This is a genomic window from Leptospira stimsonii (genome assembly GCF_003545885.1).
Lineage (GTDB): Bacteria > Spirochaetota > Leptospiria > Leptospirales > Leptospiraceae > Leptospira > Leptospira stimsonii.
The window spans coordinates 442,672-500,342 of the sequence record NZ_QHCT01000002.1 but is presented as its reverse complement, the minus strand read 5'-3'; the positions used below and the strand labels follow the sequence as shown (position 1 = coordinate 500,342).

Annotated in this window: 43 protein-coding genes and 1 pseudogene (2 of these 44 only partly in view); 26 read left to right on the top strand and 18 right to left on the bottom strand. The window is 43.7% G+C overall.

Going from position 1 to position 57,671, the window contains the following annotated elements:
* A protein-coding gene (locus DLM75_RS10475) for an SBBP repeat-containing protein (protein WP_241547878.1) crosses the window boundary here: on the top strand, positions 1-984 show its 3' portion. It extends 342 nt beyond the left edge of the window; the window shows 984 of its 1,326 coding nt (coding positions 343-1,326); the start codon falls outside the window, past its left edge; the stop codon is at positions 982-984.
* A 555-nt stretch (positions 985-1,539) separates the two neighbouring features.
* On the opposite strand, the gene DLM75_RS10470 is transcribed toward DLM75_RS10475, so the two are convergent.
* The 3 genes from DLM75_RS10470 to DLM75_RS10460 all read right to left on the bottom strand — a co-directional run bounded on the left by DLM75_RS10470 (position 1,540) and on the right by DLM75_RS10460 (position 3,373).
* Complete coding sequence (locus DLM75_RS10470; RefSeq protein ID WP_118968437.1) at positions 1,540-2,388, bottom strand: hypothetical protein; 849 nt, start codon at positions 2,386-2,388, stop codon at positions 1,540-1,542.
* 88 nt (positions 2,389-2,476) lie between these two features.
* Positions 2,477-2,812 carry an aspartate 1-decarboxylase gene (panD, locus tag DLM75_RS10465; protein WP_100784009.1) on the bottom strand — a complete coding sequence of 112 codons (336 nt, stop codon included), beginning with the start codon at positions 2,810-2,812 and terminating at the stop codon, positions 2,477-2,479.
* 27 nt (positions 2,813-2,839) lie between these two features.
* Positions 2,840-3,373 carry a type II toxin-antitoxin system antitoxin SocA domain-containing protein gene (locus tag DLM75_RS10460; RefSeq protein WP_118968436.1) on the bottom strand — a complete coding sequence of 178 codons (534 nt, stop codon included), beginning with the start codon at positions 3,371-3,373 and terminating at the stop codon, positions 2,840-2,842.
* Positions 3,374-3,391: 18 nt separating this feature from the next.
* On the opposite strand from DLM75_RS10460, the gene lipB reads away from it, so the two are divergent.
* The 7 genes and pseudogenes from lipB to DLM75_RS24655 all read left to right on the top strand — a co-directional run bounded on the left by lipB (position 3,392) and on the right by DLM75_RS24655 (position 13,942).
* Complete coding sequence (gene lipB / locus DLM75_RS10455; protein WP_118968435.1) at positions 3,392-4,039, top strand: lipoyl(octanoyl) transferase LipB; 648 nt, start codon at positions 3,392-3,394, stop codon at positions 4,037-4,039.
* Between the two features lie 51 nt (positions 4,040-4,090).
* Positions 4,091-5,212 carry an LIC_12071 family protein gene (locus DLM75_RS10450; RefSeq protein WP_118968434.1) on the top strand — a complete coding sequence of 374 codons (1,122 nt, stop codon included), beginning with the start codon at positions 4,091-4,093 and terminating at the stop codon, positions 5,210-5,212.
* A gap of 10 nt (positions 5,213-5,222) precedes the next feature.
* On the top strand, positions 5,223-6,137 hold the full coding sequence (locus DLM75_RS10445; protein WP_118968433.1) for an STAS domain-containing protein: 915 nt from the start codon (positions 5,223-5,225) through the stop codon (positions 6,135-6,137).
* Complete coding sequence (gene murJ / locus DLM75_RS10440) at positions 6,138-7,733, top strand: murein biosynthesis integral membrane protein MurJ (RefSeq protein ID WP_118968432.1); 1,596 nt, start codon at positions 6,138-6,140, stop codon at positions 7,731-7,733.
* 10 nt (positions 7,734-7,743) lie between these two features.
* Positions 7,744-7,965 (top strand): DUF167 domain-containing protein, encoded by a 222-nt coding sequence (locus DLM75_RS10435; RefSeq protein WP_118968431.1) that lies wholly within the window; start codon positions 7,744-7,746, stop codon positions 7,963-7,965.
* A 22-nt stretch (positions 7,966-7,987) separates the two neighbouring features.
* A pseudogene (locus DLM75_RS25010) lies at positions 7,988-8,428 on the top strand (hypothetical protein); the annotation flags it as partial.
* Between the two features lie 48 nt (positions 8,429-8,476).
* Positions 8,477-13,942, top strand: a complete 5,466-nt coding sequence (locus tag DLM75_RS24655) for an LA_1737 family protein (RefSeq protein ID WP_429945457.1) — start codon at positions 8,477-8,479, stop codon at positions 13,940-13,942.
* Positions 13,943-14,037: 95 nt separating this feature from the next.
* Here the strand turns inward: DLM75_RS24655 and amt are convergent, their stop codons facing one another.
* Positions 14,038-16,176 carry an ammonium transporter gene (gene amt / locus DLM75_RS10425; protein WP_118968430.1) on the bottom strand — a complete coding sequence of 713 codons (2,139 nt, stop codon included), beginning with the start codon at positions 16,174-16,176 and terminating at the stop codon, positions 14,038-14,040.
* A 438-nt stretch (positions 16,177-16,614) separates the two neighbouring features.
* Between amt and ald the strand changes: the two genes are divergently transcribed.
* Positions 16,615-17,733 carry an alanine dehydrogenase gene (ald, locus tag DLM75_RS10415; RefSeq protein ID WP_118968428.1) on the top strand — a complete coding sequence of 373 codons (1,119 nt, stop codon included), beginning with the start codon at positions 16,615-16,617 and terminating at the stop codon, positions 17,731-17,733.
* Here the strand turns inward: ald and DLM75_RS10410 are convergent.
* Together DLM75_RS10410 and DLM75_RS10405 are read right to left on the bottom strand one after the other, a co-directional pair.
* Positions 17,730-18,401: a LuxR C-terminal-related transcriptional regulator gene (locus DLM75_RS10410; RefSeq protein WP_118968427.1), complete on the bottom strand. Its 672-nt coding sequence runs from the start codon at positions 18,399-18,401 to the stop codon at positions 17,730-17,732. The genes ald and DLM75_RS10410 overlap by 4 nt on opposite strands.
* Positions 18,402-18,427: 26 nt before the next feature.
* Complete coding sequence (locus DLM75_RS10405; RefSeq protein WP_118968426.1) at positions 18,428-21,577, bottom strand: ATP-binding protein; 3,150 nt, start codon at positions 21,575-21,577, stop codon at positions 18,428-18,430.
* Positions 21,578-21,903: 326 nt separating this feature from the next.
* Between DLM75_RS10405 and DLM75_RS10395 the strand changes: the two genes are divergently transcribed.
* Both DLM75_RS10395 and DLM75_RS10390 read left to right on the top strand, forming a co-directional pair.
* Positions 21,904-22,776, top strand: a complete 873-nt coding sequence (locus tag DLM75_RS10395; protein ID WP_118968424.1) for a helix-turn-helix domain-containing protein — start codon at positions 21,904-21,906, stop codon at positions 22,774-22,776.
* Positions 22,777-22,846: 70 nt separating this feature from the next.
* Positions 22,847-23,290 carry a DoxX family protein gene (locus DLM75_RS10390; protein WP_118968423.1) on the top strand — a complete coding sequence of 148 codons (444 nt, stop codon included), beginning with the start codon at positions 22,847-22,849 and terminating at the stop codon, positions 23,288-23,290.
* Positions 23,291-23,775: 485 nt separating this feature from the next.
* Here DLM75_RS10390 and DLM75_RS10380 read toward each other — a convergent pair whose 3' ends face one another.
* From DLM75_RS10380 to DLM75_RS10355, 5 genes are all read right to left on the bottom strand, one after another.
* Positions 23,776-24,774 (bottom strand): patatin-like phospholipase family protein, encoded by a 999-nt coding sequence (locus DLM75_RS10380; protein WP_118968421.1) that lies wholly within the window; start codon positions 24,772-24,774, stop codon positions 23,776-23,778.
* Positions 24,771-25,535: a lysophospholipid acyltransferase family protein gene (locus DLM75_RS10375; RefSeq protein ID WP_118968420.1), complete on the bottom strand. Its 765-nt coding sequence runs from the start codon at positions 25,533-25,535 to the stop codon at positions 24,771-24,773. Before DLM75_RS10375 ends, DLM75_RS10380 begins: the two co-directional genes overlap by 4 nt.
* Before the next feature lie 283 nt (positions 25,536-25,818).
* Positions 25,819-27,867: a putative Ig domain-containing protein gene (locus DLM75_RS10365; protein WP_118968418.1), complete on the bottom strand. Its 2,049-nt coding sequence runs from the start codon at positions 27,865-27,867 to the stop codon at positions 25,819-25,821.
* A 246-nt stretch (positions 27,868-28,113) separates the two neighbouring features.
* Entirely contained in the window at positions 28,114-28,272 is a 159-nt protein-coding gene (locus DLM75_RS24250) for a hypothetical protein (protein ID WP_158586463.1), read from the bottom strand.
* A 290-nt stretch (positions 28,273-28,562) separates the two neighbouring features.
* Complete coding sequence (locus DLM75_RS10355; RefSeq protein ID WP_118968416.1) at positions 28,563-28,913, bottom strand: DUF3147 family protein; 351 nt, start codon at positions 28,911-28,913, stop codon at positions 28,563-28,565.
* 230 nt (positions 28,914-29,143) lie between these two features.
* On the opposite strand from DLM75_RS10355, the gene DLM75_RS10350 reads away from it, so the two are divergent.
* The 4 genes from DLM75_RS10350 (at position 29,144) to DLM75_RS10335 (ending at position 33,544) form a co-directional block, all read left to right on the top strand.
* Positions 29,144-30,535, top strand: coding sequence for a hypothetical protein (locus tag DLM75_RS10350; protein ID WP_118968415.1), 1,392 nt, complete (start codon positions 29,144-29,146; stop codon positions 30,533-30,535).
* Between the two features lie 181 nt (positions 30,536-30,716).
* Positions 30,717-31,526 carry an efflux RND transporter periplasmic adaptor subunit gene (locus DLM75_RS10345; protein ID WP_118968414.1) on the top strand — a complete coding sequence of 270 codons (810 nt, stop codon included), beginning with the start codon at positions 30,717-30,719 and terminating at the stop codon, positions 31,524-31,526.
* A 9-nt stretch (positions 31,527-31,535) separates the two neighbouring features.
* On the top strand, positions 31,536-32,786 hold the full coding sequence (locus DLM75_RS10340; RefSeq protein WP_118968413.1) for an ABC transporter permease: 1,251 nt from the start codon (positions 31,536-31,538) through the stop codon (positions 32,784-32,786).
* Between the two features lie 26 nt (positions 32,787-32,812).
* Positions 32,813-33,544, top strand: a complete 732-nt coding sequence (locus DLM75_RS10335; protein ID WP_118968599.1) for an ABC transporter ATP-binding protein — start codon at positions 32,813-32,815, stop codon at positions 33,542-33,544.
* Positions 33,545-33,625: 81 nt separating this feature from the next.
* On the opposite strand, the gene DLM75_RS10330 is transcribed toward DLM75_RS10335, so the two are convergent.
* Entirely contained in the window at positions 33,626-34,003 is a 378-nt protein-coding gene (locus DLM75_RS10330) for an eRF1 domain 2 (protein ID WP_118968412.1), read from the bottom strand.
* A 520-nt stretch (positions 34,004-34,523) separates the two neighbouring features.
* On the opposite strand from DLM75_RS10330, the gene DLM75_RS10320 reads away from it, so the two are divergent.
* From DLM75_RS10320 to DLM75_RS10305, 3 genes are all read left to right on the top strand, one after another.
* Positions 34,524-35,960, top strand: a complete 1,437-nt coding sequence (locus tag DLM75_RS10320) for a PAS domain S-box protein (protein ID WP_118968410.1) — start codon at positions 34,524-34,526, stop codon at positions 35,958-35,960.
* A 410-nt stretch (positions 35,961-36,370) separates the two neighbouring features.
* Positions 36,371-38,653 (top strand): glycosyltransferase family 4 protein, encoded by a 2,283-nt coding sequence (locus DLM75_RS10310; protein ID WP_118968408.1) that lies wholly within the window; start codon positions 36,371-36,373, stop codon positions 38,651-38,653.
* On the top strand, positions 38,650-39,588 hold the full coding sequence (locus DLM75_RS10305) for a glycoside hydrolase family 130 protein (protein ID WP_118968407.1): 939 nt from the start codon (positions 38,650-38,652) through the stop codon (positions 39,586-39,588). The genes DLM75_RS10310 and DLM75_RS10305 overlap by 4 nt, the downstream gene beginning before the upstream one ends.
* A 22-nt stretch (positions 39,589-39,610) precedes the next feature.
* Here the strand turns inward: DLM75_RS10305 and DLM75_RS10300 are convergent, their stop codons facing one another.
* From DLM75_RS10300 to DLM75_RS10290, 3 genes are read right to left on the bottom strand one after another with little or no spacing between them, the layout of a single operon-like run.
* Positions 39,611-41,353 (bottom strand): alkyl sulfatase dimerization domain-containing protein, encoded by a 1,743-nt coding sequence (locus DLM75_RS10300; RefSeq protein ID WP_118968598.1) that lies wholly within the window; start codon positions 41,351-41,353, stop codon positions 39,611-39,613.
* Between the two features lie 23 nt (positions 41,354-41,376).
* Positions 41,377-42,177 (bottom strand): hypothetical protein, encoded by an 801-nt coding sequence (locus DLM75_RS10295; RefSeq protein WP_118968406.1) that lies wholly within the window; start codon positions 42,175-42,177, stop codon positions 41,377-41,379.
* Positions 42,174-43,598: an OmpP1/FadL family transporter gene (locus DLM75_RS10290; protein WP_118968597.1), complete on the bottom strand. Its 1,425-nt coding sequence runs from the start codon at positions 43,596-43,598 to the stop codon at positions 42,174-42,176. Before DLM75_RS10290 ends, DLM75_RS10295 begins: the two co-directional genes overlap by 4 nt.
* Before the next feature lie 283 nt (positions 43,599-43,881).
* Here DLM75_RS10290 and DLM75_RS10285 point away from each other — a divergent pair, with 283 nt between their 5' ends.
* From DLM75_RS10285 to DLM75_RS10255, 5 genes are all read left to right on the top strand, one after another.
* The gene (locus DLM75_RS10285; RefSeq protein ID WP_118968596.1) at positions 43,882-46,104 is read left to right on the top strand and encodes a DUF3604 domain-containing protein; all 2,223 of its coding nucleotides are present in this window, start codon (positions 43,882-43,884) and stop codon (positions 46,102-46,104) included.
* Between the two features lies 1 nt (position 46,105).
* Entirely contained in the window at positions 46,106-46,948 is an 843-nt protein-coding gene (locus DLM75_RS10280; protein WP_118968405.1) for a peptidylprolyl isomerase, read from the top strand.
* Between the two features lie 10 nt (positions 46,949-46,958).
* Positions 46,959-48,179, top strand: coding sequence for a HupE/UreJ family protein (locus tag DLM75_RS10275; RefSeq protein ID WP_118968404.1), 1,221 nt, complete (start codon positions 46,959-46,961; stop codon positions 48,177-48,179).
* Positions 48,180-48,404: 225 nt separating this feature from the next.
* Positions 48,405-49,532, top strand: coding sequence for a putative Ig domain-containing protein (locus DLM75_RS10265; protein WP_118968402.1), 1,128 nt, complete (start codon positions 48,405-48,407; stop codon positions 49,530-49,532).
* Between the two features lie 529 nt (positions 49,533-50,061).
* The gene (locus DLM75_RS10255) at positions 50,062-51,078 is read left to right on the top strand and encodes a hypothetical protein (protein WP_118968400.1); all 1,017 of its coding nucleotides are present in this window, start codon (positions 50,062-50,064) and stop codon (positions 51,076-51,078) included.
* 363 nt (positions 51,079-51,441) lie between these two features.
* On the opposite strand, the gene DLM75_RS10250 is transcribed toward DLM75_RS10255, so the two are convergent.
* Entirely contained in the window at positions 51,442-53,961 is a 2,520-nt protein-coding gene (locus DLM75_RS10250) for a hypothetical protein (protein WP_118968399.1), read from the bottom strand.
* A gap of 59 nt (positions 53,962-54,020) precedes the next feature.
* Between DLM75_RS10250 and DLM75_RS10245 the strand changes: the two genes are divergently transcribed.
* The 3 genes from DLM75_RS10245 (at position 54,021) to DLM75_RS10225 (ending at position 56,316) form a co-directional block, all read left to right on the top strand.
* The gene (locus tag DLM75_RS10245; RefSeq protein WP_118968398.1) at positions 54,021-54,245 is read left to right on the top strand and encodes a hypothetical protein; all 225 of its coding nucleotides are present in this window, start codon (positions 54,021-54,023) and stop codon (positions 54,243-54,245) included.
* 756 nt (positions 54,246-55,001) lie between these two features.
* Positions 55,002-55,616 (top strand): methyl-accepting chemotaxis domain-containing protein, encoded by a 615-nt coding sequence (locus DLM75_RS10230; protein ID WP_118968395.1) that lies wholly within the window; start codon positions 55,002-55,004, stop codon positions 55,614-55,616.
* On the top strand, positions 55,576-56,316 hold the full coding sequence (locus tag DLM75_RS10225) for an oxygen-binding di-iron domain-containing protein (RefSeq protein WP_118968394.1): 741 nt from the start codon (positions 55,576-55,578) through the stop codon (positions 56,314-56,316). The genes DLM75_RS10230 and DLM75_RS10225 overlap by 41 nt, the downstream gene beginning before the upstream one ends.
* 132 nt (positions 56,317-56,448) lie before the next feature.
* Here DLM75_RS10225 and DLM75_RS10220 read toward each other — a convergent pair whose 3' ends face one another.
* Together DLM75_RS10220 and DLM75_RS10215 are read right to left on the bottom strand one after the other, a co-directional pair.
* The gene (locus DLM75_RS10220) at positions 56,449-56,820 is read right to left on the bottom strand and encodes a hypothetical protein (RefSeq protein ID WP_118968393.1); all 372 of its coding nucleotides are present in this window, start codon (positions 56,818-56,820) and stop codon (positions 56,449-56,451) included.
* Positions 56,821-57,503: 683 nt separating this feature from the next.
* Positions 57,504-57,671 carry the end of an alpha/beta fold hydrolase gene (locus tag DLM75_RS10215; RefSeq protein ID WP_118968595.1) on the bottom strand. Its footprint extends 693 nt past the window's final position, so the window shows 168 of its 861 coding nt (coding positions 694-861); the start codon falls outside the window, past its right edge; the stop codon is at positions 57,504-57,506.

Sequence of the window (57,671 nt, the reverse complement as noted above, 5' to 3'; positions counted from 1 at the left end):
GATTCTACGGGTAACGTTTATTCTACCGGTAAAACAAACGGAAACTTGGACGGGCAACTCCTTTCGGGCATCCAAGACCTTTTCCTCGTCAAGTATGATACCTCCGGAAACAAACAGTGGACCCGTCTTTTGGGAGCGCCCGGCACACAGACTTCCTCCAATGCGGTGGCGCTCGATTCTTTGGGTAACGTTTTTGTCGCAGGGGATGTGAACAATAATTTGGACGGTCAGGTGATCACTGGGAGTCCGGATCTTTTTGTCGTAAAGTATGACAGCGCGGGAAACAAACAGTGGACGAGGCTATTGGGAGCGGCGGGCGCGAATACGAGTGCCTTTGGAGTCGCAACGGATTCTTCCGGGAACGTTTATTTGACCGGGTCCACGTTTGGAAACTTGGACGGTCAGGCATTGACCGGAACTCAGGATCTTTTTGTCGTCAAGTATGACGGAGCCGGGAATAAACAATGGACGAGACTTTTGGGAAGTCTGACCGGTTCTTCTTTGACAGCCGCTTTCGGGATCGTGTTCGATAGAACGTCTAACGCCGTTTATACGACAGGGGCTACGGGAACGAACCTCGATGGACAAACGTTGACCGGCAATCAGGATCTCTTTATCGTAAAGTATGATCTTTCGGGCACTCGACAATGGACCCGTCTTTTGGGCGATCTTGGCGCCACACAAACCGCCTTTGGAATTTCTTCCGATTCTTTTGGAAACGTTTTTGCAACGGGATTTTCCAGCGGAGGTTTTGATGGGAAGCCACCCATCGGAGCTCAGGACCTTTTTGTGGTAAAATACGATAACAACGGAAACAAAGAATGGTCCATTTTAGACGGGGCAGTTGGAGTTTCCAGTACGAATGGAAACGGGATTCGTTCCGATGTATTCGGAAATCTTTACGTCACCGGCTTTACGAACGGAAGTTTGGACGGCTTGGCTCCGATCGGACTCCAAGACTTTTTTCTCATCCAATACAAGTAAGACGATTCTTTTCTTCTCCGGGAAACGCGTTTGGAACTTTATCTTTGATACACTCCTCCTTTCAAAGAGTATTTTGAGAAAGAGAGAACTCCGGATCGGAAAAATTCGATCTACTTTTAGAACCGCTATTCCTTTTCGGAAACATTCTTCTTTTTGAGAATGTAAGAATAAAAACAAAAATCGATAGAAGCATTCGAGTGGATTTCCTGGGAGCCAGGACTTGTTTCTATGCTTTGTGTACGATTTTAAGAAACTGAAAACTCATTTTGAAAAAGCCTGAGTAAGAACGTGAAGGAAGCACGTGAAGGAAGCACGTGAAGGAAGCACGTGAAGGAAGCACGTGAAGGAAGCACGTGAAGGAAGCACGTGAAGGAAGCACGTGAAGGAAGCACGTGAAGGAAGCACGTGAAGGAAGAACGTGAAGGAAGAACGTGAAGGAAGAACGTGAAGGAAGAACGTGAAGGAAGAACGTGAAGGAAGAACGTGAAGGAAGAACGTGAAGGAAGAACGTGAAGCGGGCGGAGGTCCGCCCGAGGAAACAGAGAACTTTGATTCTTAGTTGAGGAGTTTGATTCCCGTAACGTCCACGAATCTTCTATAAACCAATTTGTTTTTTTCTTTCAACGGATTGAAGATCAGAATCACAACTTTGTTGTAAGTCACATATCCTGGTCTATACTCGGTGTAGTGATGAGACATCAGAGTTGTCTTATACTTTGCGTTGTAGATCGTGTAAGTGTGTTTGTTCAGGGAATCGTGAGATTGTTTCTTTCTTTCATCTTCCGTCTGATCCACGAAGTTACTGATCAAAACCTGGTCTTTTTTCGGACCTTGTTCTCCAAAGATCGTAAATTCCAAAGCGTTTTCCGGATGATTGGTAAGATACGTGATGATCTCCGTCAGAGAAGGAATTCCCATTTTTACGGTTTCCCCTCTCGCGATTTTATCATCGTATTCTTTTTTCACCTTGTTGAATTTTTCCTCTCCCCAAACCGACTTCGGTTCGAGTTTCTGAGGCATTAAATTCTGGAAGTTGATCACGAATGTATTGTTTTCGGTATCATAACCTCTCCACTTCGGAAAGGGAACGAGTTCTCTTTTTTCCGCACTTACGGAAGTGGTTTCGTTCACAGCGATCACATAGGCAGAAAATTTAGCCGGGTCAAAGTCGCGGTTCTCCAGTTCCACCATCACATCCAGAAATTCTCCCTTCCCGTTGTCGGAATGTCTTCGGAAGAAGGAAATATTCTTCACGGATAAACGTTCGTCGTAATAGGAGAGGGGATAGTATTCTGTTCCTCCGTCCTTCTTGTTCGGATCGGATTTTTCTGCGTTTTGGCTATAGGATGACTGACCAAGGAAAAGAAGTAGCAGGCAAACAGAGATTCTCAAAAAAGATTTCATAGTTATTCTGGTCCGATGGAATTCTTACTAATTTATATCGGTCTCTACGAGCCGGAAATTAGGTTCGGAAAGTCGTTTTTTGCAAAAATTACCGTTTCCGGTTATTTTCGTCAACGTGAACTACTTTTGGGGAGTAATTAGAGGGAAGTTCTTTCTCTTCCACTTGTGCGTAGGTGATAATAATGACCTTGTCACCCTTCATCCCGAGTCTCGCGGCCGCTCCATTGAGACAAATCTCTCCGGATCCGCGCTTTCCTTCGATGATATAGGTCTCGAAACGGGCTCCATTGTTGACGTTCACAACGGAAACCTTCTCATAGACCCGCATTCCTGCCGCGTCCACGAGATCCATGTCCACGGTCAGACTGCCTTCATAGTTCAGGTCCGCGTCCGTTACCGTAGCCCGGTGGATTTTACCTTTCATTACGGTTATTTGCATCTTAGGGTCCCGTTATTCACTAAATAGTACCTTAAAAATTTTACCGGAGATATTTAAAAGCGTTTTCCGCTTAAAAAAGTGAATTTTGGTATTTAAGGTATCCATGCTGAATGGAATTTCCGCAAAAAGTGGGGAAATGATGTAGTTTTCATAGAGATTCGGATAGACCCGATTCTCGTCGTAGACCGCATTCTTAAAATTTTCCAAAATTTTGCGAATGATTCGTTTCTCCTGTCGATTGAGATCGACCGCCTCTTCTCCGGGATCTCCCGTCCAAACGATCTGAAATCCCGAGATTCCTTTTTCCGTAAGTCTGGGCTTGATATCTATTAGACCGTTTTTTCTCAGATGAAGCAACGCCGACTGAAAATCTAAAGCGCAAGGAGAATCTTCCAAATGGATATAAGTCTGATTTGTGATCAGTTTCGCATTTTTTTGGAAGTAAACCCCGTCCGCGTAGTAGATCAGCTTGGAAAGGGACAAACGGTCCCTTCCATTCGGGGATTTTTGTAGGATAAAAGAGATGACTTCTAAAAGTTTTTCCATATAAAGAATCTTGTGAGAATGATCGAACTGAAAGGAGAATTTCCATACCTTCGTTATGTGGAATTGCAGGAAAAATTTCGCCGATTTCGGAAAGAATGTGTTCTGTTTTTAGAACACGGTCCCACGATCACCGGCGGAATCAATTATAATCTTGAGAATCTCCTCTTAGGGAAAGATTTTCTGGAATCCCAAGGAATTGAGATCCATTTTATCCAGAGGGGCGGGGATTTTACCGCTCACGAACCGGGCCAACTCGTGATCTATTCTCACGTGGATTTGAAAAAACGAAACCTTTCCATTCGCTCTTATCTGGAGAATTTTTTGGGCGCCTTACAAGACGCCGCGCTAAAAACCTGGAATTTGCCCCTTGTTACCGATCCGGATTCTCCCGGACTCTATCTTTCATCCGACCCTTCGAAAAAGATCTGTTCGATCGGCGTGAACTTTAAGTCTTTTTTTACGAGTTACGGAGTCGCGTTTAACGTGAACAACGATTTCAAAGCGTTTCGTTGTATCCATCCCTGCGGTAGAAACTGGTTGGATATGACGAGTGTGGAACGGCTCGGTTTGGATTCCGGAATTTCGAAACGCAGTCAATTTCTTTCCGAGGTTCGAAAGAATCTGAATTCCTTTCTTCTTTCTTCCGAAAACGCGGTTTCTCTCTGAAAAACGCCAGTTCTCCTATTTTATCCTCAAGAGAAAGCCTCTTTTCTTCCGATTGGTTTAAGAGAGGTCAGAAGAGTGAAGATTTTCAAAAGTATATTCTATTTTCTTTTATTGCTGATCGTCTGCGAAGCGGTCGCGCTCGGAGCCGTGGCCTGGTCGTTTTTAGAATCTTCTCTGGCTTCTTTTGAACTCTTAAAGATCGCTTCCGATAACAGAGCCCGCGATACGTTAGGCACTCTTGCAAAAGCCGCGGAAAACTCCGGAGTGGATCGAAACTTCGATGATATGAACTTTGTTTTTAACAGAATGACGAAGTTATCCGAAAAAGACACCGACGGTTATACGATCAAAGAAATCTTTTTAATGAACGACGCGGGAATCGTCCTCGCTCATTCCAATCCGGAATATCTTCAGGAAGATTTGAAAAAGAGAAAACCGGTGACACTCTATCAGGAAGCTCTTTATACAAGGGCATTTCGTCTTCGGAAATGGCAGATCGGTATTCCGGTTCTGATGGGTGAAAAAAAAGAAGTCGTTGCCAAGAGCGGATTTTTTTCCAAACTCGCGGGTTATTTTCCCGAGATTAACGAACCCGAAATTCTTCTTTCTGCCGCCGTCTTTCATCCAACAAAACTCGAACGAGTCGCCGCGATTCATATGATCTACGATCGTGGAAACTTTCGTACCTTTGTTTCGAAACAAACCGAACTCCTCGAATGGTTGGTTCGAAATTATTCTCTGATTGCTCTCGGCGCCGCCTTATTCTTAGAATTCGTGTATCTCCTTTTGACCTTGGGCAATTCCACGAGACAATCGGTTCCTGATTTGAGCTCGAGGCCTCTCGTGGAAAAGGTCTCTCATTCTTCCGAAATGAATGTTCCGGTTCTTGCGAGAAAATCGAGTCCTCTCGATTCTCTTCCGATTCCGGGAACTCTTGGAAAAGAGGAGGCTTCGAAAGTGGAAGAGGTTGTTTCCGCTCCGGTTTCAGTGGCTCCCGTGTTAACGGCGGCACCGATTTCGACTCCGCAAATCGCGTCCGTAGTCACACAACCGATCGAGTCTTCTCCCGTCACACACGCTCCGGTTTCCCATTCGGAACCGGGCATCACGACGGTTCAACCGACGATCGTCCCTTCGAAAGAAGAAGTTTTGGACGCGATCTACTTAGGATAACGATAAGAACGTGGAAATCCGATCCAGACTTTCCGGGAATATTCTCAAGCTCAAGTTGAAGGGGAAACTCGACGCTTCGAGCGCGGAGGATTTTTATTCTTATCTAAAATCGAAATGGGAAGAAGGAACCAGGAAATTTTTATTTTCCTGCGAGGAACTCGAATATATCGAATCCGAAGGGATCAGCGTTCTCGCTCGTTTCGAGAACTTTTTGAAAAACAGAGGCGCTTCTTCCGCCTATTGCGCGTTCAACGAAGAATGCAAAACGTTACTCAGCTTTCTCGGTTTCGGGAAGACGATCGCCTTTTTCGAGGATCCTTCCCGCGCGGAAGAATATCTTTCGATGATCAAAGTTCAGGACGAAAGAAGTTCTAAAAAGGAATCTTCGCCGATTTCCCGGATCAAACGAAATACTCCGATTCAGTTTTATTCTTCCGATAAAAACGTTTCTCCAATTCCTCGTTCCGGTTCCGGCGGTTCTCATTCGGTCTATATTCCCGAAATTCGGACCGTTCCGGAATTCGAAGTCTCTCCTTCGGAAAACTCGGAAACCGAGCCGAAGGAAGTTTCGGTTTCGGAAGTGGGTTCTCGCGAGCACGGACTTTCGAGCCAGTCCCAAAGAAGAGAAGCGTTTTTGGAAGAAGAGGAAACCCATTCTTCTTCGAAGCCGCCGCTTTCCAAGGAGCAAGAATCGAGCGCCCCCGAGGAATCCGCGTCTTCGTCTTATTCTGCCAAAGTAGTGCTGGAAGAGGCGATTCAAATCGAAAAACGTTTTCCCAAAAGAATCATCTATTGTGGTGCTTGTAGTAGTCGTATTCGAGTTTCCAAACAGGGAAGATACCAATGTCCGGCGTGTCAGATTCAGTTTGACCTAAATGCCATGGGCGGAGTTCGATACCTAGAAAAACTTCTAGGAAACCTTTAGTTGTCCAACGCCGCCTCGCGAAGTATCGCCCTTTCGTTTTATACGTTTTTATCCAGAATTCTCGGTCTTGTGAGAGATCATTTTATGGCCGTTTCCTTCGGAACCGGCATGGTCGCCTCCGCATTTTCGGTCGCTTATCGTCTTCCCAATATGTTTCGGAATCTTTTGGCGGAGGGAACACTTTCCCAATCCTTTATGCCTCTCTACGCGGAGTCCGGTAAGATCAGCGAAGAAGAAGCCAAGGTGATGAGCGGGGCCGTTCTTTCCTTTTTGTTTTTCGTGCTTTCGCTTCTCGTCGGAGTGATGTTTTTGTTTTCCCCCTTGTTTCTTCCGATTCTCGTGGGAGGAACGAAAGAATATTCTAATTTAGTAATAGAGCTTACCTATATCCTCTTTTTTCTGATCGTCACCGCGAGTCTTTCGGCGATTTTTATGGCGATCTCGAATTCTAAAAATCGTTTTTTTGTTCCTTCTCTTTCCCCGATCATCTTAAATCTAAGTTATCTTTTTGTCTTTATCGGTTTGTTTCCGTTTATCTCAGATCTTCACGACAGGGTGATCGTTCTTTGTTCGGCGATCGTTACGGGAGGTTTGATACAATTTCTCGTGCAGGCCTGGTTTGTTTGGAAAAAGGGAGATCTGCCTAAGATCAATTGGAATTGGAAACATCCCGCGATCAAAAAGATCTTTCGTTTGATGATTCCCGCCGCGTTAGGAGGAGGGTTTTATCAACTGAGTCTTCTTGTGGATATTTTTCTCGCGAATTGGGTTCAGAATCACAATCCGGGTTTGGGTGCCGTTGTCAGTTTGGATTATGCGCAGAGGCTCGTTCAACTTCCAACCGGAATCATCGGAGTCGCACTTGCCACCACGATTCTTCCCGCTCTTCTTCAATCCTTAAAGAACGAACGTTGGTCCGAGGTAGGAACGGAATTGTCCGCGGCTCTTGAGTTCGCGATCTTTCTAACGGTTCCCGCGGCGATCGGGATGTCCCTTTTATCGGGTCCGATTTTGGATTCGATTTATTTCGGAGGAAAATGGGATCATCTTGCGACTCACACGGCGGTTTTACCTTTGATTTTCTATTCGATCGCGATTCCTTTTTTTAGCATCAATAAGATTCTGATCTCTTCGTACTACGCGTTTCAAGATACAAAAACCCCTCTGAAAATTCAGTCGGCATCGTTTACGATCAATATCATCTTGAATCTTTCCTTAGTTTGGTTTTTAAAGCATTCGGCGATTGCCCTGGCTTCTGCGATCTCCGCTTCGATTACGTTTTTCTTACTCGGATTCCTCTTGAAAAAACACAGAGTCGAATTCCCTTGGTTTTCGTTGTTGAAAAAAGTTTCAAAGATGATTCTTCCTTTTTTTATTTTGGGAACGTATTTGATCTTTCACAATTTATTCTTATATTCACCGATTCTAAACTACCTAGAAGAGGGTGGTGTGAGTTATGCACAAGCGTCCCGAATCAATCTTTGTCTCGTAATTTTTCCCGCGATGATACTTTTTTTCGTTTCCAGTCTTGTTTTCCGGGTGGAAGGGATATACCTTTTGGTGGGCAGGTTTCGCAAAAAACATCGGGTCGCCTAACCGCGTTCGTATGAAGTTTACGGTTCAAGTAAAACCGAACTCAAAAAAAGTCTTTCTCAGAAAAGAGGAGGACGGTTCCATTACGATTGCGGTCCGAGAGCCCGCTCTGGAAGGGAAGGCGAATCAAGCCGTGATCGAAGCCCTTTCCAAAGAATGGAAGATTCCAAAAAAAAAAATTCGGATCCTTTCCGGAGAAAAAGGGAAACGAAAAACGGTCGAAATTGATCTTTAAAACTACGATCCGATTCAATACGATGCGAAATTTTTTATTTCTACTCTTCGTCTTTATTTGCCCAAGCCTTCTTTGGTCTCAGACGGAAGATCCTTTCGACGAACTCGTTCGCGAAAAAAAGGAAATTTTCGGAAGTGAGAAGGAAGAGAAATATTTAGTCAGAACCGGTTTTGTGGATATAGAGGACTGGCCCGAACATTTTTCCTGGCACGCTTTCTGGATCGTTCGAAAAACGGATTATCCAAAATTTAAGCAGTTTCGAATATTCCCAATTTATAATTCTCTTGAAGCGAAGTCCGGCAAGGCCTCGAAAAGTTATCTTTTCCCGATTTATAGCTATCGGAGTCTGAATTCGGAAGGAATCGAAGACAATACCTTTTTTTCCCCTTTATTTTATCGAAGAACGGTGCAACCATCGGGCGGTGGAACGGGTTATCGGGAATCGACAAACTTCTATTGGTTGGGATACAACTCGAGTTCTTCGGGGCCCGGCTTTGAAAAAAGTTTTTCGATGGTACCCGGCTTTTTCCCCTTGTTCACGAGAGAAAACGAGCTGATCAACGGAGTTCGATCTACTTCTACGATGTTTCTTCCCTTGCTCCTTTTTAACAAAGAATCTTCGGAAGAATCGAAGACCACTTTCGCCGTTTTTCAATGGGGTCATGATTTGGAAAAAAAGTTCTTTCGAATTTTTCCTTTGCTCCATTATTCTTCTGAAAAAATCAGAGAAGATTATTCGTTCACATTTTTTCCATTCTATCATCAATCTCGATCGAACAGAGAATCTAGGACGTTTTCGATTTATTCTCCGATCTGGTTTCAAGACGAAGAGAAGACGAGCGATTCTTATTCCGAATTTTCCTTTAGTCCGATCGGTTGGTATAAGTCGAAAACGGTTTCCTTACAATCGGAAACTTCAAAATTCTTATTTCTTCCTTTGGCTTTGTATTTACAGGAAAATGGAGAGAATTCTAAGATTCGAAATTTCCTTTTGTTTCAGTGGGGGAAAGAGAAGGACTGGAGTTACTTTCGAGTTTTGCCTTTGTTGTATTGGTCGGGATCGAAAGAACAAGAGGATTCTTTTTTTACTTTTTTTCCTCTCGTCTTTTACAAACAAAACTCCTACTTCAATCTATTTCCGTTCTTTTTTTCTTGGAAGGAAACAAAGGATCAATCCGGATACGCGGGGCCTTTCTATTATCATTCGGAGTCTTCCAATCAGAAAACGAACTACGTGTTGAACACGTATGTAAAATGGGAAAAAGAAAGAGGTTATACCGAAATCATCAGCGCCCCGTTTTTTTTCTATCAGAAAGAATCCTATCTTACGTTGTTTCCTTTGTATCACCACAATTACGACGAAGGAGAATTTACTCAGTTTTTTCTCCCGCTCCTTTACCATAAGGATGCAAAAGATTATTCTGAGAATTTCGCGGTCAATACGTATTGGAAGAGGGACAAGGACGGTTTGGCGGCGCTTACGGTTTTTCCGTTTTGGTTTCACAAAAGAAACGAGTTCGCTCATTTATTCCCCGTGTTTTTTTCTTGGGAGAATTCCAAGGATGATTCGTCCTTCGCAGGACCATTTTATTATAGGAATAAAACTTCGAATTCCTCCGCAACCTACGTCCTAAACACGTATGTGGAATATCAGAAGAACGAATTAAGCACATTTACTATTTTTCCGATTTGGTATTTTAAGAAAAAGGAATACAAACATTTGTTTCCGATTTATTTTTCCTGGATGGAAGGAGAAAGAGCGATCAATCGAGCCGGGCCATTCTTTTATCAGTATCGATCCGAAGAAGTCTATCACGACTACTATTTGAATACGTATTTCAAGAGAGAGCGTGGGAAAGGGATCTCGGAATGGATCTCCGCTCCTATTTTCTTCTATAAAAAAGATTCTTATCTTACGGTCCTTCCCCTTTACCATCACAACTATGACGGAGACGATTTTAGCCAGTTTACGCTCTTGCCGCTTCCGATGTATCGACATACTCGCAAGCAAGAATCGGAAACGTTGCTTTTGAACGCGTATTGGAGCAAGGACACAAAGGGAGAATATGCATCCTCTTTTTTCTTTCCGTTTTATTTTCACAAAAAGAATTCTTATCTTGCGATGCCGTTGTTACTCTTTTTGTACACACGGTCGGAATCCGAGACACGAACGATCGCACCTTTTTATTATCATTCCTATTCGCAAGCCGAAGACGAACTGTTTTTCCTCGGTTACCATGAATACGGATCGAACGATTCTTCCTTTCAGAGATTCTATCCGTTTTATTTTTCTTCCGAAGAGAAAAGCGGAGAATCTTTCTTAGGTTTGGCGGGTTTGTATTATCAGTGGAAGAATTCTGCGGGCGAAACGACGACGAGAACGATTTTACCTCTACACTACTTTCAGAAAAATGAATATAATCTCTGGTTGCCTTTTTATTATCGTTTCGGAGGAGACGATCGTGATTTTGTTTCCTTTAGCCCCGTTCACTATCGACTTCGTTCCACAAACGTGGATCGAGACTGGGCCTTGCTCTATTATTCTTCGGAGAATCGAGAGGAAAAGACGAGTTCCAACTTTGTGGTTCCAATTTATTGGCAATGGAAGAATGCCGATTCTCGAGGAGATATATTTCTTCCCGCCTATCTGAAATACTACGAGAAGAATAAGAATTTAGAGCTCTACTTTGGAGGAATTTCGATTTCGCAAACGGGAGGAAAGTTCGACGCGTCTTTGAAGTCGAGCGCATCCGGAAAAGAGTTTTATGTGGATTTGGATTACGCATTTGTTTATAATCTTTTTAGCGTTTCCATACGGAAGGAACTCTCCAATCCGCTCACTTTTTTTGACGAAGAGAAAGCGGAGACTCCGGTTCCGATCGCTCCACAAGCAAAGAATCGGAAAAAAACGGATGGAAAAAAGGACGTTCGAATCGCGGTCGTGGGAGAAGAGAAGGGACAGAGTCCTTCCCCGGACGGATCGAACTTCGGTTCTTACAAAAAATTGGCTCGGGAGAATTCAAGAAATTATTTCGGATGGGAAGCGTTATTTGGAATTGCAAGTTATCAGTCCGGAGACGAAAAAAAGCATTTTCGAATTCTGCCACTCGGTTGGTTCACTTGGGGTAAAAATAACGAGGACAAAATTTTCGCATTTCCCCTTCCGTTGCCGACTTTTTGGGGAACGATCGGGGACGAATCCTATCGTGTCGTGTTTCCACTTTACGCCGAACAAAAAAAAGGAAACGACTTTGTCCGTTCTCTCGGAATTTTTCTTTTCGTTATGGAACGGGAAAAGGATCGAAATGAATATTCGGTCCTATGGCCGCTCATCCGTTATTCGAAATCGAAAGAAGAAGTCGCTTATCGTTTTTTCCCTTTTTTCGCGCATAGGGAATCCCCGTCTTCCTTGGAAACCAAGAGTATCTTCTTTTATCGAGCGAAAGAGAAGAATGGAACGTACGAACATTCTTCTTTCCATGGAATTTTATTTCCGTTTTATCAAGCGTCCGAAGATACTAGCCATTCGGGTTCCAATAGCAACGGCTCCGGTTATAGTTTGTTCTTTCCGTTTTATTACAGAGACTATGAGGATCGTGTAAGCGGCGGAGCGCCCGTTTTAAAGGAACGAAATCTTTATACGCCTCTGTTCTTGTATTCTTCCGCCGAGGACTCCACTTACAAAAGAAAGAGTTCTTTTTTGTTGAGCCCGTTCTATTATAGTTCTTCCGAGGAAGGGATCGTATTCAATAAACGGAATGTTTCCGAATTGAATATGGTTCTTCCGTTCCCATTTCTTTTTTGGGGCAAGGAAAACGAGGAAGAATATCGATTTATTTTGGGACATTATCGTTCTTCTTCTCCGGAAGCTTCTTCTTGGAATTTCCTTTTATTGACCGGCGCTTCGAGATCGAAACAAAACGAGAAGGAAGAGGTCTCCACTTTTTACGCGTTCCCTTTCTATTTCGGTAAGACGATCCGGGAGGGGGAGGAATGGAAGTTTCAGTCCGATACGATTCCGTTTTTCTATTCTGCGAAACGAACTCCGGATTCCTACGACGCAACATTCGCTTTGATTTTCAGTTATAAAAAGAATTCGGTCACCCAGGACGAACAACTTTTTCTCCCGCCGATTCTTTATCTCGCAAAGGAGAGAAATTCGTTCGGGCAGATCGATTCTACCGTTTATTCTCCGTTTTATTACCATCGAAGTCTGAAACAAGGTTCTTCGAAACTAGATACTTTTTCGGATAACAACTTTTATACGATTTTTCCGGTTCCTCTTTTCTACACGTATGAAAGCCTTACGGGTGGTGCAAATCCTACCGAGACAAACGGTTGGGTTTGGTTGTTCTTGGCGAACATGGATCAGAAAACTCTTACCCTCTCAAAGAAGGAAAGTTTTGAGTTTAGAGTTCTTCTCGGACTTTTAGGAGGCTATTCCTCCGAGTCTTCACCTAACCTAAAAAGTCGAGCCTGGAATGTTTCGTTTTTCTTTTTTAGGAGTACGACGGAGGAGAATGGAATTCAGATTTATTCTTCCAGCGAGATTCCGATTCTATATTCGAACGTGGAGACTTTGACTTTCTCTGAAACGAAATTTTTACTTTTAGTGGGAAAGAAAACGGATCAGAAAACGGGACTCAAACGGACGATGGCCTTGCCGTTCTGGTATCAAAAGGAAGAAGTCGTTCGAAAAGGATACGTCGACTACACCACCTTCACACCGATCTTTTTTCAGACGAAATCGGTTCAAGATGGTACGGAATCCAATTTTTATACAAGCCGCTTTTATCCGATTCTTCCATTGCCTTTGCTCTACACTTTTGAGGAAAGGGTTCGTGAAGAGAAAGTAAAAAAGGATACCTGGGGATTCGATTGGTTATTGTTAGCGAACTATAAAAATACGCAGTATCTACATAACGGTTCGGAATCGACCTCGTTTAAGGCGGCTCTTTCGCTTTTCGGATATGAGAAAAACGGAATGGACGGTGAGCATGAAACGAGTTCCTATTTATTTCCTCTTTTCTTTTATAAGAGTTCGGATCACAAGGAATACGACTCTTATCGGTGGATCGTGCCGATCTTGAGTTATCGTAGTTTTAACGAAAGCCAAGGAAAGATCCGTTCTCATACGAATCTTCTCGGAATTTTTCTGAATTACAAACGGGACGACGAAATGGGAACGAGGAGTTTATTTCTTTTCCCGTCACTTTATTATTCGAGCGATAGAAGCGGAGCCGAAAAAACATACGCATTTTTTCCGTTATTCTACTATTCATCGAATGATAAAAATGAATATTCGCTCTTTCTGACATTTTTTTATTCCGGACAGGATGCGATTTCGAGACGGAGTAATTTTCTCTATTTGGTGGATTATGAAGTCCACTTTCAAAGACAAAGAAAGGAGTTATCCTTATTTTTGGGTGCGTTTCATTCCGAATTTGAAAAGGATCGAACTCGCTGGTCCGTGTTAGGCGGAGTTTTAGCCGGCTATGAATCAACACCCCAGCTTACGGATTGGAATTTTCTTTGGATTCATTATCTCAATTCCCCGCAGGAAAGAATTCAGAATTTTCTTCCGGTCTATCGATACAGCGAAACGTCGGAAAGTTATTCTCTTTTGCTTCCGCCGATTCTTTCCTATCATTCAAAGGATAAGGAAGGCTCTTTGACGTTAGGCGGTCTTTTCGGGTTGATTTACTACAACAATCGGTCCGAAGTTTTTAAGGAGGAGTCCACAAAAATTTTGGGTGGCCTCTTTTATTTTTCGGAGTCAAAGGCGGAGAGGGGATTTCGAAATCGAGGAATCCTGGGCTTTCCGGCGATCGGCGGTTTGATTTGGAATCACGAATACGAAGCGCAGACCGGTTACGAAAAAACGTCCTTCTTTAAGTTCATTTATAGTAGAACGACGACCGTGAAAGGAGTAACAATCAATAGAGTACTTGGAGTTGACTGGTCAAGACTCTTTTGAGTAGCGCAAAATTCTGAAATGAAGGAGCGAAAATAATTATTTCTAAACCTGCGAAACGTAAAAACTGTTTTGAATGGCCGGGGTTTTTGGTAGCGCTAATTTTCCTTTTGTTTCCAGTTGATTCCGATGATCGAAATATCGTCTTGTTTGGCGACTCCGGATAAGAACTTTTCCTGTTCGTTTAACAAAGAGTCGATCCCTTCCCGAAGCGTTTTTGAATTCAAAGACTGAACTATTTTTTCCACTCTATCCTCTCCGAATTCTTCTTTTTCGTTGTTCCATTGTTCTACGAGTCCGTCTGTAAACAGGACCAGCTTCGAATTGGGTTTGATTTTGATCTCATTCGAAGTGTATTCCGTTTTAGAAATCGCTCCTACGATTCTTCCCGTTTTTTCCAGTTTTAGGATTTTGTCTTCGAAGATCAGATACTGGGGAATATGACCCGCTGAGGCGTATCGTATGTTTCCTGAATTCGTATCGATGTCCAAAACGATACAAGTGAAAAATTGATTCAAGTTTTTGAATGTATGTAAGAATTCGTTGTTAAGATGGTATAAAATTTCAGTTACGTTGTAGATTCCGCGTTTCAAGGACTCATAGATCGCTTTGATCGCCATCGTGATGAGAGCCGCTTGCACACCGTGGCCCGTCGCATCCGCAAGAAAGAATCGAGTCAACCCGGGTCGCAATTCCATGATATCGAAAAAGTCTCCCCCGACCTCGCTGAGTGGCAGATAACGTATGATGATTTCCAATTCTCCGATCGTCCTGTCCTTTTGAGAAAGGATTCCTGATTGGATTTTTTTAGCGGTGGAAAGATCGTTCTGAATTAGGTTGAGGTTTTCTTCCAATTGTTTGGTGAGAATTTCCTTCTCTTTGATGTTCATCCGAATTCTTCCCAGTACCGAATTGTATCGCTCCGCGATCTGACCGACTTCGGTGAACGGTTCGATCGAAAGATCCTTGCTCAAATCCCCGGTTCTCTTTTGGTATTCCATCTCCAAAAAAAGATCGATGAGTTCAGTCGTGGCTCTGTGTTCGGTATAGTTTAAACCTTTTTGCTCGTTTAATTCAGAAACTCGAAATTTAAAAAAATGATTTGCCGCGCCTAAAATAAGATAACTCAGGCCGAAAGCAAGAACGCAACAAGTGAGGATCCCGATTCCCTGTGTTTGAATTTGTTCCCAGCGCGTAAGACCTGTTCCGAGTATTTCCAAATTACCAAAAAGACCGACCGCGAATGTTCCCCAAATTCCCGCCGCAAGATGCACCGGAATGGCGCCCACAGCGTCGTCGATTCGAAACCGATCCAGAAGGCTTCTCGTTTCATACATGATGATTCCTGCGACAAAACCGATACAAACGGAATCGATTGAGTTCACCGCGTGACAAGAGGCGGTGATCGCGACAAGACCGGCTAACGCACCGTTCAAGGGAAGAGTGGCTTCCGCATACTGGAGTCGGATCCAACCGTAAATAAGCGATGCGGCCATACCGCTCGCCGCGGCAAACATCGTGTTGACGATAATTTTAGGAACTGCAGAGGTGAACGCTAACGTGCTTCCTCCGTTGAATCCGATCCAACCGAGCCAGAGGATCAAGGTTCCGAGCATCGCGAGCGGGAGATTGTGTCCCGTGATATAACGCACCGATCCGTCCTCGGCGTATCTTCCCGAACGATTTCCTAAAAGTAACATCGCCGCGAGTCCGACCCATCCACCCACGCTGTGAACGACTGTGGATCCCGCAAAATCGACGAAGCCCATTCTTCCAAGCCAGCCCGTAGCCGTTTCCCAATTCGATAAATCCTTCCCCCAAACCCAATGGCCGAAGATCGGATAAATGATCGCGGAGATCACGACGGTAACAACGATATAAGCTCCGAACTTCATTCGTTCCGCAACCGCCCCGGATACGATCGTCGCCGCGGTTCCGCAAAACATAAGTTGGAATAAGAAGAAAACCGCGATCTCCGGATGAGCCGTTGAAAATTCCGGAAAGAAAGAATCGGATCCGATAAAACCGAAGACGCTCGTTCCAAACATAAGACCGAAACCGACGGAGTAGAATATGAGAGTGGCGATTCCGAAGTCGGTTATATTTTTGATCGCGACGTTGATCGAATTTTTCGTCCTTGTAAGCCCCGATTCAAGACAAAGGAAACCCGCTTGCATAAAAAAAACAAGTCCGGAGGAAAGTATGATCCAAAGTATGTCGAAATTTGTCTTGGGCATCTACGTCTTTTGTCTTTCAGACGAATAAAGTTTGCAAGAATCATTTTAAGAAATTCGTTTTTGTTAGAGATTCTTCTCTTTTTTAAATCAAAGAAGGAACGTTATGCGGTGCTTACAAATAAGGCATTCTGATTTTTATGGAATCAGAAACGTTAGTTTTAAAGCCGGAAGGAGGTTCTTCGAAACCGTGTTCCATAAAGGATGTTTTCCTCGGTTTTTCCTTAAAAAGAAACGAACCGTTCCTTTTTAAGGAAAAGAATATTCAATATACTTAAAATATGATCTTGGTCTTTCTCTGGTTCTCCCAATCTCTTGGACAAAAAGGCGATTCTTTTTGTCCGGGAACGTCGTGAACGGATTAAAAGCAATTGCAAGAATGCGGCAAACATCGGAATCTTAGGCGATTCTATCCAATTACAAAGAAGAACGAGAGAAACTATGAAGATCGGAATCCTAAAAGAAATCAAGGTCGCTGAAAATCGCGTCAGCATGACTCCTGCCGGGGTGGAAGTTTTAATACATCACGGGCATACGGTTTTCGTAGAAAAGGGAGCCGGTTTGAACAGTGGATTCCCGGATTCGGACTATACGGAACACGGAGCGGAGCTTCTTACCGAGCGAACCGATATATTCAAAAAAACGGATATGATTCTCCACGTAAAAGAACCGCAACCTTCGGAATATTCTCTTCTGCGGGAAGATCAGATTCTTTTTACGTATTTGCATTTAGCCGCTTCGAGAGAATTAACTCTCGCTCTTATGAAAACGAACTCGATCTGCATCGCATACGAGACGATTCAAAAAGCGGACGGTTCTTTACCTCTTTTGATCCCGATGAGTGAGATCGCAGGAAGAATGGCCGCTCAAGAAGGCGCCCGTTATTTGGAGATGATTCACGGTGGAAGCGGTGTTCTTTTGGGTGGAGTTCCCGGCGTGGAGCCTGGAGTTGTCGTCGTAATCGGAGGAGGGATCGTTGGAACGAATTCGGCGAAGATCGCCTGCGGCTTAGGCGCGCGTGTTTATATCTTGGATACGAACGCGGATCGGCTTCGTTATCTTTCCGAGATTATGCCGAGCAATTGTATCACCTTGTCTTCGACTCCTTCTAAAATTCGCGAACTTTTAAAAATCGCCGATGTCGTCATCGGTTCGGTTTTATATCCCGGAGCGAAGGCTCCTCGACTTGTGACTCGAGAGCATCTCAAGACGATGAGGAAGGGATCGGTTTTGATCGACGTCGCGATCGATCAAGGAGGATGTTTCGAAACTTCCGTTCCGACCACTCATGAAAATCCGATCTACATCATAGACGGAATCATTCATTATTCCGTCGCGAACATGCCCGGCGCCGTTCCAAAAACGTCGACGCTTGCGTTAACGAATGCGACTCTTCCGTACGTATTAGAAATTGCGAATTTAGGTTGGAAACAAGCGGCGCTTTCTTCGGAGGCGATTCGAAAAGGACTCAACGTGGTTCGCGGTAAAATCACCTATAAGGCGGTTTCGGAGGCGTTTGGAATGGAATATACGAGCGTAGAGTCCGTTCTCGATTCTTAATCTTTTTTCTCTCCCAAATTCGAGCCACCCATCGGAAGCAAGCCGATATCGGTCGCTTTTTTTACCAGCTCCGCTCGATTGTGAACATTCAATTTTTTGTATATGTTTTTCACGTGGTGTTGAATCGTGTATTTACTTACGCCTAAAAATTCAGCGACACGATTGATCGTTTTTCCGGTCACCATATGGTCCAGGATTTCCTTTTCTTTTTTGGTCAACTTGACCCCGTTTGCGACTTTCTTTAATTTAAAGCTGTTGAGCACTCGGAACGCGATTGTGGGTGTGATGATGGCTCCTCCGCGTAACACGGTGTCTATGACTTCTATGATATCCTTGAGTTCGGATTTTAGAATGTAACCGATCGCGCCGTAACGCAAAGAATTGTAGATGAGTTCATCGGAGTTCATGTTGCTCAACATGATTTTATTGATCGAAGGATCTCTTTCGGAAAGTTTCCCCGCGAGGTCGACGCCGCTCATTCCAGGAAGAAGAATATCCAAAAAGATAATGTCTAACGTTCTTCCTTTTGTGTCTTTCCAAAAGGACTCGGCCGATTCCCAGTGAAGGATTTCTTCAACGCCGGGTACGGATTCCAAAACTTTTAGGATCTGGTTTTTGTAGTTCTCGTCGTTTTCTACGATGCCGATTTTGATTTTGTTTGTTGTCATGTTTTTCCTATCGCGGTTTGCCGAAATCAGATCGAATGAAAACGATTGGCTTCGATTTTTAGGTCGATCGAATATATGTTTTGCAGAAGAGCCATTTCCATTCTTCCGTCCAACTTCACGATTCTTTCGATCAAGTTTTCGGTGCCTCTTCCGGATCGACCGTTTGTCAATTTGTAAGCCGACTCCGAACTCATTCTCATCCGAATTTCCTTATCTTTGAGCGAGAAATTCCAATTGGAAACTCCCTTTCCGTATTTTAAATCGTTGTTGGTGACTTCGTTGATAATTCCGAAAAATTCCATAAGACTCGCTTCGTCTTTATAGGAATCAAAAATCTCTAAGAGTTCGTCGTTGTATTGAAATTCGATTTCTCTTCCCGCGTCCGAATAACGTCTGAGAAGGACAAGGTTAACGCCGGTGATAAAATTTTCCGAGACAAGATTGAGATCCTCGATCTTGAGCATTTGTTCGCGTAACATTCCGATCGATTGATTTACGGTCCCTTGGATTTTTTCGAAGAGGTTTCGATTCGGTTCGATCGTTCCGCTCAGAAGTTCTTCGGAAAGAAATTTGAGATCGATCAGTTTCGCCCCTAAGTGATCGTGAAGATCGATGTTGATTTTTTGTCTTACTTGTTGAATCGCTTCTCGTTTTTCGCTTTCTTGTAAGAGCCTGTCTTTGTGACCCTGGACCAGTTCGAGTAAATTGTTGACTCGGTTCATCAGTTGTTCGAAGTCGAAAGGTTTTACTAAGTAGTCGTTCGCGCCTGCGTTGAGCGCGGCGATCAGATCGTTATCTCGATTTTTTGCCGAGACCATGAGAATCGGTAACTCGATCGGACTCCAACGAGTTCGAATTTCTCTTGCAACTTCCAATCCGGAAAGGCGAGGCATCATCACGTCCAAGATTACCGCTTGAAAGTCCGAATCTTTTTTAAGAAGTTCTAAAGCGTCGATTCCGCTTTGAACCACGAGACATTCCATATTTCTGAGGGATAAATAATTTTGGATCACTTCCAAGTTTACCGGTTCGTCGTCCACGACGAGGATACGAATTTTATCGTTTTCTACGAGTTTCTTTTCCCTTTCCTGATGATTCGGTTGCAACGAATCGTTTGACCTTGAATAGAGATCGGACTCTTTCTCGGATTTTTTTATTTGAGAATCCTGTATGTCCTTACAAATCGGAATCGTGAAGTAAAATCGAGAACCTTTTCCTGGAACGGATTCGACGTTCAATTCTCCGCCGTGTAATGCGACGAGCGCGCGGCTGATCGTAAGTCCGAGTCCGGTTCCTCCCGCGTTTCCTGCATCTCCGGAATGAACTCTTTCAAAGAATTCGAATATTCTTTTTTGTTGATCTTCCGGAATTCCGATGCCAGTGTCCGTTACGCTGATTTCCGCAGTCTCTTCGTCGATCCTTCTCGCGCTCACGACGATTTTACCTTTCTCCGTAAATTTAATGGCGTTTCCGACTAGGTTTTGGAGAATCTGTTGGAGTCGATTTTCATCCGCTAAAAGAGGAGGGAAATTCGGTTCGATTTCGTTTAACAAAATCGTTTTGGAAGGATCCACTCCGACACGGTTTAACTCCAAGGTAAAATCTGCGGCCTGTTTGCTGTCTACGGGAATTCTTCTCAAATTGAGATCGCTGTGTTTGAGCTTCGAAAAATCCTGTATGTCGTTTACCAAACTCGAAAGCCTTTCTCCGCTGGAAACGATCATTCCCAATTGTCTTTCTATGAACGGAGAAAGGTCGCCTCCGGCTCCTCTTCTCAGGGAATCAGCGATACCGATGATTCCCTGGAGCGGAGTTCGAAGCTCGTGGGAAGTTGTCGCGAGGAATTCGTCTTTGAGTTTGTCCAAGGAAATCAATCGAACGTTAGAGTTCTGCAAATCCGCGCTGAGTTTTTGAGATAGATGATAAGAGATCGCGAATTGTTTGGAGATGATAAAAGCCTGTGCGATAAAAAAGAGAGAGATTCCGTAAGAAATAAAATAGGAAGTATTGATGACCATATTTGCATAAAGGAGATCGTTGATGACGATCAAAAAAAGAAGGATACAAATGGAGAATCCGATCCAAGCTCCTACTCGTTCGTTTCGGATCGCTTGGATCAGAACAAAAACCATATAGAAACATTCTATAAAAACGAAAAGGCTAAAGACGGGAAGGGTTCTCGAGTAAAACGAAAGATCCGTAAACAGAACGATCAAGGATAAGATCGAAAAAACGGTACCAAAGAAGGCGGCGGCCTTTTTATGAAACTCGTTCGGGAACATGGAACGTAAGAAAAGCGCTAAGATAAATCCGCCTATATAAACGGAAAGTAACTCGAGCCGATAGCTAAGATTGAAATCAAAGTTCGGGAACAGAGTGAATAGAAGACGTTCCCCCGTAAGTACGATTCTAAGAATCGCGACGAGACCGATCAAGGCAAAGTAAAAATGGGAGAGTTCTCGACGCAAAAGCGAAAAAAGACTAAAATGATATAAGACTCCGATAAACAAGCCGCCTGTGATAAAGAGATCCAACCAAATGGTTCTTTCGCGAAGAGTGAACAATTCCTTCCGTGGACCAAGTAACACCGTTGCCCAGACTCCGGCTTTCGAGTGCGCGTAGTTGGAAACTTCCAGTACGATTTCGTTTTCTTTCTCTAAACGGATCGGTCCGCTTACTCCGGGACGATACAAGGGGCTACTTGTTTCCGGAGAGATTCCCACTGTTCCGCTGGATAGAACCTTTACTCCGTTCACATAAAGGTTGTAAGCCGTTGCCGCTTCCAACATCTTAATCGCCAGGTCGTCTTGCGGTTCATTGAGTAGAACGCGCATTCGGTAGGTCGCATAACCGAAGCCGGGATAATTTTTTCCTTCCTTGGAGTAGTTGGTCCAAGAATCCGGAACGTTAACGAAGTCCCCCGTTTGCAAACCATTCTTATCGTTTGTTTCCGTTCGTGTTGTGTTCGAAAGTTGATTCCAAAAAAATTCCCATTCACCGTCCAGACTCAAGTGACCTTGAGAAACGAAGTCCCAGTTCGACCTCAGGTCTAAAATTCCATGAAAGACTTGGGGAGGTTTTTTTGGGATGAGAATCCGTTCACAGAACGTGAACGTTAAAAAGAATAAAATCGATAATCGAATGATTTTTCTCGATCCATTCTTCGTGGCAAACATAAGGATTGTCTTATCGAAGGAATCGGAATCGGGAAACCATTTTCTTTTTTTTGGTCATAATTCCGGATTCGAAACGAAGGATGCTTTCGATTTCGTATTAGAATGCTAGAGCGAACTGGAATTTAGCCGTATTTGATTTCGAAACGCCACTCGTTCGAGGGAGAAGGAACGGATGTAGAAGCGACTCGAAGAACCTCTAGGAGCAACAAGGATTTCATTTTCTTCCAAGACCGACGGTTTCGTCTTGGGAATGCCGTTCTGAAAAAGAAAGTTCCACATTCTTCCGGATTGCATTTTTTCGAGATTCTTCTTTCCTTGGAAACAGAATGTCAAAGGTCGATCCTATTCCTCCGCTTCTTCATCTTTCCGATGTAATCGAAGAGAAGGTAGAACCCCTTTTTTATGCGGGGCGCCTGGAAGATTTGCCTCCGAGCTTTCGCGAATACGATAGTTCTCACAGACATACCTATTTCGCCCTTTTCTTTTTCTTAGAGGGAGATGGGACACATACGATCGACTTTCAAGAATACACAATCCAATCCAATGCGCTTTTCTTTTTAAAACCCGGTCAGGTTCATTCTTGGAAATTCACAAAACCGGTACGAGGATTTGCACTCAAAATCTCTTCCGATTTTTTTTCGGACCAAGGCGAAAACCCTTCGGCACTCAGGGAATATCCGTTCTTTCAGTTTGCGCAGAGTTCTCCGAAAATTCAAATCGAAGATACACCGCGATTGAAATCCGATTTTGAACGATTGATTGAAGAGAAGGATTTTCGTTCTGAAAAAAAGATGCTTTTGATTTTGGCGCAAGTCATTCTTTTACAGGCAAAAAAAGAATATGATTTGCAACAGGCGTGTGAGCTTCTTCCCGATTCCACAATCGTCGCCTTTCAAAAACTCTTGGAAGAAAATTTTTTAAAGGAAAGAAATACATCCTATTATTCGAGAAGGATCGGTATCGCTCCGAACACTCTCAATCGAATCTGCCACGAAGAATTGGGAAAGTCCGCGAAGTCTGTGATTCACGAACGAATCACCCTGGAAATCAAACGTCTGCTTTTACATTCGAATTTGAATATTACACAAATCTCATGGGAATTGGGTTTTACCGATAACGCGTATTTCAGCCGTTATTTCAAATCTCAAACCGGAACTTCTCCCGAAAGATTCCGCGACTCCGGACGAAAAACACCATAAAATATAGAATCCGTCCATTTACATTTTCGTTTTCATTTTCTATAGTTTCCTTATATTAAAGGAGATTGAAATGATCGAAAAGTTCTTTCAAACGGAATCGAGCTGGATCTTAACTTTCGTAAGAATTGCACTCGGACTGGTAATGCTTCCGCACGGACTTCAAAAATTATTCGGATGGTTCGGAGGTTTCGGATTGAGTGCAACGATGGGTTTTTTCCAGTCACAGGGAATTCCATCGGTGATCGCATTCCTCGTCATCTTAGCGGAATCTTTTGGAGCGCTCGGTTTGATCTTGGGATTTGCCACAAAACTTTCCGCGTTCGGAATCGCGCTTACGATGATCGGCGCGGCCATTTTTGTTCGGGACAATGGATTCTTTATGAATTGGTTCAACACGCAAGCTGGAGAAGGATTCGAATATCATATTCTCGCGATCGCGATGGCATTCGCGCTTCTGATCGGAGGTGGTGGAGCCTTGTCTTTGGACGCTCTGATCAGCGAAAAGATCAAGTGAGAATTTAGGAAGGTTTCCGATTTTGGGACCGATATTTCTTCCCGAAATCGGAAATCTCCTACGTTCCTTTTCTACAAACGGATCGTTGTTTTGTTACTTCTATGAACAAAATTGCTAAATAGAATCACGCGGCCGGAGGGAGGAATCGGGCGATTCCGACCAAAGTGGCCAAAATGTCGGAGCGTAAAGAAGTTCGTCTTTGTTCCTGAAAATGATTGGAAAGAATTACAACGATCTTACAAAAAAGTTACGACTCATTCGTCCATTTCCAAAAAAAGCCGGGAACCGGAAAACGGAACGCAAGGATCCGAGAATATAGCGGTTTCGGATAACGTGAATACATTCTATGATTCATATTAAGAGGACCGCTTGGCCGCGGAAACATTCGAATTCGAACGAAGGTTGTTGTGCGGCCCGTTTGAAACAAAGAGAGAAGCGAAGGAAGAAGAAACCGCGACCGTTTGTATCGATCGCAGTATCGTTTCTCAAGAATGGTTTTTTTTCTTCGACGAAGATTTGCTTTTTGGAGAATTCGATTGAGTTGCTTTTCCGATTTTTTTTTCGCCTTGGTTCTTATCGGAAAACGGTTTCTTACTAAACTTTTTCAAAAGAAAGGTTCCGATTTCTTCTCCCTTCTTCATTCCTAAGTCCACTGTTTCCTTGAGTTTGGATCCGTTCGTGGTCACGAGAGTCACCGGGAGTTGGTTTTCCGGTGAGATCATATGAATCTGAACTCCCTTTGGAGGTTTTTGAGCGACTTCTCTTGCAACGTTGAAATGATGATGGTGCCAACGGCTCATCAATCGAGCCATCTTCCAGTCCTTTGGAAAGGAAAGAAAACTCGTAAAAAATCCGAAGGGAGGAGAAACTTTTTCAACCGGAGAATTTAAGACAACCGTAATGTCTTTGTATCCCGCTTCGATCAAATCTTCCAAAGGAAGTGGATTGAGAACCGCGGCGTCCGAATAGAGGGTTCCGTCCACTTTGTGCCGTCCTCTTGTCGCAATAGGAAGCGAGGTCGCCGCTTTCAAAAGATCGAATATGTTTGTCGTAGTCGCACGAACGTATTCGATACTTCTCGTATGAAGATTGCTCACGGCGATCCTGAATTCAGGGAGACCGAATTTTTCAAAGTTCTCGGCTGGAAGCGGATATTTTTGTCCGAAAAGATCGTCTACGAGATATTCTTGATCTAAGAATGTTTTTCCTTGGAAGGGATGAAACGGCGAGATAAGTTTTCGACCCGCCAATTCAAAATACCAAATTGCAAGAGTTTTTAAACTTTTTTCCGGCTCCGGTTTCGGCATCGTGACGTAATACGCCGCAGAACATGCCCCGGAGGAAACCGCAACGACGAGGTCGAAGTATTTCGGAGAAAGAATCGTATGCAAAGAATGTAATGCTCCTCCTGCGAAGGCGCCTTTCATTCCTCCGCCTTCCACAAGAAGGGCGCGTTTGTTTCCTTTTGCGAGAGGGATTCTCATAATGCGGAACCTACCACGTTGGATTCTGATTCTTCGTAACTATCGCTCGCACCCTTTTTGTAAGTAAACGGGTAGGTGAGATTTGTAAGACTTGCAATATCGTGCATACGTTCGTGTAAAAATTCTTCCGGATCCTGATTCGGATGCAGGTGTTTCAATTCTCCGATTCGAATCGTAAGTTTGGTTCTTCTCAAAAAACCTCTGGGTTCGTAGTCCAATCCGAGGCAGAGAACGGGAAGGGGGGCTTCCGGTTTGCCGACGATGAACCGAAACGCCCCGGCTCTTCCTCTTCCCATTTTATACGGAACTGTGGTCTGCTCGGGAAAGATCACGAGCATATTACCGTTGTATAATACTTTTCTCGCAAAGAGAAGATCCTTTTTGCTTTTGCGGGGTTCGAGTCTATTCAACGGAATTCCTCCACATTTTAAAAAGAAGTCAAAAAAGATCGGTGCGGCCATAGAATCCTTCATCACAGCCCAGATACTCCAGCGGACTTTGTAGAGCGCTTTGGAAAGGCCCAAAGGAATATCATCGTTTCTCTGGTGTTTGGCGAGTACGAGGACGGTTCCTTCTTTGGGGACGTTGTGAAGTCCGTGGACTTCGGTCTTGTAAAAGAGACTTCCGTAGAATCTTCCGAATCTGTCCAAAATTCTTCGAACCAAATGCGAACTTCCCGGATGTAAGCCAGGTTCCGCATCGGGAGCCTTGTATTTTTTAGGAGAACGTTTGTCGTTTTGGGAGGAATTTGCTACTTTCATATTCTAATATGAGCCAGATTGTCAGAGGAGGTTGCAAAAAAAGAACGATGTTCGTTATTATTTTACAGCCTACATCTCCGCTCCTTTGCTTGGGTTCGGCCGGATCGAGCAAGGGAGATTTTTTAACGAAGTGGAATGAAACATTCTATATTCCGGATTTTCTTTTGTGTTTCGGTTTGATCGCCTCTTATCGACGAACGCCGTTGGAATTTTCGAATTCTGCTCTTTACCGTAATCGTGAGAACGAAGGATGAAACGGGAAATCTCCGATTCCCTTATCATCTTAACGATCGAACGTATAAACGGCTCCGGAGTTGAGGGCCGTATCGTCATCGGAAGCGGCATTCGGTGGAGTGCTCGGATTAAAAAAATTCAGAGCTTGAGAACTGTCTTCTCCGTTGGCACCGACGATGATACAATCGTTCGAAATTCCGATGCTTGTTCCGAAGGTGTCACCGCTTCCACTCACATTCTCCGTGTTCGGCGCCTTGATATACGACTGAAGGTTCCAGCCGGAGCTCGATCTATGAAAAACATAAACCGCTCCCGAGTTCAAAGCTCCGTCGTTATCGGACGTCGCGGTCGGGAAAGCGGAGGGAGAATTGATTAACGAAGGAAGTGAGCTGTCTTCTCCCGTAGCACCGACGACGATCATATCTCCGAGAATGGAAACGGTCGTCCCGAATCCGTCTCCGCTAGCGGAAAAATTCTCTGCATTCGGTGCCTTTAGGTAGGCTTCCCAAGACCAAGTCGTACCGGAGCGTACAAATACGTACGCGGCTCCCGAATTCGCGGCGGAATCATTGTCCAGGGCCGGAGTTAAACTTGGATCGGGTGCGTTGAGAATCGTCCCTAGACTGCTATCTTCGCCTGCCGCGCCGACCACGATTCGATTTCCGGAAAGAGATAAGCTGATTCCGAATTGATCGGATGCCTCGTTGTTCGGCGACTTGATATAGGCCTGCCAAGACCAATTGCTTCCGCTCTTCGTAAATACATAGACGGCACCCGATCCCGAACCGAGTGGGAACGTATCATTATCCGCAGTTGGAGTCAGATTCGGATCCGAGGAATCGGATATCGTCGTCTGGTTGCTCCGTTCTCCTTTTGCGCCAACCGCAATCGTATTCGAATCCTCCGATATAGCAAGACTTGAACCAAAATTGTCGAATGCTTCCGCGTTAGGCGCTTTGAGGTAGGATTGAAATGCCCAGTTGCTTCCCGTTCTTTGATAAACGTAAGCCGCTCCCGAATCGGTGGCATTCGTATTGCTTACGAAAGTGGAAGGAGCATTCGTGATTGAAGACTGATCGGAATCTTCGTAGATCGCGGAGACGACAATGGTATCGCCCGAGATCGCCACTAGGTTTCCGAATTGATTCGTGGAACCCGAGTTTGGCGCTTTTAAATAGGCTTCCCAGGCCCAGGTGGTTCCGGATCGACGAAACACATAAGCGGCCCCTGAATTGGGAGCGGAATCGTTGTCTCCCACCGGGGTCAGACCTGGGTTCGGAGCGTTGACCACGGTGTTAACGTTACTGTCTTCAGAATTGGATCCAACGACGATCGTATCCCCCGAGATAGCGACGCTAGTACCGAAAGCGTCTTGGCTTTCTGCGTTCGGTGCTTTGAGGTACGCTTCTAAAACCCAGCTGGAGCCGACTCTACGAAAAACATATACGGCTCCGGAATTGGCGGCTCCATCATTATCCGTCATCGAAGATAAAAACGGTCCCGGAGTGTTTGTGATCGTTGTTTGGTTGCTATCCTCACCCGGAGCTCCGACTACCATGGTGTCTCCGGAGACGGCGACCTTAATTCCAAAACTATCTCCGTTTCCAGCTATGTTTTCTGCGTTCGGTGCTTTTAGATAGGCACCCCAAAACGAATCCAAGGCTTGAATCGTAATATCGATTGTCGTTGAATTCGAACCGTTTGTGTTGGAGGCCGTAATTGTGTAGGAAGAGGAGTTCTGCGCGCTTGTCGGTGTGCCCGCGATTTCTCCTGTACTTGAATTCCAAGTCAATCCTGAGGGAAGAGAAGGAGAAATGGAGAATGTGGTCGGGTTTCCGTTGGCTACCGGAACGACAGGAAGAATCGCAGTATTTTTTACAAAAAGAAGCGAAGTGTTGGAATAGGAAACGTTTGGAAGAATCGGGCTACTACTTTCCGTGTTTGGAAGTGAATCCGAAATCGGATTTCCCAATAAGACGAGCGTATCCTGCGAAGACTCGTTGTGTAAGCAACCGGAAAGGAAACCGCTAAGAATCCCAAAGGAAAGAACTGCTAACAAAAGTCGTGAAACGGGTTGATCCCAAAATACTAGTTTCATTCTTCCTCCTTCCGAATTGGGAAAACAGGCTGTGCCTGAGAATAAAATCTGATTCCTTAGAAGAAAAGAATACGGTAGAGAAAGAAAAATTACCGCCTCTTTTATAATTGGTGAATACCTTGTTTATAAGTTTGCAAGATAGGAGACCAATTGTTCCTCATCGTGAATCGGAAGAGGCGAACATTTAGGAAAGAAGTGTTTTTGTCTTTGGGGAAAAGCAGGAGAAGACGAGCTGGAAAGAAAAAATTAACTGATTGGGAACATTTGTCGCAAGGAAAGGGAAACAAAAAGAAGGAAGGCAATCGGAAAACGATCCGTTATATAAATAAAATATAATATACTTCCGTAGACGATCGCGAGAATTTGAAACAGAAGGATGAGAAGAATCGTTTTCGTCTTTTTCAAAGTTTTTTACGCTCAGGGACAATTGACGGATAAAACCAGAATTTGATACAGCAATTTTTTTGGATTCTCATGCCAAATTTCGAAATCATTAGAATTCGTCCCTCGAAGAACGGAAGCGAAAGTTTTGGAATTTTTGTTTCAAATTTCGATAAGAATCGTTGCGAATTTAAGTCAGACTTCCTTTTGAACCAATCCATTTTACATTCCGCTCGGTACCTTGGACATACGCCGTCATCTATTTGTAATTTTTTCCACCTTCTCTTTCATCTCCGTCGCTTTCTTCCAGAGTTCTAAAGTAAATCGATTCCGAATTTTTTCAAAACAAGCGCGAAGCCAAGATAGAGAATCAGCGTGGATCCGACGGTCGTTCCTAACGCAGGCCAAAAACCCATGGATTGCTGGATCCTTGGAAATAAGAAAAGCATCGGAAGACTTGGGATCACATACCAGAACGTATAATACGCGTAATTTTCGATTTTGGAAGAATCCGAATCCTCCAGTTTTAACCAAATCAACGTTAGGAGCGTAATCATCGGCAAAGATCCGATGAAGGCCGCGAGTTTATCGTTTCTCCTTGCGACCTCAGAGATAGCCACGATCAAAAGGGAAGTCAGTGTGTATTTGAAAAATAAGTAGAGCATTTTTCTCCCGGACGCGAAGTGCGATTCTTAACAAATAGGAAAAATAAGGCTTCCTTTCAATCCATTCTTTTTCGTATAAAAAATAATCCTAATATTCAAAAAATATATTGATTTTGAAATCATTTTGCCGTTTTGTTTTGGTCTTCCGCTTTCGCCGAATCCGGACTCGATTTAGCACGGATTTTTTAAAAAGCGAAACGGAATCGAATTTTAGAATTTGAGAGAATCCAATGGATTTAAAAGAATTGATACATTCCCGCCTCGATCCTGGCAGACGTTTGCGAGCCTTGATCGTGATCGTTGCGATTTCCTTTTTGATCATAGTCGTCGACTTGATCGGAAGAAGTGAATTGATTCAGGATCTCAAGGCCAAGGTGGAATTGTATGACCTGACCCAGAGAAAAATCGAATTTTGCAAAACTTCCTTTTTGATCACAGACGATTCAAGATATACATTTCAATCTCCTTCCGTTCGTTCTTCCGGGGAAAAGAACGAGAACGCTCCCGAAAACGATGAAGGATTGGATTTCAAGACGATCGACGCATTTCTCACCTGTTTGGAAGCTCAGTTTCTCAACGTGATGAGTTTGAGTTCCGATCAGAGGATCTATTCCACGGAGACGAAACTCTCCACGTTTTCCTGTGATCGTTTTTTTTGTTCCGGAGAACAAAAATTCTCCGATACAAGAAGATCTTTTTTAAAGGAACTTTGCAAACTGGAAGAGGGGAAATGCAACGAATGGAAAGATAGTATCGATTCTTCCAAAAAAAACGGAAAGGAATATAAGGTTTCCATTTCCGTCGCGTATCTTTATCTCAACGACTATTACAATTATCGAAATTGGATTGTTCGGTTTTGGAACTCAATTCTTAATTCATCCAATTTTTTTCGAGTTCTCTGGAACGATATTTTTCTTTTCGCTCTGATCGGTGCCTTCGTCGTTTGTATTCTCGCATCGATCGTTCTTCTTTTGGGTTTTCTAAAATTTATCTTTTCCTTTTTGTTCGGAGAACACGGGATTCTCGATTTGGATCTTATGTTCATTGAATGGATCAACACGAGCATCAAAAAAATCGCGGGTGGTGACACGGAGATCAGTAAGTATTTTCAAATCGTTTCCCTTCTTCTGGCGATCGGGATCGGAGGTTATCGAATCAACGAAGGGGTCAATCAAACCAATCAAGAACAAAGCAAGCTGAATAACGACGCTCGTTTGTTCGAAGTGCAGAGAAAGTTATTTATTGAACATCGATTTCTTTTGGGCTGTAGATCCTTTCTTTCGGATAAAAATTCTTCGATCGTTGATAAATTGTATGATAAGATGGTGTTCACGAATGATTCTTATAATGATTCCAGAGAACTCTTTCAAAACGGATCAGAATTTGCAAAAGACCTTAGCGAGATCCAAGAACCGGAGTTTACAAAAAATTCATCTGAATCCTCGGAACAAAACTGTTCGATAAACGCGCTTCGTGCATCGTTTCAAAAACTCAAAACGATTATCGAATACGAAAACAACGTCTTGAACCTAAGAGAGACCGTGGATTCGAAGAGAAAAAAAGGAATCAAAGAAACGGTTCAAAAAGGAATCGAAGGAATCGGCAAAATCGCGGAAGATTGATTTATTCCATTTTCCTTTTGAGAGCCGAGGTTTCCAAAACACCGTTGATGGAAGTCGGTTCCATGACAATTGTCAGTTCTTCCCTCCGCAATTCCGGATTGTTTTCGTAATACGTTTATCCTTTGTGGAATGGAAAGAGTTCGTTATTCTTATAGATTGAAAAGGTGTGTGATTCATTCAAATGAACAAGGCATTGGTTTTTATCAAATTGATTTGGGCTTCTCGTCCTGGTAGAATCGCTTCGATCGGCGTTCTGATCGTATTGCTCGCTTTCGGATCTTATCTTGTGATTCGTGAAAAGCGAACTGAAGTTTCTCCAAAGGTAGGTCCGATTGTAGAACTCGTCTATTCTCTTGGAACCGTTAAATCCGATCGAGTCTATCACCTCAAACTCGGAGTGACTTCTTCCATTCGAAAGATCTTCGTGAAAGAAGGTGAAATCGTCAAAGAAGGCCAAGAACTTCTTATCTCCGATTCCGGCTCGAACTTTCGCGCTCCATTTTCGGGAACCGTCACGTCTGTTCCGTTTCAAGAAGGAGAGGTCGTAATGCCCGGCGCTCCCGTTCTCACGATGATGGATTTAAAAAAGACCTATATTCTTTTATCCTTGGATCAGGATTCCGTTCTTCGGATCAGACCCGGTCAAAGAGCCGAATTGAGTTTTGAAACGATTCGAGGTACGAAAGTGATGGGTAAAGTAAACAGGGTCTATCCCTCCGACGGGCAATTTTATGTAAGAGTTGACGTTGAGTCCATGCCCGAAGGAACGCTTCCCGAAATGACTGCGGACGTTGCGGTGGAAGTCGCAAGAAAAGAGAACGCACTTTTGATTCCGGTTAAATCGGTGGAAAAAGGAAAAATACGCGTTAGACGAAACGGTAAGGTCCTTCTTCTGGACGCGAAAGTGGGAGCCGTCGACGGAGAATGGTGTGAAGTCCTGGAGAATGTCGTATTAGAAACGGATACCGTTTATTTGGACGGGGGACGTTAATCTAAGAATATGTTTTTTTTAGCAATCAGGCAGTTGATCAGTAGACCTCAACAAACCTTCCTTACTTTTTTAGGTATTCTTTTAGGAACGGCAGGGTACGTCGTTTTCTCCGGGATGATGCTCGGATTTCAGGAATACATCACGGATCAACTCGTGAACAACGACGCGCAGATTCGAATTTCACCGAGGGATGAAGTTTTAAAGGAAGAAAGTTTCAAAGGAGTTTTCTTTGAGGGAAACTCGGTTCGTTGGATCAAACCTCCTTCCGGAAAAACCGATTCCACTCAATTGACGAACGTAAAGGGTTGGTTTTTGAAATTGGATCAAGACGAAAGAGTGGAAGCCTATGCTCCTCAGCTCAATCGACAATTGATTTTCAAATTCGGCAAACAAACCCTACCTGGAAAATTACAAGGCATCGATCCCGTAAGGCAGATGCGCGTGACTACGATCGGCAAATACGTCGAAAAGGGAAATCTAAAGGATTTAGATCGGGGTGGAGATATCATCTTCGCCGGAGCCGGACTTCTGGAACGTTTGGGGGCCGAGGCGGGAGATATCGTTCAAGTGATTTCACCTAACGGAACAATATCGAACGTGAAAGTGGGTGGGATCATTCGAGTAGGAAATCGGATGATCGACGAAGTATCCGTCTACGCTTCGCTTCGTACGGTTCAGAGAATCACACAGGCGAACGGAATCGTATCGGAGATTGCGATTCGATTGAAGGACGTTTCCAAGGCGGCCGAAGTCGCGACGGAGTGGTCTTTTTTTACGAGGGACAAGGTTCAGAGCTGGGACCAAGCCTATGAAAGTATTCTTTCCGTATTCAAAACTCAGAATATAGTTCGGGATACGACCACGTTTACGATCATTCTGGTTGTTGCGTTCGGAATCTACAATGTCTTGAATATGGTTGTGAATCATAAGAAGAAAGAAATTGCGATTCTGAGATCGGTCGGTTTCGACGAAGGAGACACGATTCGATTGTTTATCATACAAGGACTTCTTTTGGGTTTGATCGGCGCGATTTTCGGTTTGATCCTCGGTGCTTTGGCCTGCTACTCCTTGGACGGTTATCCGTTGGGAGGCGCGAGTCAAAAAGGTCCGATGATCAACGTAATGAAAATTTCCTGGAATTATATGATCTACGTGAATGCGTTTCTTCTTTCGGTCCTTACGAGTGGAATCGCCGCTTACATTCCCGCTCGTTCCGCTTCCAAGTTATCGCCCGTGGAAATCATTCGAGGTAGCACGTGAATAAAAATAAACTTCCAGATCATCGAATGGAAAACAAGGACAAGGTAGAATCCAATGCCTTGACCTGTGATTCGCTTATCAAATCGTTCGGGGAGCCGCCGACCCAGGTAGTAAGAGGAGTCACGTTCCAACTCAAAAAGGGAGAATTTGTTTCTCTTACGGGAAGATCCGGTTCCGGAAAGTCGACTCTCTTGTATATGTTAAGCGGCCTGGATCGGCCGACATCCGGTAAAGTTTTTCTGGATGGGAAAGATCTTTTCCAATTAGAGAGTAAGGAAACCCATAGTTTTCGAAATCAACACATCGGGTTTGTATTTCAATTTCATTATCTTCTTCCGGAATTGACCGCTATCGAGAATATTCTTATGCCGGCAAGGAAAACGGGAATGGAAGGAATCAAAAAGGAATATGCAAGAAATCTGTTAAAGCAATTCGATCTCGAACATTGTAAAGACAAATTTCCTTCTCAAATGTCCGGTGGAGAACAACAAAGAGCCGCGATCGCAAGGGCCTTGATAATGAATCCGACTTTTATTTTCGCGGACGAGCCGACCGGAAATCTGGACACGGCGAACGGGGACAAGGCGATGGAAATCCTAAAACGCACCAATGCGGAGAATGGAACGACGATCCTTTTCGTAACGCATGACCCTGAATACGCCGCATTTGCAGACCGAAGAATTCATATGGTCGATGGAAGTATTGAAACCGATCGATCACAAAATCACAAACGGGAAAAAAGCGCAAAGGAAAGATGAAATCGTAAAAAAATCCGATCCCATACAAAGAGGAAGAGATCGGATTTCATTGAGGCAGGAGATCGTTCGGAGCAAGTTTGCTTAGAGTCGAATATGTTTTTTCTCGTAGTATTTTTTTGCCTCGGCAACGATTTCCGGATCAGTGATATGGTCCATTACGATTTCTGCAAGAACCGTTTTCGCCAAAGGTGGATGGTGTTTTTCCAAGTAGGTGAGAAAATGAGTCTTTGCCAAACCGGGCCCCGCAATCAACAAATCCTCTTCCGGGGATAGGTTTTTCGCCACATCTTCGAAAAAATGTTTGAGGTCTTCGTTTTGGATCAGGTTGAAACGATCGGGATGATGGTCGTGGTGTTCCGGTCTTCCTTTGTGGTGGATGATCTGAGTGTCCACGGTGTCCTTACTCAGAACAAATTTCTTCGCGACCGATTGATCAATCCATAGAATACAATGTGGCATGTTTGTTCCTTATCCTGATTGTAGCCATCCTACATTCGGATACATTGATTAAAAAGGAAGAATCGATTCCTTTCAAGTTGTATTCATCCATTTTTAAAAAATGTAACGTTACCTTAGGGAGGCAGAGCCTTACGTCTGTTATTCGAATTATCGGATGGAAAACGGAACGGATCTTGATTCTTCTTTGGAAATTGAATTCCCCCTTCGCCTCATATGAGATTGAGAATCAAGTGATAACCGATTTGATTAAACCGTTTCGAAGATATGAATCAGAATTGAATCAATTAGAATAGAACAAAAATATCGAACCATTCGTATTCAAATTTTATAATAAAAAACCTAGGTTTTTGAATATTCCTTGCTATTCTCAACTTTTAAGTTTCCGAATCTTAACTATAGACGATCTATTCCCCTCTTTGCGCCTTTGGAGATCCAGATTTTAGAAAAATCAGATCTCGGTTTTCGTTGGAGTCTGAAATTCTTTAACCAGGGGTAGGAACGTCGTAAAGAAGGGGAATTTATGAACGTAACCGCAGACGAACCGGAACAGAAGACGATTCTTCTCGTAGAGGATGATCCGATCATAGGAATGACTGAGTCCATGCAACTCAAAAAATACGGCTACAACGTGCTCCATGTGATGAACGGAATTAAGGCCATCGGAACCTTGAATGATAAACGAACTCTTATCCATATCGTGTTGATGGATATAGATCTCGGTACGGGGATTGACGGAACGGAAGTCGCATTGGAGATTTTGAAAGACCACGATATACCTCTTTTGTTTCTTTCAAGTCATACGGAACCGGCGATTATCAAAAAAACAGAAAATATCACTTCATACGGATATGTCGTCAAAAGCTCCGATATCACGATCTTAGACGCGTCGATCAAAATGGCATTTCGGCTCCACGATTCTTATCTGAACGTGAAGTTTCAAAAACGAGAAGTGGAATCCAAAAAGATCGCATTGGAACTGATGGAAAAAAGATATCGTCGTCTTTTTGAATGCGCAAAAGACGGTATATTGATTTTGGACGCTGATTCCGGAATGATCGTAGACGTGAACCCGTTTCTTGTTGAAATGCTCGGTTATAGTAAGGAACAGTTTCTAAAAAAGAATATTTGGGATATCAATGCTTTTAAATACATAGACTATTCTAAACAACTCTTTAAGGAACTCCAAGAGAAAGAATACGTCCGTTATACGAACCTGCCCTTGGAGACGGTGGACGGAGCTCTGATTCAGGTCGAATTCGTAAGCAATGTCTATTTAGTGGATGGAGAAAAAGTAATCCAATGCAATATTCGTGATATCACGGATCGGAATAGATATGAAAAAATTCTTACAAACAATATAGAAGAAAAAGAAGCCCTATTAAAAGAGCTTCAACATCGGACTAAGAATAGTTTTCAGATGATCACGAGTTTGATACATCTGCGAGCTCATTCGAGCGAAAACCTCGAAACCAAAGTTGTCTTGGAAGAGTTGACCCTTCGAGTTCAGTCGATTTCCGATCTCTATTCTTTGTTATACGAGACCGATTCGTTTAACGTAGTTCAGATCAAGGATTACTGCAATCGAGTGATCGATTCGATGCTTCAGCTTTCAGATTCGATCGTGATTCGCAGGACTATAGAAGAATTGACGATGACGGCGCGCGATGCCGCTACCATTGGGATGATTCTTATCGAGCTTGTTTCCAACTCCATAAAATACGCGTTTCCAGATCGACCGAAAGGAAACATTTCCGTCGAACTAAAAAAAGTGGATTCAAAAATGATTTTGATCGTTACAGACGACGGAATCGGATTTCAGAAGATTCCGGACTTAATTGAGGCAAAGACGTTAGGATTAAAGCTCGTAAATCTGATGGTCAGTCAATTGGGTGGTGAGATTTTTTTCGACCTCTCCAATGGGACTAAAGTAACGATCGAGTTTCCGGAATCACCTTGATCGTTCGGTTCCCATCCGCGAAATCGAACCGATGGAACATCATTCTTTTTAGTTTTTCTAATTTATAGAGAGGAATCGTATATTGTGATCGACAATTCGAATTTTTTGCGAGAATATAAATTGGTTAGTCGACAAAAGATCCTCTGCTTCTCATTTTTTACGGAAACAATTTCTGATACCGCTTTCTGAGTGATTCTAAATCCAACGGAATCACAGATCACCGAATCATTCAGCTCCCGTTTCAGCCAGATCATCCTCTGTTTGAATTTCGTTTAAAGTTAATTCTGGGGAAAGAATGAAGTAATATATTATAAATCTTTGAAGTATAAATAAGATTTATTTGCAAAGAATGAATTCTTCGCGAACTCGTTTTTCGTTTTGGAATATTCGAAGTTGAAAGGAAGTCATCTATGGAACACGTTTTTGAGACATCGAACTTGAATCGAATCGCTTTTATCGGAAATTATCTTCCGAGGCAGTGTGGGATTGCCACGTTCACGACGGATCTCTGTGAGTCGATCGCGAACTCGTTTCCGGAAAAAACCTGTATCGCTCTTCCGGTAAACGACGTAGAAACCGGTTATGCATATCCCCCCAGAGTGCGTTTTGAACTTACGGAAAAAGATATCGAATCGTATCACCGAGCGGCCGATTTTCTGAATGTCAATAATGTTGATTTAGTTTGTCTTCAATTTGAATACGGCATATTCGGAGGAAGATCCGGGAGTCATATTCTAACCTTATTAAACGAGTTGAGAATGCCGGTGGTGACCACTCTTCACACGATCCTATCGGACCCAGGTCCGGATCAAAGAAGAGTTCTAAAACAAGTGGCGGCCTTGTCCGATCGTCTGATCGTAATGAGCCAAAGAGGAGCGAATTTCTTAGAGAAGATCTACGGAGTTCAATCTAGTAAGATTGACTTGATTCCGCATGGAATTCCGGATGTCGCTTTTGTAGATCCGAGTTTCCATAAGGATCTTTTCGGTGTCGAAGGAAAAACGGTTCTGCTTACTTTTGGACTTCTTTCTCCGAACAAGGGAATCGAACACGTTATTTCCGCTTTACCGGCAATTTTAGAAAAATATCCGAACGTCGTATATATCATATTAGGTGCTACTCATCCACACGTTATCCGAAACGAAGGGGAAACGTATCGTTTGTTTCTCCAGAGATTGGCTCATGAAAAAAACGTCGAAGGAAGTGTGATCTTTTACAATCGATTCGTTAGTCTCTCGGAATTGAACGAGTTTATCGGCGCTACAGATATTTATATCACACCCTATTTGGATCCCGCGCAGATTACGTCGGGGACCTTGGCTTACACGATCGGTGCGGGCAAAGCGGTCGTTTCGACTCCGTATTGGTATGCGCAGGAAATGTTAGCGAACGAAAGAGGAATGATCGTCCCTTTTCGGGATTCGAACGCGATCGCGGAACAAGTGATCGCATTACTGGACGACGATACAAAAAGACATTCTATGAGGAAAAAGGCATATATCTACGGTCGAGCCATGATTTGGTCGAAAGTCGCAAGAAGGTATATGCAAAGTTTTGAACGCGCTCGCGCGGAGCGAAGACATTATACGCCCACGGGATTGAAAATCAGGCCATTGGATCGTCGTCCGAGTGATTTTCCACCTTTAAAATTAGATCATCTAAAACACATGACGGACGATACAGGTATGTTGCAACATGCGTTCTTCACCATTCCGAATTATGAAGAAGGTTATACGACCGACGATAACGCGAGGGCATTGATGGTTAGTACGTTTATGCAGGAGCAGGGGAACGGAGAAGTTTTTGAACTAACCTTCCGTTATTTAGCCTTTGTTTGGTATGCGTATAACGTGAAGACGGGAAGATTTCGAAACTTTATGGACTATCAGAGAAACTGGTTGGAAGAAAATGGATCCGATGACAGTCACGGTCGAGCCTTATGGGCATTAGGTACCGTGCTCGGAAGAGCGACGGCACCGCAGTTACCAACGATAGCAGGAAGATTGTTTGAACAAGCCTTGCCGGCGATCCTTGCGACAACAAGTCCTAGAGCTTGGGCCTTTGCCTTAATCGGAATTCACGAATATTTGCATAGGTTTGAGGGTGATCGAATGACAAATCAGGTGAAAGAGGAATTAGCGAAACGATTGCAATCCCTATATCAAAAGAACGACTCCGAAGAATGGCATTGGTTTGAAGGAGGGTTGACCTACTGTAATGCGACTTTATCACACGCGATGTTGTTGTCAGGCAGGTCGATGCAAAATTCAACGATGACTCAAATCGGAATCAACTCTCTCTATTGGCTCTCCGAATTACAACGTTCAGACGGAGGTCATTTTGTTCCGATCGGATCCGATGGATTTTATCCGAAAGGAGGAAAACGAGCTCGCTTTGATCAACAGCCTGTCGAGGCTCAAGCTACGATATCGGCCTGTTTGGAAGCGTATCGATGCACCAAAGATCCAAAATGGCGAAAAGAGGCAAGACGAGCCTTTGAATGGTTTTTGGGAAGAAACGATCTGAACGTATCCGTATATGACCCGACTACAGGAGGATGTAGGGATGGAATTCATCCGGACAGAGTGAATGAAAATCAGGGAGCGGAATCAACGCTCTCTTTTCTTCATAGTTTGTTCGAGCTCCGGTTGGCGGAGCATGAATTGGAGAATGAAGAAATAGGAACAAAATGAAATTACAATATCCTGAATTATTTCGAAGGCACAAAACAAACCCGATCTTAACCGCGGCCGATTGGCCTTATCCGGTGCACAGCGTTTTTAATCCTGGAGCGACACTCTTAAAAGACGGAACCACGCTTCTGCTTTGTAGGGCGGAGGATCGAACCGGTAAGTCGCATTTATGCGCCGCGAGATCCGCCAATGGAGTGGATGGATGGACGATCGACTCTAAACCTACGATGTCTTCGGATCCTGAAAATTTCCCGGAGGAGTTGTGGGGAATCGAAGATGCGCGCATAACGTATATTCCGGAGATGAAAAAGTATTCGATCGTTTATACTGCTTACTCAAAAGAAGGACCGGGAGTCGCCCTCGCATTTACCGAGAACTTTCAGGATTTCGAACGTTACGGGATAATTATGCATCCTCAAGATAAGGACGCAACTTTGCTACCACACAGGATAGGGGATTCTTGGGCATTGATTCATCGTCCATCGGGTCAGAATGGAGCCCATATATGGATATCTTACTCTTCCGATCTCAAACATTGGGGAGAACATAGGCTTATGATGGAAGCGAAGTTAGGCGGATGGTGGGACGCCAATAAAATCGGCCTTTCTCCGCCTCCGATTGAAACGAAAGAAGGTTGGTTGATGATCTATCACGGCGTCAGACAAAATGCATCTGGAGTTCTATATAGGATCGGCCTTGCCTTGTTCGATTTGAATACTCCCGAGCTTTGTTTAAAAAGAGGAGAAGAATGGATTTTTGGGCCGGAAGAATCTTACGAACTCATCGGCGATGTGGATAACGTTGTTTTTCCTTGCGGCACCACACTTCTACCGGACGGAGATACGATTCATTTGTATTACGGAGCCGCGGACACGAGTATCGCTCTTGCCACAGGAAGCGTAAGCGAACTTCTCGAGTGGCTCCGAAAACAGTAGATCCGGTTCGAAAAGAATTCGATCACGGTTTCTCAAAAGTAAGTTTGGGAGTCAGTGGTGAAAAGTTTCCGAGAAATCGAGTAAAGGCGACGGCGTTGCCCTTCGGATAACGAAAGCCAACGATCGTAGTCAAAGGATTTCGAATCTTGGAAAGCATTTCTTTCCATTCTTGAGAATCGAGTTCCACAACGATGTCCGCGTCTTCGAGTAGCTTCGTCTTCAATTCAGCTACGCCGTTTCTGACGTGAATCGTAAATTCTTCTTTTGTGTCTCGGAAACGAAAGCCTACTTTTTGATTTACATCGGCGGCCTTTACCGGATCCAAATTCGTTATTAGGCTGGACAGACTTACGAATACCGGATATTTCCGAAGCAACTGTTTGCTCGGTTTTACTTGCAGTTTGGCGACGAAGTTTTCCTTCAATTCAAGAGCTTCTGTCAGGTAGTAATTTCTTGCATTTGCGTTTTCTTCCCGTCTTCCCAATGATTCTAAAGATTGAATCCTGATTTTTTTCGCCTCGGGGTCTTTCGGGTCGATTCTTAGAATGTGGCCAGTGAGTTGGAGAGAAGCTTGAAAATCTTCTTTCGAATATTTTAATTTAGCAATATTCAAAAGTTTTTCTTTTCCTCCGGCAAGTTCGGTTAACAATTCTGCAGTTCTGTCTTTGGAAAGAGGGTGAAGATCGGATGGATCTCCGCTAAACCAACCAAGGTTTCCGTTAAATAGGGAACGAACGGACCAGGAAACCTTCCCGTAGATTTCCTTAAGATACGGCGATCTCGCTAGATGAGGAGGTAGTTTGATCGATTCCACGAGGTCGTCCGGATGCAGTCCTCGATTGATTCCTCTTAAGGATTGATCGTGAACATACTGAATCGCATCTCTGTAATCGGTGATGACGTCGTAAATTTCTTTGGAACCGGAAAGAGGGCGTCCGTGACTGGGAACTACGTGCTCCGGCTCAAGATTTCGAACGATGTCTAAAGACTGATACCAATTCTTAAGACTCCTAAACCAAGTTCCTCGAATTGTATACAGATTCGGAAATGCTTTGTAGAAATTATCGCCCGTAAAGATTACTTTTTTCTCAGGATACCAAACATAGATCTGATCGTCCGTTTCTCCGGGTGCGTGAATTAACTCTAAGGAAATACCAGCGATCTTTACGGAAAGTGAATCTCGAAATACCCGAGTGGGTGGAATATAATCCAGACGAGTTTCTTTGTTGTAACCGAGATAAGGTCCGATGCCTGCGTTGATAAAATCTGTTCCCTTCAATAAATTTCCGAACATACGAGCGCTTCTGGAACCGATGATCGGAGTCGTTTCACTCGCGAGACGTTCCACGGTTGGTTGCAGAGATTCGTGAGCGTAGACTTCCGGTTTTCCACCGTCTAAGAACGAAGCCGAGCCGAAAATATGATCCGGATGACTGTGTGTATAGACGATCGCTTTCACGGGAAGGGCAGATATCTTACGAAATTCTTTGAAAACTTCTTCTCTCGATTTGAGGTCGTCCATCGTATCTACAATCACAAGGCCTTCCTTGCCGACTATAAGGATCGAATTGGCGATACCATATCCAACCGCGGAATAAACGCCTGGGACCACCTCATATACTTTCTTTTCGAATTCCTTATTGAATTCTTCCAATTTCGTATGTGAATGTTCGTTCGAATTCTTTGTTATGCTTGTCTTACATCCGAAAGGGAAGCTAAGAATCGAAACGAGAAGAAGACCTTGGATCCAGGAAATGTATTTCATTCTTTTTTCCTTATGTGTTTCGATCAAAACCGGATTGAATATGATAGATTGTATTTTTGAGAAACTCCGAAAATGGATCCGTTGTCGATTTGCGGAATTCCTGCCGTATCACGGCCGATCTCAAATTTAAATCCGGTTCCGATCTCGCCCTTTTCCCATTTCGTTCCGTAATAATAGGCGAAGCCTAACTGAACCAGGTATTTGATCGCAAGAAGGAAGGATTTGATGTTTGCTTTGTATTCCGCATTCTCATAATGGAGTCTTTGGATTTCCTTTTGTGCCTGAAGGCCGACGAGGATCAAAGGGTCCGAATTGTGAGCGGAAAAAAGATACGCGTTCAAAAGATCGGAAGACTGATCGTATTTTTCTTTTCGAGATTCGAGATCTTTGTGACCTTGCACCTCGAGCGCTATGAATAGTCCGAATGTGCTTAACGCAAAAAATCCTTTTCTTTTTTCGCCGGCGTGAAATAACCCCCAGCCCGGGATCAAGGCGCTTCTCCAAACAATGTCCCATCGCGATCGTTGTGGTTCCTGAGCTAAATAAGAATTTTGTAATTCTTTAATAGACAACCCTTCCGATAACTTCTTATATTCTTCATCGGAAACGTCTTTGTAGATTAGATAGGCGATGTCCTTTCTAAAGTAGATTCTTTTGTTTCCTTCCAAGGATTGAAACACAACTTGATCTGCGTTTTCCGATACGATTGTTCCTTTGATTGTTTCGGATTCTTTAGTGACTAACACCTGAAAAGAAAGGAGCTCGAATGCAGGAACCGCAAAAAAGAATAATAGAAGCGTTTGTTTGAAACCGTTTCTAATCATTCAAAAGACCTTGTAGCGCCAAAATTGATACCTATCGATTGGAGAGCTTGTGTGTTATAAGAATAGCCGACCAGATTCTTATTGTTCGGTCCGTTTACGACATGAGTGAGGGCCCAATCCGTTCCCTTTCCGCCTTCGATTTGTCTCCCGGGAAGAAAGTAACTCGCGCCAAAATCAAAACTCCATGGACCGTTACCATAACTAAAGCCCGCGGCTATCACGTGTTGCAAGGTAAGTACGATTCCTTGCGCGCCGTTCAATCCGTTGCTGGATACTACGGGAGAATTATAACTATAGCCGAGTCGATACGTCCATTCCGGTGTTATCTTGTGTTCCAAGCCGATCAAAGCACCCCACTGATCTCGGTAATTCAAGTGACCGACTACGTTTGCAGTTTGGCCTTGTGGACTTGGGAACCAGGGATCTTGCAAATTTTGTTTCACATTCTTAAGATAAGAACTGTAGTTTGAGTAAACGAAGTCGATTCCAACTTTGAAATTTTCGGGGCCGATTGCGAAACCGAGACCGTGTTTTTCCGGAAGGTTGAATTGATAGGAAGCTCCTGTCGACTTGTAGTAACGAGGATTGTTTAATCCTATGGAATAAGATCCGTCAAACGGGAAAGTGGTTCTGGTTTGATATACATAGGCGACTCTCAACCAATCGGTGATCGTGTAATTGGATCCTAAAATTCCACTGAGTGCTAAGGCATTCTGTCTGCTGTCATATCGATAGCCTTGTCCGGGTAGTTCCACGGTTCCGGATGCGTCGTAGTATTTAACGCTTCGAAATTGGGATGCATAGTTCAATTCAAGAGTGGCTCCTAAGGAAAGCCTTCCAATTCGAAACGATAAACCGTTTACTGCTTTTAGAAAAACTCCTCGATTGATTGACGTTTCTTGGATGCGCGAGCTCGAGCCGAGTGGTCCCGGTAAGTCCACTCCGGCCCATTGATTGACGGATTCTCCGGTAGGGGTGTTTCGATTGATCTTCTCCGCCGCACCGTTGACTCCTCCGTAAACGTAGGTTGCAAAACCATAGTCGATGTTCTCCGTAACGGGAAGTTTTAACGCTATGTAAGGCGCCGGTCCTCCCGAACTTCTCGTTTTCGAATTCGTATAATCAAGATTCGGATCTTTGTCGACGAATTGATCCTGGAATTTCACTTGTGCGTAAGTGCCGCCGAGTCCGAATTCGATTTTCTTTCCCTTTGTCAGAGAAAGATTCGCCGGATTTAATGCGACATCGATGGGAGAACCTCCTAACGCAAAATTCACGCCGGCAAGCCCCTCATATCTCGCGTTGATCGCGTTTCTACCGTTACTCGCAATCGCGAAAAGATTTGTAGATTGTATCCATAAAGCGGGGATAAGAAGGAACACTAACGTTCTTTTGGAAATCCGTTTCAATAAGGTCTGCATGACTCTCCTTTTTCGTAAAATCTGCCATGCCCGGTTCGTATTTTTTTCAAATCCGGAGGAAGGCAGAGGAAACACGTTATTCATTATAGTAAACAACTGTCTCAAGAAGCCGGGTAGGTACTTCGTTTATCAATTTAATTTTCTGCTTAAACGATAAAATAGTACGTTATATTGAAAATATATTGCATTTTATAACCAACGTTTTAGTTTGTTTCTGAATGTTTCGAGAAACGATACTCGATCTTTTGTTTTTAATTCAGTAAAATTGTGGGGAAGAGGAAAAATGAGGAAAAGAGTATTTACGTTAGTTGCGCTTTCATTCCTGGCGATTGCGTTTGCATCCGTAAATGGAGGTTGGATCTCTCCGCCTTTTCTTTCATTGACATCGACCGAAGGTCCTTCTTCGAATTTCGAGGCTCAACGTACGTCCAACGAAGATAAACAAATTCTTTTTGGAGATTTACACGTTCATACTACGTTCTCTCCGGACGCATTCGCGATCAGCCTTCCCATGTTGAATGGAGAAGGAGCACATCCGCCCAAGGACGCCTGTGATTTTGCGAGATATTGTTCCTCCCTAGATTTTTGGTCCATCAATGATCACGCGGAAGGAATGACTCCCGCACAATGGCAAGAAGAGAAGGACGCGATCCGTCAGTGCAACGCACGCGCCGGAGATCCGAAAAATCCGGATTTGGTTGCCTTTCTCGGTTGGGAATGGACGCAGATCGGAACGAATGTTCAAAACCACTACGGCCATAGGAACGTAATCTTTAAGGATACGGAGGAAGACAAAGTTCCTTCGCGACCGATCGGCGCGTCCGGACCAACTGCGGACGCCTTTGCCGGTCCAGGTTGGATTCAGAGAACGATTCTTAGGATCCTCGCTCCCGGCGGAAATCGGAAAGCCTATTCCGATTTTTCGGATTTTATTTCCGAGAGAGCTTCCATACCCCGTTGTCCATCTGGAATACCGGTGAAAGAGCTTCCGAAAGATTGTACGGAATGGGCATCTACTCCTTCCGAACTTTTTAAAAAATTAGAAGAATGGAATATACCCTCACTGGTAATCCCTCACGGCACTACTTGGGGATTCTATACTCCGCCCGGAATCACCTATGACAAACAATTAAAAGGTAAGGATCACGATGAAAGCAAACAGAGGTTAGTCGAGATTTATTCGGGTCACGGCAACGCCGAAGAGTATCGACCTTGGCAGGAAGTCGCTTTCGATAGAGAAGGGAAACCCGTATGCAACGAACCCGCATTCGGTTTCGAACCTTCTTGTTGGAGAGCGGGCGAAATCATTCGGGGTCGATGTCTTAGAGACGGAGAATCGATTTCGGAATGTGAGAAAAGGGCGTTCGAAGCCAGATCAAATCATGCATTCGCCGGAGTTTCCGGATTTTTAACCGTCCCAGGAGCCTCTCCGGAAGACTGGGGAAATGCGGGACAGTGTCCGGATTGTTTTCTGCCTGCATTCAATTACAGACCTGGAAATTCGGTTCAATACGCATTAGCAATTACTAATTTTGATGATCCGAATCATCCTCGTAATTTTAGATTCGGATTTATCGGTTCAAGCGATTCGCATACCGCGAGAGCCGGAAACGGTTACAAGGAAATTTGGCGAAAGGGGTTTACGGAAGCGGCAGGTCCCGAAAAGCCGAATACGTTTGGAATCATGGAACCGGCCAGAAATCGTAAGAAAGCTACGTCTTATTCCGTGCCCATCAATCCTCGCGGTCTTGCAGGCTTCGACGTCGTAGAGACTGAAAGACAAGCGTCGTTCTTTCTCACAGCGGGATTGGTCGCAGTACATTCGAAGGGACGCGATCGAGATTCGATATGGGATTCTTTAAATCAAAGAGAGGCATATGCGACTTCGGGCGATCGGATTCTTCTCTGGTTTGATTTGAAAAACGCGTACGAAGGCGAAAAAGAAAAATCCGGAGCCGCACCGATGGGTTCCGAGGTTTCGTTTTCTAAAAATCCCTCCTTCCGAGTGAAAGCGATCGGCGCTTTTCGTCAGAAAGACGGATGTCCGGATTCGAGTATCTCCGGTATCGGAAAAGAGCGTTTGCAAAGACTCTGTAGGGGAGAATGTTATCATCCATCTTCCGAAAGAAAACTCATCACTAGAATCGAAGTCATTCGAATTCTTCCACAAATCGCTCCCGGCGAAACGATTTCAAAACTGATCCAGGATCCTTGGAAAACGTTTCAGTGCAAACCCGATCCTTCCGGATGTGAAATTCAATTTCAAGATCCAAGTTATGCGTCATCGGGAAGGAATGCGGTATATTACGTGCGGGCGATCGAAGAGGCTTCTCCAGCAGTGAACGGTGGCCAGTTGCGATGCGAATACGACGAACAAGGTCGTTGTATTAAAGTCAAACCTTGTTACGGAGATTATCGTACGAATCCAAAAGACGATTGTCTTGCGAACGTGGAAGAGAGGGCTTGGTCATCTCCTATCTATTTGATTCATCCGGCTCAAAAGTAGAATGTTTTTTAAAGAGGTAAGCCATTGGCGGAACCCCGAGCTATTTTTAACTACGGGTGCGGTCTTCGGATTTCTTTTGGCAGTAGTCGGGTTGATTTATCCGGAACGAGAAAATTTGTTAACCGACTCGATCGCAGAAGTCAATGGAAACCGAATTCAAAAAGATGAATATTTTCGCGCACTATCGGGGTATGCTTCGGATACCAGAAACCCGATGGACGAAACGGTAAAAAGAAGAATCTTAGATCGTTTGATCGAAGAGGAACTTTTGGTTCAGAGAGGATTGGAACTAGGTTATGCGAATCAAGATCGCGCCATAAGGTCCAAGATCGTGAATGCGGTGATCCAATCGGTAATTTCCGAGCAAGTATCGAGAAAACCAAACGAACTCGAACTTCGAACTTATTTTTTTTCAAACCGAGAAAAATTCGCTCACTCTGCGAGATATAAAGTCGTCGTTTACGTGGAATCGGACGAGGATTCAGCGAAACAATTAGTTGCTATGATTCGCAAGAACATTCCTATTTCTCTTTCTTCAAAAGTGAAGGAAGTGCCGAGCGGTTTTTTGCCTTTGCGAAAAATCTTGGATTACCTGGGAACTGATCTGGTTGGAGTTTTAGTTCGTTTGAAGCCGGGAGAGGTTTCCGATCCTGTACAATCGGGAGGAGGATATTCGATCATCCAACTCATCGAACAAGAGCCGGGTCAAGTTCCCGCATTTCATTCGATCAGGAATGAAGTGGAAGCGTCTTATATCCACGAAAAAGGGGACGAAGCGCTCAGGGAATATTTGGATTGGCTACGTTCAAAAGCGAAAATAGAAATCGCGGATCTCGGAGAATGAAGGCAGATCGATGAAAGTCGGAATCTATGTTCTTTTATTCTTGATCGCTTTCGCGGAAGTAAAGTCTCACAATCGGAGTGAATCTTTTTCTGTTTGGAAAGTGGATTCGAATACTGTCACCGGAGTCGTTACTTTGCCGATTCAAGAGGCGACTCGGATCCCTTTCGGAGAGACCGATTCCGGATCGTTAGAGGCACGTTTTGCGGATTACATTCGAAACCATGTTTCTTTTTATTCGGAGAAAGCGGAGTGTGAGATTTCTTCGCCGAGAACATTACGTTCGAATCCGACCTTTGTTCGTTCGGAAATTCGTTTTGATTGTGGTGGAGCTCCGCCGATCCGAATGACCTATACGGCTTTATTCGAATATTCTCCTTCCCATCTACATTATGCGAGGCTGAGTTCGGGTTCGGATCATCTGGTCGAAAAGTTATTTCAATCCAAGGACATTGATTTGGACCTGCGAAAACAGGAGAGGGACGTTTCCCGCTTCGACTCTGATTTTTTCTCGTTCGTCGTCGCGGGAATTGAACATATCGGAACCGGAATCGATCATATCGCATTTCTCTTAGCATTATTGTTAACCGCAGGGCATTGGAAGGAGATATTGAGCTCCGTCACAGGATTTACGATCGGACATAGCCTAACGCTTTCCGTCGCGGTTTTAGGAAAGATCAAACCCGATGCAACCGGCATCGAAGCTTTGATCGGCTTTACGATTTTGATTGTATGCGCGGAATATGTCAATACGCGAAGCCAAAACTTCGGTAAACTTTCGATTGGAATCGCAGTGATACCTTTGGCGGTAGGAATCATTGCATGGCTTTTGAATAAACAAGCAACTCATCTCCTATTCGCATATATGGGAGCATCGATTTTTACGATCTGTTATCTTTCACTTCAACCATACCTGAATGAGCGGAATCGGAGGGGTTTTTATCTTGGGATTGCGACGGTCGCGTTTGGAATGATTCACGGATTCGGTTTTGCCGGGTTCTTATTGGAAACCGGACTGGAAGGAAATCGGCTGGCCGAGCCGCTTTTCGGTTTCAATTTAGGAGTGGAAATCGGACAGTTACTTCTCGTTCTATCCTTCGTTCTCCTTGGATTCGGTTTGAAGAGAGTTTTGCATTCGAAAATAAAATCCGGATTTTTAGAGTTCGGTCCATTGATTCTACTCTCCCTGCTCTCCGCGTTAGGAACGTATTGGTTTATCGAACGCAGTTTCTAATCTTTCTCCCAATGCAGGCGGAAACATCCATGGGGATTCATTCTTTTTGCAGGACCGTCATAGTGAAATTTATTATAAACGGCCTTTAGCCCATTATAAACGAGGAAGAATCTTCTTCGTCTTTCCCGTATCTTCTAGTAAGCGGTTTTTTCCTTCCGTCTTTTTCAATCTGACAAAGGGATTGGAACCATTCGGGAAAAAATCGAAAGAGAATAGGGGAATTTTGTGAAGATTGGAAAAAAATATTCGATACTTTCGTTTCTCTTTCTATCTATCTTCTTTTTCCTGAATTGTCTTACTGAAAACCGGGAGGGAAACGATTTTATCATTCCACTCGGTAATGCAAGGATCGGAGATTCTTCCAATACCAATGCAAGTCCGATTCAAATCCAATTTACTTATTCGGCTTCTTCTTATACGTTCGTCAAAAATGAATCGATTGCGACCTTGGCTCCGACGGGTGTCCAGAACGTAGACTACTATTCCATTTCACCGGCGCTTCCCGGCGGATTGAGTTTCAATCCGAGTAACGGAGAAATTTCAGGAACGCCCTTGGTAGCGTTTGCTCCAACTTCGTTTCAAGTCAGTGCTTTCGATCTAGAAGGCAATGTTTCGCAGAAACAAATTTCCCTCGAAGCAAAGGCATTGAATTGGGAGAATCAATATTTTTTAAAGGGTTCCAATCTTCTTGCAAATCACGGACTTGGTGTGAGTCTCTCACTCTACGGAGATACGTTAGTCGCCGGTGCTTATGGAGACACGAGCTTTGCCGGAGCGGCGTATGTTTTCAAAAGAAACGGATCGGTGTGGAATCAAGAGGCTTTTATCACCGCACCGATTCGAACTGGGAGCGATGTCTTCGGTTTAAACGTTGCGCTTTCCGGAGATACGATCGTTGTTGGGGCTCCGTTTGAGGATGGGAATCAACAGTCCATCAGTACTACTCCGACTTCTAATTTAACACTTTCGAATGCGGGAGCGGCTTACGTCTATCGAAGGAGCGGAACGGTATGGAATCTGGAAGCATATCTCAAACCAACGAATCTAAACGGTGGCGATAACTTTGGACGTTATGTGGCAATCGATGGAGATACAATCGTCATAGGAGCTCCGCGAGAACAAAGCTTGGATACGACCCTTCGATTCGGAACGGATGCGAGTACGGATAACGCCGGAACCGCAGTGGGAGCGGTTTACGTTTTCAAAAGAACGGGAACGACTTGGGTTCAAGAAGCTTATCTAAAATCACATCTTGCCGCGAACAACGATCAATTCGGATCCGAAATCGGAATCACCGGAGATGCGCTCGTTGTGGGAGTGAGTCAGGATGACACGACCGCGAGCAATTTGTGAGCAGTTTATATTTTCAATCGCTAAAAAATTCATTTGGGCGAAACCATTTCCCATTCGAAATGGTTTCGGATTGGAAAACGCATTAGAAAAAACGAATGCGAAATGGTCGCGTCCCTCCAGGCTTCGTCCTCTTGCGAGGACGCTTCGCGCCTTCCGGACCGCTCACGCGGGAAAAGAACGAATCTATATCCGTAAAGGTTTCTTCTTCTTCGTTCCTACTTTTTTACAAAACAAACCGTTGTTCATAGAGCGAGATTTTATTTTTTGAGACACTACATTATAAGTAAGTTCTTTGTTTCGATCGAATCGGTAAAAAATCGGTTGAAATAAATTATTTTTATCCGAGACTTCGCCGAAAAATTCGGACCAACCTGGATTTGAGAAAAGGAAATTTCTTTTTCAGATGTGGATCCGTTTGCGGGTATTGGATGAAAAAGAAAACAGAATCCGCAACGTTTCAAATGAAACGGGACAAAGAAAAAATTAGTTCTGAATTAGAAAAAGAGAGAATAGAGGAGAATCAAAAATTATGCAGAAACAATCGATAAAAGCGAGGTTCGTAACGAGGATCCTGGCGATCGTGTCTTTAGTTTGGATCGTATCCAACCCCACAGTGGAAGGGATCGATTTACAAAACTTAATTTCCGCGGCCGATTATCCGGTCGAGAACGTGGATTATTTTTTACAAGACGTGGGGACGGCGGCAATCGGTTCGGATCAAAACGGATGTCATTCTCAAGGAATCAAGTTCGACGGAAATTTCTTTTATACCTCGTGCATGGATACAAATGGAAACGATACGGCCTATCTATTCGTCCATGATAAGTACGGAAGATTGGTTAAAAAGTTCAACGCAGGTTCTTCTTACGACCATCCAAGCGGAATCTTCTATTACAACGGCTGGGCCTATGTGGGTTTTACGAGCAACGGGATCGATATGAAATCACAATTGTATCGATTCAACGGATCGGGCACGATTCAGAACCAAGGATTTTTCGACCACTCCGTCGGCTTCGTGGGACAAACGATACCTTCTCCTAATAATGCGACATTCAGTGCGAAAACTCGTTATTATTCGTATGACCAATACTATGAAAGACAGTGTAACTATACGGATGGAACCTGTGGAAGTTACAGCAACGTAACGACCGGCAACAATATCAACAGCGCGGGACAAGACGGCGTTCAGGACTGCGACGTATATTATAAAAATGGAGGATGGTATAAGGCCTGCATTTTGTTTTCATCCAGCCCGAACCGAATTCGAGTTTGGAAAGGAAACCAGACGAAGTTGGGCCCGGACAATTCTTTGACCACATATACGATGACCTATCAACCGGGACATTCGGGAGGATTTTCTTTTTATACGGATCCGAACGGAAAAAAATGGATCGTAACAACCCCAGCACCGGATACCAATCGAAGATATTGTCAAGGTTGCGCGCTGGTGGGAGGGAACAACTGCGCTTGTACGGACAAAAGCAACCGTCAGAGAGTTCGATTTTACGCGTTTGACCATTTTCTGTGGCCATCCGGTCTCAACTGATTCTTCTTTTGTTTGTTGAGTTCTAAAATCAAAGATAGGAACGGATGGAAAATCTTTTCGAAATGGATTCTTTGCCATCCTTCCAGTCTTTTCCGTTCAAAAAAAACTTCACTCCATTCCGATTCCGGACATAAATTTCTTCTGAATCTAATTGCGCTTTGAAGAAAATCCGTTCTCAGAATCTCTGTCTGCGTAACCGATCTGTTTACAATCCTCGGGAAGTCAAAAGTAGATTCAATCAGTAGAATATAATAAAAAATGAATTCTAATCTGTTGTGATGAGAATTTTAGAAAAAAAGAATGTAATAATGCGACATTCGATTCTATGCAAAAATACAAAAAAGGAAATTCAAACTAGAAAATTCAAAAACAATTTCCGTCCGTTTCCAAAACTCCGATCGAAATGGAATCCGCACCGGGAGGAGCAAAGGGACTAACCGTATTCGTCCTTGCACTTTGAACAAAATCGCTTGTAAACAAGGGAAAGAAGATCGGAGCAATCAGAGGACCGACCAGTACATCGATTCCGCCAAACAATGAACTACAAGGGGAATTCAAAGAGGTCGGGATTCCGGCCGGGACGTTATAATTCCATATCTGTTGGATCGAAGTCGCGCTTTTAAACCGAGGATTTTTACCGTAATTATTCGAATAATCTCCGATTCCAAGTCCGGAGATGGAGCCGATCGGAAATCCAAGAATACAACCTTGAGCCAGGACGGCACCGCAGAATTGGTATGCCACGTTTCCCCCGAACGCATCTAAGATCGGAACATCAAGAAAAAAATTATTTCCACGTATTACGGAAGAAGGGTCGGGGTAGGCGTCCGCATAGAAGATTCCAACTCGATTGGTCGTGGAGGATCGAGTAAAAATTTGATTGTTCGCGATCGTGTAGACCTTTCCCGGTGCCGCAAAGCCAAGTGAAATACCGATCGCGTCTCCCAGGGCCGCGGCCGGCGAATTTCCGACATAGATGTCGTTGTTAAAAATGGAAAGAAAACCGGGTAAACCCGAGGAATCATCGATTAAGATCCCTTGTGAAAAATTCGGGATCAAAGTCGGATTTAAGTATTGATAGGCGTTGAGTTTGTTGTCAACGATCAGAGCGGTTGTGGCGGAAAGAATCATAGCTGACAAAAAACCGCCGCTTCTTTGTACACCATCGATCAGATTCTTTTTCACGATGATCGGTTGAGGAGTTCCGGAACCGTCGATCGTGAGTCCCGTGGAAGAACTCATTCCTGTTCCTCCTCGTAACCAATTTCCGTTGATAAGAATGTTGTCCGAGTTGGAGATCGAAAGAGCTCCTTTTGTTCCACCGGTGAGAGTTGTGGAAGATTCATTTCCTGAAATTGTGTTGTCTAAGATTCGAATTTGCCCTGCATTAAAACGAGAATTCTGTACCGTGATTCCCGTACTCGAAACGTTATTCGGGTTTGCCAAGATTTGAAATCCGCTTACGATTAGATTGTTATTCGCGGCGGTCAAAGCAGATGTCGCGATGTCGATGACGCTACAAAAACTGGCGTCGCAAAACAGACCTCCTCCGATTCCGGGATCTTGGATGATTGTAGGATTGTTTATCGGGTCCGGATTGAGACTTCCAAATCCTGCGGTAAAACCTCCGATCAACGATGTCTGACTCGTGAGTGAAATTCTTCTTGCTGGAATATAGGTTCCCGAGGCGACTAACACCGAACAGGGGGCGCCAACGAGATCGCACTCAGTGACTCCGAATTCAATACTCTGACAATAAGCGGAAGGCGGACCTCCCGTTCCACAACCGGTGATATCATTTCCGCTCATGATATCAACCATACGAATGTTCAAAGCAGATTGATTGGTGAAATCGAAGAAAATATCGTTTCCACCTTGAATCGGAAGTCCGCCCGCGGTGCATCCTCCGAGTTGGATAAAGGCGTCGCCTAATGGCCCCCAAAAATCGGGACCGTTTGCGACAAGAACCACCGTATCGTTGTTCGGCGCCGAAGGATACGTGATCGCTGGTCTTGGAGAAGTTGTGTTTGCAACATTCGATTTTCCTAATACTACTGCGGATGTGTTGTAACCGCAACTCCCCGGATCGATTCCAGGAAAAGAAAATCGAATCGTTATCTTTTCGCTCGGAAACAAAACTTTCGAAGCCGGAGAATATTGCAAAGGGCTGATACAATCGATCAGCACGGTGACCGGACCCCCCGATAGATTTCCGTTTCCGGAAAGAACCGGAACAAAAACGCAAGTGTGTTTTGGTGGAACGGAGATAAAAGAGATAGAATAAGAAGCTGTATCTCCGACCTTACTTGCGAACGTTTGTGTCGTGTCGTTTGTAAAGGAAAGTTGGTCCGTCATGTTTTGAACGATCAAAGGGGAAGCGCTCGCAGTCACCGGATCCAAGCCTATCACTCGAACCGAAACGTCGTAGAAGGAAATACCGCAGGTAATAAAAATCGTAGTCTGTGGACGAACGATCGGTCCGTTTGGATTTTGAATTCTGCAGGTTTGGGACGGGGTCGTATTCGGACCGATCGTACTAACGGAATAAGGAGATCCGATACGAACCGATGTAGGAAAGGTTTGAGTAGAATCCTGAGTGAAGCTCAGAGATTCACCGATGTCATTGTTTACGATCAATATTCCAGACGAAAGACCGGAAACTTGAACGGAAACCTGAACCGGTGTATTGAGTTGTTCTATGCTTCGTTCCAAGGGAAAAAGTTCGATCGCACCAGGCCTAACTGGTCGTTTTACGCAAGTGGTTAACAGAATACAAAAAGAGAATAAGAATACGAAACGCGTTAGGATTGCCTGAACTTTCGCAATGGGACATTCTTTTCTTTTAAGAAAAATATAATTCTGTAATATACGATCGGTTTTCACGGACTTTCGGTTTCTATTTATAAAATATTCTAACTAATTAAAAATTAAGAAGAAGGCTCATGATTGTTTTATGCTCTTTCAACAAAGACACGGAAGGGATCGCGCGTGGAAAAGACGGGTTTGAGGTCGGGAAGGCCACTTTCGGAACAAACGACTGGAATTTCGGAGTCAACAAATCCGGTATATTTCGGCTTCGTTTTGTTAGTCGAAAAGATTCAAACGGAACGCCAAGAGGAAAACAAATCGGAACGAGTTCTCATTTTTCCGAAGACAACCGAGTTTGAAATACAAAAAGCATCGCCAAGCCAAACGGAGGCTCTTTGGAAAACGTGGGGGTGGGCGGCGGAATCGTCGTTCTATGAAACCTCGGGAACAAGAGTCGGCCGCAGGGGCAGGGTGTAACAATCGGGATCGATGCTTGCAGACGTATCTTTTGGGAAATCAGGCAAGGACAAAAAATTTTAGGATTGTTTGCGCTGAACATTCGGGACGGACGATTTCAACTTTTAGGAGAACGTAGGAAGGAAGAAAATCTCCGCTTGCCTGACTCCAGCGACAAAGAACCAATTCTTCCGCAAAAACGGAAAGCGAAGAAAGAATTCAAGAAAAGAGGGACGAACTTTTCCAAAAATCGGTTTTTATTTGAAAAAAATTCGATATTATGAATATTCTAAAATTTCCGTCCACGGTTTGATCTGAAACTTCACGAATCGCTTCAAAGATTTGTATGAATGTTCCAAATTCCTCATCGGGAAATGTTTGATTCTTCTTGGGAGGTCGATTGTCAGAATTGAGAAAAGAAGGATCGATTCTCGGAGAAGGACGCTCTCTTTCTGAATCTCAATCGATCCCCGTTTTGGAAGAAACCATTCCAGTTCTTGAGTGAATTTGAAACTATGTTTTTTTGGTTTGTATTTTGCTCGGATCCGTTCGGAAATTTTTTCGGGTTGATCTTTTGATTCGGTCCCGTCTGATCTATGGTCTCATTATTATTTTTGAATGTTTTCAAATTCGAACGACTGTGATACTTAAGAAATAGAATGGAAAAGGAATTACTCAGAAAAACCGCCTCGATCAACGAAGATGTGAAAGCAATTTCTTCGCTTGCTTTCGGAATTCGTGTAAAGGCTTTGAACTCCATTATTCTATCCGTTCACGCTGGAAACGCCGCAAGAGGATTCGGAGTTGTTGCTCAAGAGATTATCGTTTTTAGCAAAGCAACCTCGAAAACGACCGAGGAGCTAACAAAGGTAATGTATTCTTTGAGTCGGGAAGCCAGTTTTCAAGTGAAAAATAGAATCGCTTTTGAGAAGGCGAAGAAGATTGAGAATTACGGCAACAAATCGAAAGCTCTTCGTTTTATGATAGATTCCTTTCAATCTAAGGATCGACTTTTTGAAAAGGCGACGGAATCGATTCAGATTGCGATGATCCATCGGACGAAAAATTTAATTCGTCAGTGTTTGGACGGAAAGGTGATCAGCCTTCAGGCAAAGATTGAAAGTGAATACATCGGAGTCGACAAAGCGAAAGCTGGAGATGTGGCCGAGAGATTTTCCGCGGCGATCGACTCGATAGAGATTTTAGCTAAAAAAGTTTTGGACGGATGGAAAAATGAAAAGAATGGAAACGATTTATTCCAATCAGGATTATAGCTGGTCTGTAATCGCGAGAGATCCGGACAAACCAGGATATATCATCGATACGAACGAATACCTGATCGTTTCTTCCGGGCAAGGGTTGCTTACCGATCCTGGAGGGAGTGAAATTTTTCCGGAAGTTTTTTCTGCGATCTGTGAGAAGTTCGATCCGACTCAGATAACGAAAATATTTTCCAGTCACCAAGATCCGGATATTATATCTTCTCTTTCCCTTTGGCTAGAAGTAAATCCGGAAATCAAATGTTATTTGAGTTGGCTGTGGTCGAGTTTTGTTCCGCATTTCGGCGGAAAAGCGGACACGTTTATTCAGATTCCGGATCAAGGAATCGACGTAAAAATCGGCGATCATACGTTACGCGCCATACCTGCTCATTATTTACATTCTTCCGGAAATTTTAATTTGTACGATCCTACGTCTAGAATTCTATTCAGCGGCGATATCGGTGCGTCGCTTTTGCCTTCCGATTATAAGGATCTTTTTGTGACGGACTTCGATAAACACACCCAATATATGAAGAAGTTTCATCAAAGATGGATGGGCTCGAATGAAGCAAAGAAAAAATGGATTCGCGAAATCCGTAATCTCAAAGTAGATATGATGGTTCCCCAACACGGAGCCCTCTTTCAAAAAGAGCAGGTGCAGAATTTTCTGGATTGGTTCGATGAGCTGGAAGTGGGAATTACCGAAAATTAGAGGCCTTCTCGTCTCGAGTAGGAAGTTTCCCATCGGTTGCTAGTTTGGAATCACGAATCCATTGACAGACCGCGGTTCCAATTCGATAAGAATATTAGAAATTTAGAAAATTCTTCGAAATATCAAAAAACTCTATTCGCGATACGCCTCGGTTTTCCACCACCGCACTCCCATAAAAGCGATCCCGAAGGCGATGAGAAAAAGAGCGATCGGAAGCCTCAGAGACGGTTTCACGGCCCGGTCTTGTGTCACTAAAACTTGAACTTTTGCGCCTAAATCATCGGAGTTTGCGTTTTCCACTTCTCCAAATTGGATTTTGTTATTATAAGTCCAGAAGCCGCTACAGATTTCTGCACGACGAATTTTTTTACAATCGGTTACACTCGCCGTCGCGACGGTCCCAGTCTTTTGTCTATAAAAAAGGTAACTTCCTCCCAGGATACTAGCGATACAGAAAAGGCTGATGATACTTATTGTGATCGTATTTTTCGTTTTGTAATTCATATTTAAAAATCATTTTTCTTTTTGTAAGATGGTTTTCTTACTATAAAAAAGAATTCAAATCCTTATGGTCAATTCTTAGTTACTGTAACAGCTCGAAAACCGTCCTTTGCGAAAATAGAAATAAAAAATTTATTAAATTTTCTTTAAAAATGAATGTGAAGATTAAAAAAAAAGCTCCTTCTCAGTTCTGAGAGATTTTGTTCCTAAATTTTTGCAGTACATTCCAATTTCTCCGATTTGGTTGACGTCTCCGGTGATTTTCGTTTCCCGCAATCTTCTTGGGTAAAAGCTAACTTGATCCAATTCTTATCAAACGAAAACGGGACCTCAAAAAGAAGAGGACGGACCAATTTTCGAAAAACGAAAAATGTCACCTTCACTTCGGAACGGGAAAACTCCTATTTTCTGATACTTGAGTGTAGGCAGTGTTTAGAAAGGAAGACAAATGATTCTTTTAAAAACGAATAAAATAAAAGCAAAATCTTGAATATTCGAATCCGAGAATATTATTAAAAAAGAAATATGAAAGTCCTATCGGTAATTTTATAAAACGGAAACTATCTTTGGGATCGAATGATTCTTTTTTGAAAACATCCGATCCCCAAAAAACGGTTCAACGCTCGAGGAAAATGCGAAAGGTAGGAAGCGGATTAAACGGGCGAAAGAACAAAGAAATTCTATGATTAACCGATAAATTTTGCGATCAAATCGGAAATCTCTTCGTGTTTTTCTTCTAATGCAAAGTGTCCTGTCTTGAGAAGATGGAGTTCTGCTTTCGGAAGATCTTTCAGATATGCCCTTGCTCCCGCTTCCGTAAAGAACGGGTCACCGGAACCCCAGGGAATCAAAGT

Bases quoted from the DNA above. Each gene is read 5' to 3' on its own strand.
- DLM75_RS10470 (WP_118968437.1), bottom strand. From the start codon at position 2,388: ATGAAATCTTTTTTGAGAATCTCTGTTTGCCTGCTACTTCTTTTCCTT.
- panD (WP_100784009.1), bottom strand. From the start codon at position 2,812: ATGAAAGGTAAAATCCACCGGGCTACGGTAACGGACGCGGACCTGAAC.
- DLM75_RS10460 (WP_118968436.1), bottom strand. From the start codon at position 3,373: ATGGAAAAACTTTTAGAAGTCATCTCTTTTATCCTACAAAAATCCCCG.
- lipB (WP_118968435.1), top strand. From the start codon at position 3,392: ATGATCGAACTGAAAGGAGAATTTCCATACCTTCGTTATGTGGAATTG.
- DLM75_RS10435 (WP_118968431.1), top strand. From the start codon at position 7,744: ATGAAGTTTACGGTTCAAGTAAAACCGAACTCAAAAAAAGTCTTTCTC.
- DLM75_RS24655 (WP_429945457.1), top strand. From the start codon at position 8,477: ATGGTACCCGGCTTTTTCCCCTTGTTCACGAGAGAAAACGAGCTGATC.
- amt (WP_118968430.1), bottom strand. From the start codon at position 16,176: ATGCCCAAGACAAATTTCGACATACTTTGGATCATACTTTCCTCCGGA.
- ald (WP_118968428.1), top strand. From the start codon at position 16,615: ATGAAGATCGGAATCCTAAAAGAAATCAAGGTCGCTGAAAATCGCGTC.
- DLM75_RS10410 (WP_118968427.1), bottom strand. From the start codon at position 18,401: ATGACAACAAACAAAATCAAAATCGGCATCGTAGAAAACGACGAGAAC.
- DLM75_RS10405 (WP_118968426.1), bottom strand. From the start codon at position 21,577: ATGTTTGCCACGAAGAATGGATCGAGAAAAATCATTCGATTATCGATT.
- DLM75_RS10395 (WP_118968424.1), top strand. From the start codon at position 21,904: ATGTCAAAGGTCGATCCTATTCCTCCGCTTCTTCATCTTTCCGATGTA.
- DLM75_RS10390 (WP_118968423.1), top strand. From the start codon at position 22,847: ATGATCGAAAAGTTCTTTCAAACGGAATCGAGCTGGATCTTAACTTTC.
- DLM75_RS10380 (WP_118968421.1), bottom strand. From the start codon at position 24,774: ATGAGAATCCCTCTCGCAAAAGGAAACAAACGCGCCCTTCTTGTGGAA.
- DLM75_RS10375 (WP_118968420.1), bottom strand. From the start codon at position 25,535: ATGAAAGTAGCAAATTCCTCCCAAAACGACAAACGTTCTCCTAAAAAA.
- DLM75_RS10365 (WP_118968418.1), bottom strand. From the start codon at position 27,867: ATGAAACTAGTATTTTGGGATCAACCCGTTTCACGACTTTTGTTAGCA.
- DLM75_RS10355 (WP_118968416.1), bottom strand. From the start codon at position 28,913: ATGCTCTACTTATTTTTCAAATACACACTGACTTCCCTTTTGATCGTG.
- DLM75_RS10350 (WP_118968415.1), top strand. From the start codon at position 29,144: ATGGATTTAAAAGAATTGATACATTCCCGCCTCGATCCTGGCAGACGT.
- DLM75_RS10345 (WP_118968414.1), top strand. From the start codon at position 30,717: ATGAACAAGGCATTGGTTTTTATCAAATTGATTTGGGCTTCTCGTCCT.
- DLM75_RS10340 (WP_118968413.1), top strand. From the start codon at position 31,536: ATGTTTTTTTTAGCAATCAGGCAGTTGATCAGTAGACCTCAACAAACC.
- DLM75_RS10335 (WP_118968599.1), top strand. From the start codon at position 32,813: ATGGAAAACAAGGACAAGGTAGAATCCAATGCCTTGACCTGTGATTCG.
- DLM75_RS10330 (WP_118968412.1), bottom strand. From the start codon at position 34,003: ATGCCACATTGTATTCTATGGATTGATCAATCGGTCGCGAAGAAATTT.
- DLM75_RS10320 (WP_118968410.1), top strand. From the start codon at position 34,524: ATGAACGTAACCGCAGACGAACCGGAACAGAAGACGATTCTTCTCGTA.
- DLM75_RS10310 (WP_118968408.1), top strand. From the start codon at position 36,371: ATGGAACACGTTTTTGAGACATCGAACTTGAATCGAATCGCTTTTATC.
- DLM75_RS10305 (WP_118968407.1), top strand. From the start codon at position 38,650: ATGAAATTACAATATCCTGAATTATTTCGAAGGCACAAAACAAACCCG.
- DLM75_RS10300 (WP_118968598.1), bottom strand. From the start codon at position 41,353: ATGAAATACATTTCCTGGATCCAAGGTCTTCTTCTCGTTTCGATTCTT.
- DLM75_RS10295 (WP_118968406.1), bottom strand. From the start codon at position 42,177: ATGATTAGAAACGGTTTCAAACAAACGCTTCTATTATTCTTTTTTGCG.
- DLM75_RS10290 (WP_118968597.1), bottom strand. From the start codon at position 43,598: ATGCAGACCTTATTGAAACGGATTTCCAAAAGAACGTTAGTGTTCCTT.
- DLM75_RS10285 (WP_118968596.1), top strand. From the start codon at position 43,882: ATGAGGAAAAGAGTATTTACGTTAGTTGCGCTTTCATTCCTGGCGATT.
- DLM75_RS10280 (WP_118968405.1), top strand. From the start codon at position 46,106: ATGTTTTTTAAAGAGGTAAGCCATTGGCGGAACCCCGAGCTATTTTTA.
- DLM75_RS10275 (WP_118968404.1), top strand. From the start codon at position 46,959: ATGAAAGTCGGAATCTATGTTCTTTTATTCTTGATCGCTTTCGCGGAA.
- DLM75_RS10255 (WP_118968400.1), top strand. From the start codon at position 50,062: ATGCAGAAACAATCGATAAAAGCGAGGTTCGTAACGAGGATCCTGGCG.
- DLM75_RS10245 (WP_118968398.1), top strand. From the start codon at position 54,021: ATGATTGTTTTATGCTCTTTCAACAAAGACACGGAAGGGATCGCGCGT.
- DLM75_RS10230 (WP_118968395.1), top strand. From the start codon at position 55,002: ATGGAAAAGGAATTACTCAGAAAAACCGCCTCGATCAACGAAGATGTG.
- DLM75_RS10225 (WP_118968394.1), top strand. From the start codon at position 55,576: ATGAAAAGAATGGAAACGATTTATTCCAATCAGGATTATAGCTGGTCT.
- DLM75_RS10220 (WP_118968393.1), bottom strand. From the start codon at position 56,820: ATGAATTACAAAACGAAAAATACGATCACAATAAGTATCATCAGCCTT.